Raw genomic sequence first — 55,097 nt, 5'->3', positions numbered from 1 at the left:
GCGGTTGAAGAAGAGACGCAGGAAGATCAAAAGCTGAGGGATGCCATCGAGTCTGTCAAAGCACCGGATCTGGCGGCACATCTCGGCGACTTGCTGAACCTCGCGCCAATCAACCCGGAAACAGAGCATCAGCTGACAGAGTTGGCGCATCGGCTCTCACCGGACGAGCTGGTCAACAGGTTGATGCCACTGTTCGGCGGCGAAGAACGACGCCTTGCATAGAACCTCCCACAGGATCGCCACCGCGTTTCTCAACCGTAATATGCGGCACGGACATCAGTCATCGAGCATTCTACGCAGCATATACCGAATGTGGTCTTGCCCGCCAAAGAAGAAAGCCAAGATGCGGACGCACTTCCGGTCATCATCAAGCTGAAACCAGATGATCGCCTTATTGATGGTGATATTGCGCAGGTTCTCACCCATCACATCACGCCGGGTTCCGCGATATGGGTTGTCTGCAAGGTCTAACGCACTGTCCTGGATACCTGTGACACGCGCAGCCGCCCTTTCAAACGCCACATCATCAGGCTCGCCCAAATCCCGGTAGGTTTTGAACAGGTGGTCAAAAATCAGCGATAGATCGTCGACCGCGTTAGCAGCAAGTTCAACCTTCCAGACCAAGGTCATGCCTTTTTTGGGCCAACATGTCGGCGGTGTTCTGGGCGAATGCCTGGTGCGTTACAAATGGCCCACCCATGCGTTCTTCAAGCAACAATTTCAGCGCAGCTGCTTCTAAAAGCTCTGTTTCGTCCTGTTTACGCAACAGATCGAGGCCCTGCTGCACAACCGCACTTACGCTGGAAAAGCGCCCCTGATCTACCAGATCGCGCACGTAGGCGTCCTGTTGCTCTGAGATTGATACAGATGCTTTGACTGACATATTGGGCCTCCTGAACTCCATATACTACTCAGTAGTATGTTTGTCAAAATAGCGGTAATGCCGGCTTATGGTCGAACCCTGCCCTGTGCGAAGTCGTGTCAGGAGATCTTCCCGACATTCGCCGCGCTGCGCCCCAACTGGAGAAATGCGGACTTTGCCGTCGTTGGTTTTTCGTACTTCGCTTACGCAGCATTGGTTCGCACATGCGGCGGAGCGTCCGCAGCACCGCAGCGGATGTCGCCGAAGCGGCCTTCCATCTCGCGCTTTCGAATGCCCGCTTCTGCTTACTATCAATTATGTAGTGGATTACTTTCGGCCGTGAAGTATTTCGCAGAGCGCGTGTTCCTTAGAAGTCACCATATCGAGCTGCACCGGCAGCTCAGCAACACTTCTAAAGGAACAACACAATGACCACGCAAACCCAAGACAAACCCGTTTCAAATGGTGTAAATACCGAGGCCCTGATCGGGGCGCGGGGCGCATTCGCCGAGATGCCGCAAGCTGCATCATTCACATTCCGCAGCACCTGTGACTGGGTCGACGGCAGCGAAAGCCGCAACACCATCAATGGCTATTTCGGCCTGGGTGAAGAGCACACACGCAAAGAAACCTTTTCAATTTGCTCGGACCATCCAGAAGTTTTCGCCGCTCGTGACAGCGCGCCGACACCCCCAGAAATCACACTGTCCGCATTGGCGAGCTGTCTGACCGGCGGCATCGCTGCTGTCGCACAGCATCGGGGCATCCAGCTGCATGACGTACAGTGCGTTGTCGAGGGTGATATGGATATGCGCGGGATTTTGGGCATGGACCCCGACATTCGCAACGGCTTCAGTGCAGTCCGTGTGACCTTTGCTATCGATGCGGACGCAAGCGACGATGATATTCGCGCTTTGGTCGCACAGTCACAAAAACGATCCACTGTTTTTGATCTTATGACCAATCCGACCAACGTACACGTGGTCGTCGCTTAAACCGCAATCAATACAGGAGCGAGTGTCATGCGACATATTTCGACCGTCATCATTGGCGCCGGGCAAGCCGGGCTCGCGATGAGTAAATGTCTCTCGGACCGCTCCGTCGCGCATGTTGTATTGGAGCGTGGCGAGGTCGCGCAATCCTGGATGAAAGACAGGTGGGAAAGTCTGCGGCTGCTTACGCCAAACTGGCAATCCCGGCTACCGGGCTACAAATATGATGGGCCTGACCCAGATGGGTATATGAGCATGCCGCAGATCACAGGGTATCTGCGTGACTATGCCCATGTAATCGATGCTCCGGTCGAAGAGCACACAGCTGTTCATTCTGTGACGTCTCATGGGAACAACTATCTGGTTCGCGCCAACAAGGGCGTTTGGATATGCGATAATGTTGTTGTTGCCAGTGGTGCTTGCGCCCGGCCGAAACTGCCTCAGTTGGCGGGCTCTGTTCCAGAAACCATCATGCAACTGTCGCTCGGAACGTATAAATCGCCTGATCAAGTTGCAAAGGGCGGTGCGCTGGTGGTTGGAGGGTCCGCCAGCGGCGTGCAGATCGCTGCTGAACTTTCCAACGCGGGGCATGCGGTGACACTTGCCGTGGGGGAGCATATCCGCGCGCCGCGCCGTTATCGTGGGCGGGACATTCAATGGTGGATGGATCGCAGCGGCGTTCTGGATGTCCGCGTCAAAGATGTGGACGATATAGACCGCGCCCGCCGCGTGCCCTCGTTCCAATTGATGGGCGATCCTGGAGTAGACTCGATTGATCTCAATACGCTTCAGGCAATGGGGATTGTAATAACCGGTCGGCTAGCTGCCATTCAAGACGGTATGGCGCAGTTTTCCGGCTCACTTGCCAATCACTGTGCCATGTCGGATCAGAAGATCGACCGACTTCTTAGGCATTTCGACGATTGGGCTGAACGCCTGAACGTTACCGACCTTCCCGAGGCGCAGCAGTTGCCCCCGACGCTATTGTCCAACCCTCCACGCCTCATATCCAATCTGAGAAACGGCGCGATACAGACCATCGTTTGGGCAACAGGTTATTCCCCCGACTACAGTTGGCTGAAGCTTCCTGTGTTCGACCAGAAAGGCATGTTGATTCACGATCAAGGTGTCGTTGCACCCGGACTTTACGTCATGGGCTTGCCCTTCATGCGGCGTCGGAAGTCGGCACTGATTGATGGCGTGGGCGGCGATGCGCAGGCCCTTTCCGATCACCTTATTGCCAATCGAAACCGCCGCGCGGCTTGAAGGAATTCAATCATGGAAAAGACGATCAAAGCCCCCGCAACTTCGACGGCGTTTACAGATCTGGTCGGGGTGGATCATCCCATCGCACTGGCCCCCATGGCCGGCGCAGTAGAAAGCGACTTGGCTGCTGCCGTTGGCAATGCAGGCGGCTATCCGATCATGCCTTTCTCGTGGAGCAGCAGGGATACCATTGAGGCTGAACTGACAAGCCTGCGCGCAAAAACCGACGCGCCGTTTGCCGTAAACCTTTGCCTTGATATGCCACAAGAAACTCGATTGGAACTTTGCCTGTCGCATCGTCCCAATGCTGTGCATTTCTTCTGGGGGGATGCAGCGCCGTTTGTAAAGCAGGTGCATACCAACGGGGCCTTGGTGATCCAGACGGTATCGACTGCGATTGACGCCAAACACGCTGTTGATGCGGGTGTAGATATTTTGGTCGCGCAGGGTTGGGAAGCCGGAGGGCATGTTCGGGGGATGGTCGCGACGCTGCCACTAATCCCGGCCGTCGTGGATATGGCAGGATCGGTGCCAGTTTTGGCGGCCGGTGGTATCTCGGACGGGCGCGGGTTGGCTGCGGCCCTCTGTCTGGGGGCCAGCGGCGTTGTCATGGGAACTCGTTTTCTGGCGACCCCAGAAAGTGCGGCGCATTCGGAATACATCGCGCAACTTATTGCAGCCCAGCATTCAGACACACTCCACGAGACCGATCTATACAATGTTGGCTGGTCAAATGCCGCTCATCGTGTGCTGCGTAACGCCGTAGCGGATCGTTGGCTTGCAGAAGGTCGTCCCAGCAATAATACACGCCATCGGTCCGGTGAAACGGTCGCAATGCGGGGTAGCGCCCCAATCAAAGCTTATCAATCCACGACACCCCATCATTCGATGACCGGTGAGATTGAAGCGTTATCGATGTGGGCAGGTCAAAGCGTAGGCCTGGTGAACAGCGTTGAACGCGCTGGTACGATTATCGACAGCATAATGGAACACGCTCGCGCAGCACTCCAAATGCGTTAACGTGCCGCCAAAATCTCTTCGGCATTCGGCAAGCTTGCAAAAATGCAATCGGATAGCCAGCTCGTTATATTGCGTGTTAGAGCCGCCGGTCCGATGATCTCCATCTCGCCAGAGGCTTTGGCCGCTTTATAGGTCGTGTGGCCCAACCAGGCATCCGCCATCGCGCGCACCTTGGTTGTGATAAATACGTCCACGTCCAGGCCGGGATCGGTAGTGCAAACATCAACATTGCCACCTTCAACCGTGATCCACCATTTAGGTTGCTCATCGAAATCCGTAAACTGGAACAACACGACCGTCCTGCTGCCGGGCAGGTTTTCGGGAACAATACTTCGTTGAAGATAAAGCATCAGAAGTTCGACGTCGTAATCCGCATCACTCATAAAGGCCTTTGACCATTCCATGCCCCAACTTCCAAGTGCCAGTAGGATCGGTTGCAGCTGTCTGCAGCTTGCGGTTGGTAGATATTCGTGCCCCCGACCGCCTTGAATGCGACGCTTATAGACAAGGTCATATTCCTCTAGCGTGACCAATCTGCGCGTCAAAAGCGTGGGAGAGATCGCCCCCAAACCACGCTGGAGCTCCGAGAAACGTGTGCTGCCCATCAACAGCTCGCGCACAATCAGCATGGTCCACTTCTCGCCTAAAATTTCAGTCGATTTGGCGATGGGGCACCATTGGCCATAACTGTGCGACATCAATATTACTCCAGAAAGTGTAGTAAGATGCTCCAATCGGTATAGTGTTTTGCTCCAATCTGTAAAGCATCGCGTAGGGCCGGCGTCGGGTAGGTCTCACCATAGGAAGCAGCCCAAGCACGGATCTGCAAGACGGAGAGAGCTTATGACCCTACCCATCCACACGACCCAGACAGCGGCCCCGCAGTCACGTCCGATATTCAACGCGATCACGCAAGCACGTGGCTTTGTTCCCAATGTCTATGCCGTTTATGGTGGTCTTCCTGATGCGATGACCGGGTTTACCGGGCTGACCAGCGCGTTTGGCAACAGCAGCCTGTTACCCGCCGAACGCGAGGTGATCCAACTTGCGGTAAGCGTGGCCAACAGGTGTCGCTACTGTGTCGCGGGTCACTCAGCTTTTGCTGTTGATGCCGAACTGAGCGACACCCACGTTCAAGCAATGCGCGAGGGGCGCGACCCTGACGACGACCGTCTTGGTGCTTTGGCGCGCTTTGCCCGGAAATTGACAACAGACCGTGGTCGTGGCTGCAGCGAAGAATACACAGGATTTTTGGCGGCCGGTTATCACCCGGATCAGGCTTTGGAGGTGATCATAGGCGTTGCAAACAAGACGCTAAGCAACATGACAGCCAACTTACTAGACCTGCCGCTTGACGCGGAGTTTGCGCCTTATGCATGGATTCCTAAGGCGGACGCAGCATGAACCCCGAAAGCCGCGCAAAGGGATTAAAGGTCGCTTTGGTCCTGTTTGGGACCTTCTGTTTTCTGATCTATCCACTGGCCGCTATCTGGCCTTCGGGGTGGGTCTGGCATAGTGGCGGAGGTCAGCACTATTTCCAAATGATCTGCGGAATTTACGCGGTTCTAGGATGGTTCCTGATCCGGGCATCCTCAGCCCCGCAGAACCACAAGAGCCTGATCGGTTTTACCATCTGGTCCAGCATCGTTCACGCCGCGATTATGGCTGCTCAAGTCAGCCACGACCGCATGGAGGTCGGTCATTTGGTGGGCGACATCCCAGCCCTGATCATCGTGGCTGCGGTGCTTTGGTATCTGTCGCCACGCGCTTCAGAAGCTCCCAGAACCAGCGAAAGAACAGCAAAATGAAAACCGCAGTTAGACAATGCGTGGCCGTGAAAGTCGCACAAACTCCTGCCGAGATCGCCGCCGTGCAAGACATGATGCACGCCTTGGTCGATTGGCTGTTTGTACGCCATCACGCCTACCGCGACCTCGTGGCCCGCTATTTTGACCCGGATGAGTTTGAACGCGAGCTATCGGATCTGCCTGGCATATACGGAGCCCCCGCGGGCACGTTGCTGATCGCAACCGTCGATCGGGAATTCGCTGGATGTGTCGGATTGCGCGCACTCGACACTGACTCCTGCGAAATGAAACGCATGTTTGTCGATCCAAAGTTTCACGGGCAAGGCGTAGGTCTGGCTCTTGCAACGCACTTGATCCACCAAGCCCGCGAACTGGGTTACGCTCGAATGTATCTTGATACCGGGCCGGAGCAGATCGAGGCTCGAGGGTTGTATCAGAAGCTCGGTTTTCAACCGATCAAGCCCTACTGTGACGTCAGCGATGAAATGGCAGATTGGCTAACCTTTATGGCACTGAAACTCGGTCCCCAGCGAAAGGATCATGGGTTTTTGAACATTCAAAACAGAGCTGAATGACATGGCGGATTCATCAAACATCCTAGATGGCGGATGTACCTGCGGGGATGTCCGTGAGCCTCAACGAGCGCGTGTTGCAAGATGGGCACCGCCCACGACCAGTCCTGCGCCAAGCGCGGTCAGGTTCACAACCGGTTCGTCCCAAAACACAAAACCATAGACTGCCGCAAACACGATTGCCATGTAGCTCCACGTAATGACTTTATCTCCGGGTGCAGCCGAGAAAGCTTTCGCGTAGTAGAATTGCCCAACAATCGTAAATGCCGCAACGGCGATAATCGGGGTCAGTTGCGCAAGCGTTGGCGGATGCCATGTCCACGGCAACGGAAGGGCCGACAATAGGCACGCGAAAAATGAGAAATAGAACATCTGTCGTGCAACGGGTTCGGTTGATGACAGGGACCAGATGATCAGGGCGGCAGCTGCGCCTCCGACTGCTGCGAGCAACGCGGAGGCTTCACCTGAAGAGATTCCGATGCGGTCAGGACGAACGATCAGGATGACGCCTGCGAAACTTATCGCAACGCCGAGCCAGACGAAGCGGTCCGATAATCGGTGAAATACAAGAAAGCCAAGAATGAGTAGGAAAACCGGCCCCATGGATTGCAACACGACAGCATTCGCAAAAGGTATCTGTGCCAGTGCGTAGAAGTAGGCTACCAACGCGCCGTAGGTGAACACAGATCGTAAGAAATGCAGTGGCAGCTTGTTGGTCTTCACGCCGCCTGTTGGTTTTGCAACCAACATGTATCCCGACATAATGATAAACATGATCAGGTTGGTCCAGAAAACCACGACGAAGACGTTCATACTCTCTGTTGCAAAGCGCGCTGATGTCGCACCTGACGCCAGCAGCAACGCGGCGAAGATCATCAGCCGTGTGCCATGCGCAATATCGTTTCCGGTGAGAGGTGTGGTCATGGCAGAGGTTCAACATCTTTCTGACTTCAAGAATTTGAATCTATAAACGAACACTACTGCCACCTGCATGGCAGTAGTGTTGTGGTATTCATCAGAAAGAATGGAGGCATCGCTATGTCCAGATCGGCCAGGCTTTTTGAGATCATTCAATTGCTGCGAAACGCAAAAGGGCCAATTCTGGCACGAGAGATTGCAGCTGCGCTCGAAATCTCCATCCGAACGGTCTATCGCGACATCGCCAGCCTTCAGGCCATGCAGACACCGATCCTTGGTGAACCCGGCGTTGGGTATGTCATGCGCAAAGGATACGATCTTCCACCCATAAATTTTGATGTCGAGGAGGCCGAAGCGATTTCCGTTGGTCTCAGCCTGATAGCCCGAACCGGTGATCCAGGCCTGTGGCGCTCAGCCGGTCGTGCATCCCGCAAGTTGCATGAGGCAGCACCAGGCACCCGAAGGCTCCTAACGTCAGCGTGGGGGATCGAGAGCGGCGCGGTTGTGAATCTCAGCGAAATCCGCCATGCGATCCGAAACGAGAATAAGATTTTGATCGACTACTGCGACGTTGAAGGAAGGGAAACCAAGCGCACAATCTGGCCGCTTGTTCTGATTTATTACGTCGATGCCGGGTTAATTGTTGCTTGGTGCGAATTGCGTGAAGCGGTAAGGCATTTCAGGCTTGATCGCATAATCCGATCAAACCTCCAGAGCGACGACTTCGCGGGCCTCGGGGAGCCTCTGATTGAAGAATGGGAAGCAACGCAAATGGCAGGCGTCCTGCCAACAAGAAATCCGTAGCCCAGTCCAGAGCCGCCATTCAATAAAATGAAACGAACGGCAGCGAAGTCAGCGACCTGTGAATTCGTGCAAAAAATTTCGCTGCGGCAAGCATGAACGGCGGGTTTTCACACCGCGCAGCGGCGCTGAGAATGATGCGGTCGAGGCGATTTTCGTGCTGCGAGCGCACGCAGCGAGGAAACCGAATTCACAGGATGGGCTCGCAGTCAGATTTCGCCGCCTACCTCCTGAACATCGGCTCATTGACACCCAACGGCAGCGCTCCGACCGAGCCACTGCAAATTCATGGTTTTAGCGACATTGGCAAATGACTGGTCTCATTCACCCTGCCACAACAGCATTGCCGCATCGGCATCAGGCCGCTACGAGCCCAAAGTGCCAGCCGAAATCTCTGCAAGAATGCCCGCCGCCTAACTCCGATTTCGGCTCACAATTAAGCCGAACGTCACAAGGCAAGCAGATACGAAGCGCCAAACACCGAAACCTTCTTTCAGGAGAAACGTCGAGATAAGGGCAGCGAAAAGAACACTCGTTTCGCGTAAGCCAGAGACCATGCCCATTGGCGCAACAGCAAGTGCGTAAATAATGATCCAGTATGCTCCAACCTGCATCGCGCCACCGGCGAAACCAGTTAGAGCATTGTTCTTGGCAACCACGAACATTTCTCTTCGTTTCCAAACGAGTGCGATCAGGAATGTCAGAATTCCGTCGCCAATGGTGAGCCAAACAGCAAAGCCCAAGATTGACCCTGCCTGACGCGCTCCCAACCCGTCGACGACCGTATAAGAAGCGATGCAAACTCCGGTAGCCAGCGCAAAGAAAACTGCTTTGGGATTGATCTTGCTGACTTTGCCGCCGTCGAAGGTGAGCGCCATGACGCCGACAGCAAGACAAAGAATACCAATCAGAGCCATTTGGTTGACGTGCTCTCCAGCGAAAATCAATGCGCCCAGAGTGACGAGTATTGGCGCAACTCCTCGGGCAATAGGATACACTTGGCCGAGGTCGCCGTGGTCATAGGCAACAGGAAGAAAGAAGTGATAGCCGGTGTGGATCAGGATTGTTAGGGCCAGTAGTGGCCAACTAGCAGGATCAGGGCTGTCCACGAACGGCAGCGCAAAGAGTGAGAGAATGCTCCCCGCCAAGGTAACAACTGCCATCACCGCGATCCGGTCGCCACTAATCTTAATTAGTGCGTTCCAGCCAGCGTGCAAAGCAGCGGCAAGCAAAATCAATAAAGTCACATCGTAGGTCATGCCCACGGAGCCTATCTATCCGTGCGAAAAACACTAGGGGTTGTCTTTGGTCAACGGCAGCTAAGTCCCGCGACTCGAAAATTGGCCGTCTGAGAATTGCTGCGGGATCGACGAATGGCCAATTTTCCCGCTGCGTGGTGGCATCAGGTATTGCGCTCATGCTGCATTTTTCGCGCTGCGAGCGCGCGCAGCGAAAGAATCCAAGGAACAAGTCGGGCTCTCCTGACACCTCCGCCGCGATCTGCACCAAGGGCCGGTCTGGGATGGATCGACTTTCGCTGCGCGTCGCAGGAACTGGTAAGACGCAGGACAAACCCGCCTTTCGCTCACGCCGCTATTGCTGATGCAGAAAACCTTCGCCCTTGCGCCAGGGTTTTTGCGGCGACGCAGCGGATTTCCCGACTGCGGTCATTCATCGGTGTGAATTTCGGCCAAATCCAAACCGCCCTTTCGCCGCGACTGTGATCGGCCATCGAAGTGCGGGACTCTGCCGCCATTACCTTTCCGTTTGTTTGCTGACGCAGAATCTGCGCGCAGGCGCGGCACACACATCGCTGCATCGCGGTCGTTGTCGCCAAAACAGTCATTGAAAGCCACGCTGATGGTCGAGATTCAATCCACCCTTTCGCCGTGACCTGAATATATCATCGTGGGCCGGGACTTTGATGTCTTTGCTGACTGCAATGCGAACAACTGCTTTGTTTTGCGGGGCGAAACCGGTCCCATTTGCGCAAGCTTGTGTGCTTCGCCAATAAACGCGTGGACAATCTTCTCGGGAGAACAATTATGCTGCGTGTGCTATAGTTTAGGCTCGATTCGAACCAATGCCGCCGCCCGACCGTAAGTCCGGTCTGAATTGGCGAACGGCAAGTGCCGCCCGCCAAGAACTTTCATATGTCGATTTCCTCAGCGATGCTCAGTGCATCTTCAAGTTCGACGCCAAGGTATCTGACAGTGCTGTCAACTTTTGTGTGTCCGAGCAAAAGCTGAACCGCTCTGAGGTTTCCGGTTTTTCGGTATATCTCCGCTGCTTTGGTCCGGCGCAGCGAATGGGTGCCGTATCCGCTGGGTTCCAGCCCAATCGCGGCCACCCAATCACGCACAAGTCGGCCATATTGACGAGTTGAGATATGCGGGCGGTTGTGAAATCGGCTGGGAAACATGAAACGGCAGCCGATCATTTCCGGCGATCTGATCCACGCAGCAATTGTATCCCGTGTGTTTTCAGAGAGTTCGAACTGAACAGGTCGCTTGGTTTTGCTCTGGATCACGGATACCCTTTCGCGAATGCGATCTTCTCTCACCAAGTCTGTGACAGCCAGTTTTACCAGATCACATCCACGAAGCTTGCTGTCGATTGCCACGTTAAACAGCGCAAGATCGCGCAGGTTACGTGCCAGTTCGAGCCGCGTGCGGATCGCCCAGACCTGTTTCGGCAACAGCGGCCGTTTCTGACCGATGATACGGCCCTTGTTCCAGGCTTTTCGTTTCGGAGTGACAGCGGGAAGCTGGACTCTTGGCATAGTATGCCCTCCAATCCTCCCGCCAGGCCCACACATCAGCACCGCGCTGACGCCAGAAGTCTACTGGCGGTTTGAATGGGCGTTATACAATGGTATGTTCGTTGGGAAACGCCGCAGATGTTGGGCGACGCATAGTTTTGCCATTTGCTTCTCAAAGGCTTTCCATCAAATCAGAGTAGTCAGAATGCTGCCACTGGTCTTCAGTGCGACTTCTGTAGCTGAAGCACCTATACTTGGTTGACGCCGACCAAATCGGAATAGGAACGCTCGCCGCGAGTGATTTGCCGTTTGAGGGTGTTCTTTGCAGCTTTTATTTTACCTTCGCTCAGAAGCGCTGTGATCGATTGATGTTCCTGAAATGACTTCTTCGTTCGATCAACACGCTTGGACAGATGCGTCCGCATGGTTTGGACGATGTCGCCGACTTTTTGGTAGCCATCTCTCAAATAGCTGTTTTCGCAGTACCTGAAAAAGGCGTAGTGAAACTCTGCATCAAGTTCCAAGTACTGTTCGAATTCATCTGCCTCCCGCGCTTTGGACATCTTCGATACAGTATCCGCAAGTTCATCAAGCAGAGCGTTACTATTTTTACTAATAGCCTGCTCCAAAGCTGCAGATTCTAGGATGAGCCGATACTGGCAAAGCTGCACCACGTCCTCTTGAGAAAGAGAGAATACAAAGGCTCCTCGATGAGGAAAGATCTGGACGAGCCCCTGAAGGTTCAAAGCCGCTAAAGCCTCGCGAATCGGAGTTTTACTGATGCCCATAGCATCTGACAGCTTCACTTCCGGCAACGATTCACCCAGTTGAAACGTGCCATTGATAATGCCTTCGCGAATGTGTTCTTCAGCAGTTTTGCTCAATGAATCCGGCCGCTTAATCTGCAAAATCTCGGTCATTTTCACTTCGTCCTATTTCACCTTTACAACACAATAACACATGTGCGCTTGATTTCTATATTATATCTGATATCTCAGATGGTAGATTGAAAAATCAAATCCTAGGGAGGATACCTTGTTCAAGAAATCAACACTCGCGCTTGGCGTCGCCATGTCTGCCGGGCTTGCCTTCGCAGCGTCAGCTGAAACAGTCATAAAGATCGGGCACGGCGCTGCAGAAGCGTTTCACATGCATCGCGCACTACTGAAGTTTGAGGAGCTGATCGAAGCAGGCTCAAACGGTGAGATCGACGTTCAGATTTTCCCTTCGTCACAGATGGGGCCTGATCGTGAGTTGATCGAGGGCGTTCAAACTGGCGTTCTTGAAATGGCCATTCCGCCGTCTTCTTTCTTCGCAGGCTGGGATCCGGCTTTTGCGGTGATCGAGCTTCCCTACATGTATGCCTCCAAGGACATCGCCTTTGATGTTCTTGATGGTGAGGCCGGTGACGGAATGCTCGGGCGGGTCGAAAATCAGGGGCTCGTCGGTCTTGGTTGGCTAGAATTAGGCGTGCGCAACGTGACCAACAATGTCCGCCCGGTTGAAACACCCGAAGACCTCGAGGGCGTTAAGCTGCGCACCATGAAGGTTCCGGCGCATGTGGCAACATTCGAGACACTCGGTGCCAACCCGACGCCGATGAACTTCGGCGAGGTTTACTCTGCCCTTCAGCAAGGCGTGATCGACGGGCAGGAAAACCCGCTGGCGATCATTACCTCACAGCGTTTCTACGAGGTGCAGAAATACCTTTCGACCACGGGCCATGTCTTCGCGGTCTACATGCCGGTCGTCTCCAAGCCATTCTTTGACTCGCTGCCTGAGGAGCATCAGCAACTAATCCGGGACTCGATGGCTGCCGCACGTGACTATCAGGCTGAACTGGTCGCCAGCGAAGATGCGGAGCAGCTGGAACAGATCCGTGCCGCAGGTGTCGAGGTTCTCGAACTGACTGCAGAGCAGAGACAGGCCTTCGCCGACAAAACCGAAAGCGTTCGCCTGCAATATCGCGACGAAGTTGGCGCCGAAGCCTACGACGCTTGGGTCGCGGCGGTGTCCGCAGCAAGCGGAAGCTGACCCACGGTTTACTCAGCCAATCCGGGCACCCGTGCCGAGCAGGTTCGGGCGCCCCTTTCGTTCAAGGGGAGGTGAACGATGTCGGTTATCAAATGGATCGATATGAATGCCGAAAAGGTCCTGGCCAGTGCGCTACTAGCCGCGATTGTCGTGTTGATTTTTGGCAACGTGTTCATGCGCTACATCATGAATGCCTCTCTTTCATGGGGAGAAGAGCTAACGCTTTGGCTGTTTGTCTGGTTCGTCTGGCTTGGCGTCAGCTATGCCTTCCATACCGGCGATCATGTGCGCATTACGGTCCTGCGCGATGTCCTGAGCGAGCGGGCAAGACTTTATGCGGATGTTGTGATCGCGCTTCTGGTCCTTGGGTTTCTGATCTTTCTTACAATTGAATGCATCAAGCTGATCCGGCAGCCCTTTGTGGCCAGCCAGACCTCGGTTGTTCTGGGGCTGCCAATCCCGATCCTTTATGCCTCAGCGCCGGTTGGTGCAGGTCTTTCTGCGATCCGCGTCACTCAACATCTGATCCGAACCCTGCGACTGATCGCAGGAACCAAAGTGTGAGGAACCCGGCATGCTTGCGACAACGCTTTTCGTGACACTTTTCGCCCTTCTGCTTTTCAGCGTGCCCATTGGCATCTGCCTGGGTCTTGCGACCATGATCGTGATGGTCTTCGTGGATGGCACGCCGCCGATGGTTCTTCTGGCGCGCTCGGTGGTCACGGGCGCGGATTCGTTTCCGCTGATCGCTGTTCCTTTATTCATCCTCGCAGGAGACCTGATGCAGCACGGTGGGATGTCCCGTCGACTGGTTGGGTTCGCCAATGCACTGATCGGGCATATCCGGGGTGGGCTGGCTTATGTGAACGTGCTCGCCTGTGTGTTTTTTGCCGCCATATCCGGGTCGTCCCCTGCAACCGTCGCCGCCATCGGATCAAACATGATCCCTGAGATGGAAAAGGTCGGCTATACGCGCAAATTCAGTGGCGCATTGACGGCGTCCTCGGGGATGATCGGCGTGATGATCCCGCCAAGCATCCCTTTCATCATCTATGGTGTTACTGCTGAGGTTTCGATCGGCAAGCTGTTCCTTGCGGGTGTTGTTCCCGGCATCCTCTTTGCCCTCATGTTCATGTTGGTCGCCCGTGTCCTGCTGCGAAGGGATGAGGTTGTTCAGCAATCGACAACCACGTTCTCAGGCCCGGGTGTCTGGCAGAGCTTCCGGTCTTCGATCTGGGCGCTACTGGTGCCGGTAATTATCCTTGGGGGCATCTACAGCGGTATCTTCACCCCAACCGAAGCTGGCGCCGTCGCCGTGGTTTACGCCGCCTTCATCGGCATCTTTGTCTATGGCGATATCACCGTCAGGGACTTGCCAGAGGTCTTGGCAGGCAGTGCAAAGACCAGTGGGACCATTCTGATATTGGTGATCATGGCGACCGCATTTGGCAGGTTGATCACGCTTGCAAGAATCCCGACAGAACTCGCCACAACAATCACCAGCCTGTCCGACAATCCGATCATCATCCTGTTGTTGATCAACCTGCTTTTGTTGGTGATCGGCATGTTCATGGAGACGATTTCGTCGATCATCATCATGACACCGATTCTGCTGCCGGTTGCAACTGCACTGGGTGTCGATCCGATCGTCTTTGGTGTCATTCTGACGGTCAATCTGGCCATCGGATTCTGTACACCGCCATTGGGTGTAAACCTGTTCGTGGCCAGCAGTATTTCGAAGGTCTCCATCGAAAGCCTCAGCCGGGCGATCCTGCCATTCTTTGCAGGCATGCTGATCCTGCTGATGTTCATCACCTATGTGCCCGCAATTTCTTTGGCCTTACCGTCCCTTTGGTGACCGGCTGAGGAGCTTCAAACGTTAGACAACGAAACCAGAGGACCCTGATGGATCTGGACCTATCCCACCCGTCGATAGAAGATCTTCGGAATACCGCGCAAAAGCGCATTCCGAAGTTTGCCTTCGAATACCTCGACAGCGCAACCGGCCGGGAACTGGGGTTGAAAGTAAACCGTGACGCACTTGATGCCATCGGATTCATGCCGCGTGTTCTATGCGGCCGAACAAAGGCCGACCTGCAGACTACATTGATGGGCCAAAAATATGATCTGCCTTTCGGGATAGCACCTGTGGGCATGTCCGGCCTAATGTGGGCGGGTGCAGAGCGGATGCTTGCAAGGGCCGCGGTCACTCACAACATTCCGTTTTCGTTGTCCAGCGTGGCAGTAGCATCGCCGGAAGATGTGGCGCCCTACATTGGTAACAACGGATGGTTTCAGCATTACCCGGTGAATTCTGGCGAGTTGCGCCGCGCAATGCTGCCGAGGATCAAGGCAGCAGGATTTCACACGCTGATCATCACAGTGGACGTACCAGAGGAAAGCCGCCGCGAACGACAACGCCGCGCCAACCTGACCGTGCCTCCAAAGGCTGACTTACGCACTCTGTTAGAAATGGCTTCACGTCCCGCCTGGTGCCTCGCGCATCTGCGCGAAGGCGTCATGCCACGCATGCGGTTCTTTGACGATTATGTCCCCACACGCGGGCGCGAAAGCTTTACCCACGCGGGCGCCTTGATCCGTGGGATTCCGGATTGGGAGTACCTACGCGAGTTACGGCAGGAGTGGGAAGGCAATTTGATCGTCAAGGGTGTCCTGCGGCCTGAAGATGCTCAAAAAATGGTAACCGAGGGCGTGGATTGCATTTGGGTATCCAACCACTCCGGGCGGCAATTCGAAGCCGGGCCCGCCGTGATTGATCAATTGCCGGGTATTCGCGAAGCGGTCGGTACAGACATGCCACTGATCTACGATTCCGGCATTGCCTGGGGATTGGACATAATGCGCGCGCTAGCGAAAGGTGCAGATTTCGTCATGGTCGGACGCGCCTTTCAATATGCTGTCGCAGCGTTTGGAGCGCGAGGGGTCGACCATCTCGTTCACATCCTGAAAGCAGACATTGAGGCCAATATGAGTCAGCTGGGTTCTGAAAAACTCGATAGCCTGTCCGAGCATCTTCTCAGGACTGGCTGATCAACCATGCCTGCGCGCCGCGTATCACGCTCGCGCGCTCGCATCTTCGTCAAGCAGTCCATTTACGATCAAATCCGCAGTTGAACGCGAACACGCCATCGGAAGGTTATAGACCGTCGCTAGACGAGTCAGAGCCTTAACATCAACATCGTGCGGCATGGGTGACAGAGGGTCGACAAAGAAAATCAGCGCATCCATTTTCTCTTCACAAATCATGGCGCCGATCTGTTGGTCGCCTCCGAGTGGTCCACTTTTCAGGCAGGTCACATTCAGTTCTGGAAAGGCCTCTTTTATTCGGCTGCCAGTTGTCCCTGTCGAAAAGATCTGCACACCGGACAGGCGGGACTGTTGTAGACCCACCCATTCGACGATTTCGTCCTTTCGCGCATCATGAGCTACAAGTGCAAAACGCGGCGCGTCACCGGATGAATTGTTCAACGTAGTCTTCTCCAAGTCCTACTTCCGCAAAGTGTTTTCGGCACAGATCAATCTTGGTGAAGACATCTTCGTAACCAGTGACCTTGCCCCACGGATCGACATAGCACATCACGCCATTGACCTGGAAATAGGTGACCATCTCTTCGACATCGTCCGGGACGACCAAAGTATGAGTTTCGCCCGGCGGCTCAAAGACATAACCCCCTTCTTCCGCGACCCAGTCGTGTTCCAAATAGTGCCAACGCCCTTTCAAGACGAAGCCGTGGACAGGTTGCGGATGGCGGTGCCGCGAAAGAACACCAGCTTTGCGCACTTTAAGAAGATTCATCCAATAGCCTTGCGAGCGGTTCAGACAAAGCGGTCGGAACCACACGTTTTCGGCCTGCGGAACCCATAGCCTGTCGTCCTCGCTCATCGCGTTCGGGATCACGATCTCTTCTTGCGCATCCTTCGGAAACGGCAATTGATAAGGCATTCGGGCGGTGTCGTGGTCATTCATTGATTGTCCTCACATAGCGAGATAGCCGCCATCGACCGGATAGATCGATCCGGTCACAAAACTGGCGTTTTCACTCAAAAGCCATTGTACAAGCGCGCCGACCTCTTCGGGTTTTCCCCAGCGTTTCATCGGCGTGCGCGCCATGATCCCAGCCGTTCGCGCCGGGTCTTCCCGAAGGCCCTGGGTCATTTCTGTCTCGATCCAACCCGGCGCGATGGCATTGACCCGGATGCTGTCTTCGGCCCAGCGACCTGCCAGCGCCTTCGTCAACTGTGCCACGCCACCCTTGGAAGCAGAATAGGCCGGCACCAAAGGTCCACCAAAGGTGCTGAGCATAGAGGCTGTATTGACGATAGCCCCACGCGTTTCCGCCAATAATGGATGCGCGGCAAGACAGCAGCGCATAGTCCCGGTCAGATTCACATCGAGTACCTTGGCAAAAACATCGATGTCGTATTCATGGCCACGCTGAAGAATACCTGCGCAGTTCACCAAGGCATCGAGACCCGTGAGTTCGCCGAATACATCATTGATGGATATCTGGTCTGTGACATCCAAGAGCCGCACCTTTATCCCGTCCTGAGGCTCGAATGCATCCAATTCGGATTGGGAGGCGGATGCGGCAATGACGGACCAACCTGCGTCTGCCAACGACCGTGCAACACCTGCACCAATCCCTCGCGTACCGCCCGTTACAAGGGCCTGTTTCATCCAAGTTCCTCCAATACACTGGTGAAGGCGCGCGCGCGCCTGCCGATATCATCCAATGTATAGCTCGGTTTGAACAGCGCGGAGCCCAGCCCATATCCATTTGCACCCGCGGAATGATACGACGCCATCGTTTCCGGCGTTATGCCCCCTACCGCAGCGACGACTGCGTCTGCAGGCAATACGGCGCGCATGGCAGCAATGGCAGCTGGCGGCACCATTTCCGCCGGAAAGAATTTGAGGACCGATGCTCCGATATCCAACGCCGTAAAGGCCTCGGAGGGCGTCATGACTCCTGGACACCAATAAAGATCCTGAGCGACAGCCGCGCGCCCGACGTCCGGGTTCATATTGGGCGACACGATGATCCGCCCGCCTGCATCAGCAACCGCCGCGACCTGATCCACAGTCAACACTGTGCCAGCGCCGACGATGGTTTGAGCGCCATGTTTCACGGCGATCTGCCCTATCGATTCCAGCGGGTCCGGTGAGTTGAGTGGCACTTCGATTATCCGAAACCCGGCTTCGAAGAGTACATCAGACACCGGGCGCGCATTTTCTGGTGCTAGCCCCCGCAAAATCGCAATCAGCGGGTTCTCTGCAAGAGCTGCGGTGAGGTCAATCATCCAACCAACCCCGCAGCGCGAGCAATCAGAAAATGCCCTTTCGCAACGATATCATCTGGCGCGCGACGGCTGTCGAAACCAGCAGTTCGAAGCGCTATTTCGTATCGGTCGGACAAATCGCTGCGTCCAACAACAGTGATCGTGCCGACGTCTTTTAATTCGCCGGTCGCGGCCGCAACCTCGGTCCCGATCAACAAGCCCGACAAGTAGTCGGCCGTAGCAACCTTTGGGATTTTGCCCATAAGAGGAAGCGTCCGGACATGAAACAGGCTGTGCAGCAGGTTCGACTCACCACTGAGGCCCGACTTGACGCCCATCTCGAATGCGTCTTCGCTGAAGGCGTCCTCCTTCATCAAGGTGCCAAGGATCGTGTGTTCTTTCAGCGCCGAAAAGATCTCACCTGTCATGTAGGTCGAAAAGTCCACGATCTTCCGGTCGGCAACCTGAACCCATTTGCTATGCGTTCCCGGCATCACGAACATACCTTCGCGCAAACCGAGCGAAGATGCCCCGATGACCTGGGTCTCCTCGCCGCGCATTACGTCGGGTCCTCCGGCATGTTCTGTCGAAGCACCTGTCACAAAATGAATACGCGCTCCGTTGGCCGCTTCGTGAGGAACTAACGCTCGCGCAAGACCACCGGCACCCAGCGGCATTTCGGCATATTGCGTTTCTACCCAGCCATTGCGGCTGGTGATCATGCCGGAAGCCAGGATCGGCAGATTAGCCTTGGTGACCCAAGGGCCGATGAGACGATCAAGGACTGCCTCAAAGGTTTGTCCCGCAACCTGCATGATACCTTCAGGCGACGAGACCCCATCGATCACCTCGCCCTCCGCACCAATGAGAAATGCGCGGAACGATGAAGTGCCCCAATCTACGCCAATCAGCGCTGGCTCAGATGCGACCGAATTCATTCAGCAGATCCTCAACGGTTTTGCCTTGGGCCACCCATTTACGGGTTTCCTCCTCGCGGTCAGCCTGCTCTTGAGCAAGGCGCACGGTTTCTTCGGCGATCTCCTGTGGAATCACGACGACACCCATCAGATCAGCTACGATGAAATCGCCAGGGTTCACGACGACGCCTCCGCAGGCGATTGGCACATTGATCGAAAGCTCTTCTTTGCGTTCTGAGAACATCGTGTGCGTGCCACGCGGCGTGATCGCACGCGTCCAGATTGGCCAGTTGATGTCTTCCAGCTCATCTGTGTCGCGCCCGGTGCCATCAACGATCATGCCGCGGATGCCGCGGTTCTGGGCCAGCCCACCCATAAGACCACCGCAGACTGATGTTTGACGATCGCCCCCCGCGTCCACAACGATCACGTCCCCGGGTTGTCCCATTTCAAGCGCTCTCAATGGGTCGACCAGATCGCCTTTTGAAAGCTGAACCGTCACGGCCTGGCCTGTCACCTTGGCGCGGAAAGCGGGCTTGATGGCGCTGTCCATCACGCCGGTTCGGTACTGCACATCCGCAAAAATGGCAGCAGCAGAGTACGCCTCCAACACCTTGTCGAATTTTTTGAGAAGTTCCGGGTTTCTTTCAAAATCATTAAAAACCCTAAGGTCCGTGCTGACGTCTGGCATTCTTGTCTCCTGTTATGCGGTAGATACGGCCAATGCGTCGGCATTGACTGTGTAGTCGGGGTTTTGTCCTGTCAGGACCTTGGCCACTTGCGTAGCCGCGGTAACCCGTGCTGCGTGTATCGATTCCTCGGAATAGTAGGCGGCATGTGGTGTTACGAGGACGTTGGGCAGTGTGAACAACGGGTTGTCATCAGGCGTCCAGTTGGCGCGCTTGGCCGGCTCTTCTTCGGGGTCGTCGAGCCCTGCAGCAGCCAGATGGCCTTCGGTCAGCGCCCGGAACAGGGCCTTGTTGTCGACCGTTGGTCCACGGCCTGTGTTCACGAGTATTGCACCCGGTTTCATGACCGAGAATTCAGCATCCGACAGAAAGTGATGCGTGTTCGGAGTCATCGGCGCCTGCATCAGGATATAGTCGGACCTTGCCAGCAATTCAGGCTTGCTCACCAGCTCGACCCCAATCTTCGCGGCGACTTCTCTTGGCAAATACGGATCGTAGGCGATGACCGTAACTCCGAAAGATTGCGCCCGTGCAACGATAGCTTGCCCGATTTTACCCAGCGAGACGACACCCATCGTCCGCCCGCGTAACCGGTAGACCGGTTGCCCGCTTTGCCACTTCCAGATCCCTGCGTGAGTAGCCCGATCATAGTCGGGCAACTTGCGCGCCAGGGTCAGCCAAAGGGCAATCGCGTGATCGGCGACTTCCTCGGTGCAATAGTTTTGCACATTGGTGACGAGAATGCCCTTTTCCGTCGCCGTGCCGACATCCACGATATCTACGCCGACGCCATAACGCGCGATGACCTCGCAGTTCCGCATCCGCGTAATCGTTTCTTTCCCGATCCGGGCATATTGGTTCATCATCGCTGCGCAATAAGGCGCGACATCGAACAGGTCTTCCTGGCGCTTGGCCTGAAGCGCAATCACCTCGGCACCTGCGGCTTCCAGGATTTCCGTTTCAACGGCGACGTCGCCAAAATCGTAGTCGGTTATCACGACCTTGGGCCTGTCCGTTCTGGGGGGAAAATTGGCGCGATCAGTCATAGGCACCCGCCGAATAGGTCAATTCATACGAGTGACTGTAAAGCTCGAAGATGTTGCCAAACGGGTCCTCCATATAGACCATGCGATAGGGCTTTTCGCCGGGGTAATATTTACGCACCTGTTGCATGCGCTGGCGGCCACCTAGATCTTCGATGACCTTGATCCGACCTTCCAGATCCTCGTCCTGCACGCAGAAATGGAACAAACCGCGCCGCCAGTATTCAAACGGACGTTCCTCTTCGACAGTTCTCGGGAATTCGAATAACTCGATGCCGACACCATCTCCCATCGACAAATGCGCGATGCGGAAGCTTCCCCAACCTTCGCCAAACACATCGTCGCACATCTGACCAATGGCGCTTTCGTCATGCAGGATTTCGGTTGGTTCCATCAGCACATAGAGACCGAATGCTTGGGAATAAAACTCCACGGCTTTTTCCAGGTCCGGAACCGTGATGCCGATATGTGAGAAAGTAAGAGCAGCCATGGGAGGCTCCTTTTGTTAGCAGTTAAAGAATGTTACGAACGATGCCGCCTTCGATCCGGTGCGCAGAACCGTTGGAGGCTGAGCTGGCCGAGATCGTGACGATCATGCGGGCGACCTCGTCTGGTTGGACAAAACGCTGTATGAGCGATGTGGGTTCATCTGATTTGAAGTAATTGTCCACGATCGTGTCGAGCGGCTCACCCTTTTGATCGGCGAGGCCGTCAAAATAGGCCTCGACACCTTCTGTCCAGGTTGGACCTGGCAGGATCGAGTTTACCCGGACTTTCGTACCTTTTGTTAGCTCTGCCATGCCACGTGTCAGACCTAACATGGCAGTTTTGGTGACAGAATAGTGCACCATCTGAGGCAGTGGTTTGACCGCTGCTTCACTGGCCATATTGATGATGGACCCTTCCCCCCGGCGTAGCATCTCGGGCAGGAAGATCCGGCTCATCCGAACGGCGGACAGGACGTTGATGTTGAAGTAATGCATCCAGTCGTCATCGGTTAGATCCTCAAACGGTTTGACCGAAAAGATGCCGACGTTGTTGACCAGCACTTCAACTGCACCGAGCGCTTGCGCGAAATCCGCCAGAGTTTCCGCATCAGCGGTTTTTGTCAGGTCGGCCGCAATGCCTTCAACCTCGCCCAGGGGTGACAAGTCATCGACGCAGGCTGACACTTCCGCCCCGGTCAGGCCATGCACGATGACCCGCGCGCCTTCTTCCAGATAGACCCGGGCAGTGGCTTTGCCGATGCCGGAACCTGAACCGGTCACCAGGACCAGCTTATTTTTGAGCCCCAGATCCATCTCAGACCTCCTTCTTAACGTTAGATGACTGCTGCGATGAAGGGCGGCCGAACATTCGACCCATCAAGCCCGAAATTTCCGCGCGCCACATGTCTATGCCGACGGCCAACAGAATGATCAGACCCAGCACGATGTTTTGAACCGAAGATGGCGCAGCGTTCAGGTTCAAACCATTCTGGACGATAACGATTGTCATCGCCCCCATCAGCGTGGCGAGGATGTTGCCGCGGCCGCCTGCAAGGCTGGCTCCGCCAACTACAGCAGCGGCAATGGCCTGCAGTTCCAGCGTCTGGCCATAGTTGGGTGAACCAGAGTTGAGGCGCGCTGACATCAGGATCGCACCAACCGCAGTCATGAAACCTGCGATGACAAATGTCGTCGTCTGAACTTTACGTACGTTGATACCCGTCAGAACGGCAGCGGCTGGGTTACCACCCACGGCATAGATCTCACGGCCGAGTTTCGTGAAGTTCATAGTGAACGCGGCAAGGACGTAGAAGAACACGAGGTAGAAGAATGGCATCGGAACACCGAACAGCTTGCCGTAAAATATTGGCTCCAGCGCCGGATCCAGCGAAAAGATCGGCGATCCGTTGTTGAAGGTCAGGGCAAGGCCCCTGAAGGCAATCAACGCCGCCAGTGTTGTGATGAAAGACGGGATACGCCCATAGGCTGTTATCAGCCCAATGAATAGACCAAGCAATCCGCCCATGAGGAGAATGAGTGGCAACGCCAGAACCAGTGGAATGCCGACAAATTTCAACATTTGCGCAAGGATCATGGTCAGCAAAGCCACCATAGACCCGGAACTCAGATCGATACCCGCAGCGAAGATCACGATCGTAGACCCGATTGCGATCAAGGCCACGATGCTTACCTGTAGGGACAGGTTTGAAAGGTTACCCGGGTTCAGGAAGCGTTCGGTCGTAAGTGCCACGATCAATGCGACGATCACCATTGCTGCAAATGGTCCGATCAACTGGGTGTCAAAAGTCCGCTTCATGCGAAAGCCTCCTTAGGCTTGGATTGAGGAGTGTCGGCGGACGCGCGCACAAGGTCGTCATGAGTAAGGTCGGATGCATCGACCGTGCGCACTATCGTTCCGTGCTGCACGACGGCAATCCGGTCGCTCATCGCAAGCAACTCATCATGGTCTGAACTGATTAGAATGATCGATTTTCCCGCCCGCGTGAGCCTGTTAATCAGCTTGTAAACAGCGATCTTGGCGCCGATATCGATCCCTTGCGTCGGCTCATCAAGGATCAGGATGTCCGAGGCTGAAAACAGCCAACGCGCAATAACAATCTTCTGCTGATTGCCACCAGACAAGAAGTTGACCGTCTTTTCCTCAGCCTGGGTTGAGATTTCCAGATCGCGGATCAGGTCATGGGTGGCTTGTTCTTCCGCCTTAAGATTCAAGACACCGAACCGGCTTAGCCCGCCAAGGGACGCTGCGGTGACGTTCCCGCTTGCGCGGAAATTGAAGAACAACCCGTCAAACTTTCGATTCTCTGGGACAAGAGCCAAGCCCGCACGGATCGCATCAATTTCCCGACGAAAGCGAACCGGTTTGCCATTTAGTGTTATCTGTCCGCCTGTTAGCTCGTCTGTTCCGAACAGGGCGCGAGCGATCTCTGTGCGGCCGCTGCCCAATACGCCACCCAAGCCCAGAACTTCGCCCCGATGCAACGAAAACGATACGTCTTTCACGCCCGAATTGGTGGCCAGACCCGCCGCTTCCAGCACAATATCCTTGGTCGCATTCTGCTCCTTTGGATAATGCTCACCAATGTCTTCACCGACCATTGCGCTGACAATCTCAGAGACGTTGATCTTGGTCTCGCCACTTGCACGCACCACACAGCCGTTGCGCAGGATCGTCACTTCATCAACGATCCGTTCAACCTCATCCAGCCTGTGCGACACATAGAGAATAGCGGTGCCGCGCTCACGCATAGTGCGCAATAGCTGGTGCAGGCGCTCAATTTCATCTTCACCCAATGCCGCTGTCGGCTCATCCAGGATGATCATGCGGGCGTCCATCGCGACGGCTTTCGCGATCTCGACCAGTTGTTGCTCGCCTACCGATAGCGAGCCGGTTATGGTCTCGGGTGAAACATCGACATCCATTTCCGCCAAAACGCGCGCGGCTTCGTTGTGGACCTTGGCCCAGTCGATCACGCCAAAGCGGGACCGAGGCATATTGCCAAGGAAGATGTTTTCGCCAACCGACAAGGTCGGCACGATCGAGAATTCCTGAAAAACTGTTGCGACGCCCAGTTCACGTGCCGCCTGCGGGTCGCTGATCGTGACCGGCTTGCCATTGTGCAGGATTTGACCGCTATCGGGTTGCTGCACGCCGGACAGTGTCTTGATCATGGTCGATTTGCCACAGCCGTTTTCACCCAGCAGCCCATGAATGGAACCGGGCATAAGCCGGATGCAGACCTTGTCATTCGCCAATACCCCAGGATAGGCCTTGGTGATATCGACAAACTCCCAAAGGGGCGGTGCGGGTGTCATTGCGATTGCCTCGACAAAAGGGGAACTCGGTTGAATTGCGACCCGGCAGCACGCGCACGCGCCACCGGGAAGCGGGGAGAAAGTTCAGTACTCTTTGGACGGCTGCGGGAAGAGCTTTTCTGGCTCTTGCAGCACGCTGATCGCACCGTCTTTGTCTTCAATTGATGTGGGCGTTTCGATCCAGCCGCCGGGATAGGACCCGTTGAGCGCATCAATGGTTGCGTGCATAGCCGCTTTACCCATCAAGAACGGTGAGGTGTTGACGGTTGCCGTGATGTTGCCAGCCGCAACTTCTTCAAGGCCAGACGTGTCGCCATCATTGCCCAAAAGGACGATATCATTGCGGCCAAGTGCTTTTGCAGCAAAGGATGCCCCAATGATCATGTAGTCATTCGCCGCAAAGATCATGTCGAGATCGGGGTTCGACTGCAGGATATCCATACCAGCAGTGTTGCCGCCCTCAACGTTCCATTTACCGTCAATAGACACCACAACGTCGAAGTTTTCATTGCCCTCGATACCGTCGAGGAAGCCACCCACACGTTCGGTCGAGTGATAACCAGGCTGCCCTTCGATAATGCCGACCTTCAATGGTTTATCGCCATAAGTTTCAATGGCCCAATCAGCGATAGCATGTGTGCCGTTGCGCTGAGAGTACCCGACAACGCCATGAATTGGTGTCGGGAAGTTCGGGATGTCCGAATTGATCATCAGAACCGCCATGCCCTTGTCTACTGCCTGCTTTAGCAGTGGTGCAGCAGCAAATTCATCGTGTGTACCAAAGATGATCGCATCCACATCCTGCGTCAGCACATCCTGGATCATACCCATTTGGCCGTTGATGTCCGCACCGGACTGGGGCGCAAGCATGAAGACTTCGACCCCGGCCTCAGCAGCAACCGCTTTGATGCCTTCACCGATGGCGATGTAGTAGTTGAACTCAGTCGCCGGCGGCATATACGCGATCCGGAACGTTTCGTTCTTGGGTTCTATCGCATTGATTGGCGCTTGTGCCCCGTCCTCAAGTGGAACCGGCGCTGGATAGTTTTCCGCCAGAGTGACCGTTGCCAGCGTGGCGAACCCCGCGGCAAGCGTCGTGGTCATAAGCGTTTTCAACATAGTTTTCTCCTCCAGAATTTCGTTGGTTATCCTTTGAATGGCGCGTCGATCACGCCACGAACGCCGGGTTTCACAGCAAAGAGGCCGCCGGATTCCGGTTCTTTTGTTAAAGCAGTTTCGTCACTCATCAGCCTTGAGGTCGTGATGAACAGCGTGTCGAGATCAGGGCCACCGAAAGCGCAACAGGTGGGCTTCCAGACCGGCACCTCGATCACGCGATCTATCGTGCCGTCAGGTGCGACGCGAACAACGCGATGGCCTTCCCATTCGGCGTTCCAGACGCCCCCTTCGGCATCGACACAGGACCCATCAGGCAAGCCAGGCTCATCCTTGAAAGAAGCGTGCTGCCGACGGTTCGAAACGGTTCCACTGCGGGTGTCGTAGTCAAATGCGACGATTTCCCGATCCGGGGTATCCGCGAAGTACATCGTCTCACCGTCGGACGTAAAGCAAGTCGAATTGGCGCAAGACACTCCTTCGATAATTGTCCGTACACTCAAATCTTTATCGACGTGGATGACTGACGAATCGGCCTTACCAGAAACTTCGTTCATGCCTCCAACAATCAATCGCCCCTGGCGATCGGTTCGCCCGTCGTTAAGCCGTGTCTCCGGATTGTTCGGCTCGAATCGTGCCACGAGGGTTTCCTCGCTATTGGCCGAATCGAACAAGACAACTCGATCAGCATAGGCAACAATCAGACCGCCAGATGCGCGCGGCGCAAAGCAACACACGCGCTCCGGCATCTCATGAGAGGCAGTTTCTGACGTTGCAGCATCAAATGACCAAAGCGCACAGCCTTCAATGTCGGTCCACCAGATAAGGCCATCGGCGGGATTCCAGAAAATCCCTTCCCCGTGCTGGTTCTTACAATCGACGACCAACTCTGCGCGCACTTTTTTGATCTCCTAAGTACATTCTGATATCTGATATACCAGCTTGCCTAATCTGGTGTATCAGATATCTTGCATCTGGCAACACCTTTTTTTGGAGATATCCTCAGATGGCGCTTGAGAGACCCAAGTCTTTGCGTGAACTCGCACTGGAACATTTGCGGAATAGTATTATCGATGGCTCCCTGAAAATGGGTCAGGTTTTGTCGGAGCGAAAAATCTCCGAAGAGCTGGGCGTATCGAAATCGCCAGTCCGCGAAGCACTCGCTCAATTACGTGACGAAGGGTTGGTCAGTATCGAGCCTCAAAAAGGCGCACGCGTTTTTTCGCTGTCTGAGCCGGAAGTGACTCAAATCTGCGATTTCAGGCAGGCTATCGAAACTGCCGCCTTTGAACTTGCGTTGTTGCGGAACCCGGAAGGTCTTGCCGACGACATGCAACGTGTAGTGAAGGACATGGAGAAGGAACGCAGGCGAGGCAATGAAAAGGGCTACCTTTCACTGGATACCACGTTTCATCAGTTGATTTTTGAACATGCCGGGAACGATTATCTGACGGCGAGCTATACGCGCTACATCGGTAAGATTGCCGCATTGCGGACCCATTTGGCCAAGCTGCCACAGCATACTGAGCTCTCCTTCGATGAGCATTCGAAAATCGCCATTGCCGTTCGCGAAGGCGACATGGCCAAAATCAAATCTCTTCTCACAGCGCATATTGACCGCACCAGACAAGCCTACAAAAGCGCCGCCATCGTCCTCGAAGGAGCGACCGCATCCTAGCAAAAAACGTAGCTTCGTTGTGACGGGGGCGGGCCAAAACGGCGCCGCCCCTTTCTCTTGGGCGCCTCCCGGTCTTTTCTTTTTCAGTTGACATCTGAGATATCAGATGCCAATCAAAAGACGGGAGGAAGCTTGTATGACGCCAGCAATGAAACCTGACTCACCGGGGCTACAGCCACTGATCCAGCTGGATCGGGTTGGCAAAAGCTTCGGCACGAACATTGTTTTGGATGGCGTCGACTTTGAATTGAGACCCGGCGAAGTTCACGCGTTGTGTGGGGAAAACGGCGCCGGAAAATCCACCTGTCTCGGCTTGTTTTATGGGCTTCACCAACCTTCTGCTGGGCGTATCCTGTGCGACGGCAAGGAACAGCGGGTCGAAAGCCCATCGCATGCGCAATCTCTGGGCATCGGCTGTGTTTTCCAAGAGCTCAGCCTCGCTGGCGCTCTCTCTGTTGCGGAAAACATCTACGCGGGTCGCGTACCCACCCGGTTTGGCGTAGTTGACTGGCCTGAACTGCGCCGCCGTGCGGAGGCGTTGCTGGCGGAATTCGGTCTGGATATCGACGTCTCAACACCCGTGGAAAACTTGCCGATCAGCTCCCGCCAGATTGTTGAAATCGCCAAGGCGCTGTCGTTGGATTCCCGCGTCCTTTTGCTGGATGAACCGACATCGGCATTGGCACCCGACGAAGTAGACGCACTATTCGAAGTCCTAAAGTCTCTGACAAAAAAAGGGATTGGCATCGTCTATGTCAGCCACCATATGGCCGAGATTTTCCAGATCTCGGATCGCATTACCGTTTTGCGAGATGGGCGCCACATCAGCACTTTATCGGTTTCGGAAACTTCTCAGGAACAAGTCGTTGCCGAGATGATCGGCGGCGCTCACCCCGGTGATGTCACACGGTCAGGTAAGGCTAACGGCGAAGAGGTTTTGCATGTCCAAGACCTAACCCATCCAGGTGAGTTCGAAGACATTTCTTTCTCCATTAAAGCCGGAGAGATTGTAGGGATGGCAGGGTTGATGGGCGCTCGCCGCAGTGAGATTGTTCGATCGATTGTCGGGTTGATGCATGGCGCGACCGGGGAGATCAGACTTCACGGCATGCCTGTTAACTTTGCGTCCTTGCGGCAGGCGATGCGTGCTGGGGTCGGGTTTGTTCCCGAGGAACGCAAGACTGAAGGCCTCTTTCTGGAACAATCACTCAGCGACAACCTGATCGCGGCCAGTCTTTCCGATCATGCGTCTGCTGGGTTCATGCATGCGGGCTCGATCAAAACAGCCAGCCAAACAGCCATTGACGCCTTCAGTGTCAAAACCAGCGGGATTAACGAACTTGTTGGTGATCTCTCAGGGGGCAATCAACAAAAGATTATGTTGGCCAAGTGGCTCAAACGCGCGCCAGCTCTTCTGATCATTGAGGAGCCCACAAAAGGGGTCGATGTCGGAGCCAAATTCCAAATCCACACGGAACTTTTGCGTCGAGCAGCCGAGGGTATGGCCATCCTCGTCGTGTCATCCGATTTTCCCGAACTTGTCTCTCTCTCAACCCGCATCCTTGTCGTCCACGACGGTCGCCTCATGGGAGACATCGCAGCCGCTGAGGCAACCGAAACCACGCTTCTTCAAATGGCCGCCGGAAATTCCGTTCCAATTGTGGACGCACCCCAAACCAATCAATCAGGAGTCGCGACGTGACCATGACCGCTCAAGCCAACTTGCCCATGAAGCGGCCGCTGCTGCGCCGTGTTTTGCAAGCTTTTGTCGATATTCGTGAACTGACTCTGATCGTTCTGATCGCCGCTATCATCATCGTGATGTCCAACGTCAATCCCTACTTCCTCAGCTTCTCGAACTTTCGAGCCGTGGCCGTGGGCATGGCCCCCACTGCGATCATCGTGATCGGTATGGCGATCCTACTTGCATCCGGCGGGTTCGATCTTTCCGTTGGATCGGTAATGGCCTTGTCTTCTACCGTCGTAGCCATGCTGCTTTTGACTGGCATGCCAATACCGCTCGCTGTGGTATGCGGATTAGTGCTGGGTGGAATTGTCGGTGTAGTAAACGGTTTGCTGGTGACCGGCCTCGGGATCAATCCGCTTATCGCGACCCTCGGCACGATGTCGATCGCGCGTGGCATCGCTCTTGTCCTGACCGAAGGTTTTTCGGTTTCAAGCCTGCCTGCATCATTTGCCTGGATCGGCAAAGCCGACATAGGCGGCTTTCCGGTCATCGTCTTGTTCACCATTCTGCTGGTCGTCCTGTTTGACCTGGCCGTCCGCCATACACGCTTTTTCCGTCAGGTCTATTTCATCGGCGCCAATGAAAAGGCCGCGATGTTGTCAGGCATCCATGTCACACGCGTGCGTATCATTCTGTACGCACTGACCGGTATTCTGGCTGCTTTGGCGGGCGTATTGCTGGCCTCCCGCCTGATGAGCGGTACGCCCACGGCAGGCAACGGTATCGAACTTCAGGTTCTGGCGGCGGCTGTCATCGGTGGCGCATCCCTACGCGGCGGCGAAGGTACTATTCTTGGTGCTTTCCTCGGCGTCGTTTTCGTCGCGTTGATCAACAACACTATGACGATGCTGGCCGTATCGATCTACTGGCAGATGATCGTCATCGGCGGTGTACTCGTTACAGCGGTCGCCTTGGACATGCTGATCCGAAGCAAACGGGGCTAATCCGCAAGCTTTCCAAAACTCAACAATAACCAAAGATCCAAAACAGGGAGACTATGATGACTGAATTGAATGTGAATCGGCGCAGGCTGCTGACAGCGGGCACCACCGCAGGATTGGCCGCAGCGTTTGGACTGCCCATGCTGTCCAAAGAAGCCATGGCGCAAGCGGCCGGCAAGGAGTATGTTTTCCTGTCCATCGTCACGCAGGTGCCGTTCTGGGTGGACTATCGCAATGCGATGGAAGACCTTGAAGAATTGATGGGCATCAAGGCCACATTCACCGGCCCGTTGGATTTCGACACGGCCGCACAAGCACGTCAATTGGATGAACTGATCGCAAGACGTCCCGCAGGCATTCTTATCTTCCCCGGTGATCCAGCCACTCTGGCCCCCGGTGTCGAACGTGCGGTCGAGGCGGGCATTCCAGTCACATGTTGTATTGGCGATATTCCCGACAGTCCCCGGTCCACATTCCTTGGTATCAACGGTGTTCAGGCAGGACGTGTCGGCGGCGAAATGCTGGCGCAAGCGATTGGCGGTAAGGGCAAAGTTATCCTCGGCACTTTCCCTGCGCCTTCCACATTGGAGCGTGTCGAAGGGTACAAACAAATCTTTGCCGAGAAATACCCTGATATCGAGGTCGTCGACGTCGTCAACGATAAGGCCGACCCGTCCTATGCGCCGACAGCCTACCTTCAGGCCATTCAGGCGAACCCGGATATTGTTGGCATTGGCGGCACGGACGGCGACAGCGGCAAAGGCGCGGCCATTGCAGTCAATGAGGCGGGACGCAAGGACATCAAGATCGTCGCGATGGACAGAAATGATGATATGCTTCCCTATATCGAAGACGGCACAATTCACGGCGCAGTGGCGCAGAAATCCTATCTTGAGATCTTTCTCGCCTTCCACATGATGCATTGGCAAAACACTGACGCGCTGAAGGTCTTGCCCGATTGGAAGGCGGCTGGCATCAATCCTCTACCCGAGCGCGTAGAAACCGGGGTTATGCCGATTACGGCCGAGAACGTCGTCCAGTTCAAGCACACCTAAGCGATTGTCCCGGTGCATTCTATCGCGCCGGGAAAACGATAGGAGGGGGTTAAATGTCGGACAGATGGAGCGTTCTTCACCTGCAGCAAAACGATCTGCAGCTGACACTCCTGCCCGGCATCGGGGGCCGCTTATGGGATATAAACTTCCAAGGTCGCTCCCTCCTATTTCAAAACGCAGATCTCGACGGTTTGGATGTCGATGACACACGGCTTACTGATCTGCCCACACGCTCTCCACAATTTGGTTTTCCACTCTGGGGCGGCGAGAAGACTTGGATCGCCCCAGATGCATCCTGGGTAAACGGCGCTCCGTTTCCCGTGTTGGACAGCGGCTCTTACCAGATCACTTCAAGAAGCAGCACTCGTATCGACATGACCAGCGCAGTATGCCCGACCTCGCACTTGTCAGTGTCGCGCCGCATCACGCTGACCTCGGCGGAAAGCTGGGAAATAGAACACATCGTGGTCAACCATGGGACCTCCTCGCGCCTGACCGGCATTTGGTCAGTCATGATGCTTAACACCCCCACCAAGATCGGTGTCGAAATGGAGGACCCTGCGTTTTATCCTGTTTTTGGTTCTGCCGAAGGGATGATAGCTACGCACGGCAATGGCATTGTTGTGGATTGCAAAAGACAGCAGGAATTCAAGGTCGGGCTACCGAACCCCAACGGTCGTACACTAATGCGGTGCGGCTCTGATACCCCGTTGCTGATGTGCTCAGTACCAGAACCACAACAGGGCGATCAATTTGCACACGACTATCCGTTTGAGGTCTTTAATTCGGGCGATTACGTCTATTGCGAAGCGGAGTGGCACTCCCCGGCACGCAAGCTCGCACCGAATGAAACGCTGAGTTTTCGGCAAAAGTTTCACGTTTTGGCGGACAAGAATGCATCCCAAATGCCATTGGGACTCACAAACAACAAGGAGTTCCTGTCATGCATGTCTTGATTACAGGCGCTGGCGGGCATCTAGGCCGCAAACTTTTCGATGCGCTAGAAATTGACCCCGACTACATCGTTTCTGGCATCGACCTTCGCCCCGTTGATCATCCCGACATTCACACCGCAGACCTGTCCGACGACAGCAGTTGGGTCAGTTTGCTAAAGGGAGTGGACGTTATTGTGCATCTTGCCGGTGACCGAGAGCCCTCCGCCACCTGGGCCTCCGCGATCAAACACAATATGGATGCAACCCTTTCACTCTATCACCATGCGGCAGCCATGGGCGTCAGCCGCGTGGTTCTTGCAAGCTCCAACTGGGTCCACGGCGACAAAAGGTTTACGCACGAGGTTCTCAACAGCACGACACCACCAGGGCCAGTAAACGCCTACGGCATGTCAAAGCTGTTCTGTGAACGGACAGGGGCCTACTTCGCCGAACATCACGGACTGGCGGTCATCTGCTTGCGCATTGGCTGGACACAATGGACTCACGACAACCAACCCGGCACACACATGGCGATGGGCCGGTGGGGTCAGGAAATGTGGTTGAGTGATCGGGACTTTCTAAGCGGAATGCGTGCCGCAATAGATGCCAAGGATATTTCCTTCGCAGCCCTGAACCTAATATCAGATAACCCAGGTATGCGCTGGGATATCACCGAAACACGGCAAGCGATTGGCTACTCTCCAGAGGATGGAAGCCCCGCAAAAATAACAGTGGGCGTCGTCTTGAGATCCACGCTGAAACGACTGTTTGCAGTCCAGCTCCCCAATTATTTCACGACACGTTTCCCGGATTGGTAGAGTACAAGATCCGGGCATTGTTTTATGCGTTGCGCAATCAGTTTCCGAAACCCAGCCACGATGAAAGGTTAGAAAGATCAGCGTTGTCACTCGACCTGTAAATGTACAATGCCAAAAATGCTGTGTGATCCACGAATGGCCGAAATAGCCGCCGCGCTGCGTCATAGAATTTCGCGCTTGTGCAGAAAATTTGCTGCTGCGGGCTCGGGCAGCGAGAAAGTGCAACGACCGCCACGGGCTCACTTTACCCGTTCGCCACACGGAAGATAAACGGCTGCTAACCCGAACATAGCTAAGAGCGTCATTTCACCCCGTTCCGCAAACGACCGTCCTATCTCAGAATTCTGACAGCGACCGGCCGTCTCTGATCCCCTGTCTTCCGAAACTGCACAATCACGTCGATCATCGAGCGGCAGTATTCCAATATCTCGGAATAGGTCAGGCCGGTATCCGCCTGCAGGACCATGAGGGCCAGACGCGACAGAGCGGAGTCCGGGGATGCGGCGTGCAGCGTGGAAATGCCGCCCGGATGGCCCGAGTTGATCGCGGACAGGAAATCATAGGCCTCAGACCCGCGCAGCTCTCCCATGATGATCCGTTCCGGCCGAAATCGCAGGCAGGCTTTCAACAGGTCGCTGCTAGTCGCGTTTTTATTCACCACCAGAGACACGGCATTGGGCTGGTTGGGGCGAATTTCCAACACGTCCTCAATGGTCATGATCCGCTCAGACGGATCGACCTCGGCCAGACAGGCGCGCAACCAAGTCGTTTTGCCGGAGGACGTCCCCCCTGACAAAAGGATGTTCCATTTGGCTTTGACCGCTGCCCGCAGAAATCCACCAAAACCACCATTGTCGTAGGCATGGAAAACGGCAGCATCAGCCGGGTCCACACCGGATTTCAGATCAGACATGTTGGCATCCAGATCTGGTAGACCCTTTATAAGATCATCAAGCGACATTTCCTTCGCAACAGCCCGGCGCAATGCAAAGGCAACGCCATCCTCAACAGCCGGTTTGACTGCCACCTGGGCCCGCCACAGCGCGCCATCGATCTCAAATTGCGAACCGGCCAAGGGCGTTTTGCTGGAAATCGGGTTTCCACCGGCCAGGTCCTGTGCCAGCGCCAGGGCGTCGTGCTCCCCCACAGGGTCGTCAAGCGAGCGCATGGCAGGCTCGCCGCTGCGCTCGATCCAGATCCGCCCGTCAGGGTTCAGGACAATCTCAGACAGGTACGGATCGGAGAGCAATTGCTCTCCGAACACACGCTTCAATGTGCTTTGAAGATGACGGCTCACCGAGTGATCCCCCGATCCCCCTTGGCGCGGTACGCCCGGTCCCGGCGCAAGCGCTCCTGCACCTCCGGATCACGATCAATCTGACGATCGATGTTCTTCACATCCCAGGCTTTCCGGGTGACATTGACCCGTTCCATTTCATCCGTTTCGGTGTTTCTGCGCGAGCGGGTGACTTCTTCTTTGCCCACTTCCACAAAGGTGACGGTGTCGCCGACCGAGATGTTGTTCCGCGCCATCTGGTCCTGCAGAGCGGTGCCCCAGATCCGTTGCGGCGCGTCTTTGCCCTCGACCTTCATGTCGACATAGAACGACGTACTGTTGGGATCGTCGGGGCGCACCAGGCTTTCTTTTGCGTCGACGATGACACCGGTGACGCCTGTCCGGGCGATCTGTTCTACACGCTCCGCCTCCGGCGAAGACACGCGGGGTGGTACGGAATGGTCATGGGACCGATCGGTCTCGCGTGGCCCGCGCTCAATGTCGGAGGCCTTCCAGGCGCGGCGCTTGGCTTCGACCTCTTTCTCTTCGCCGGTTTCTTTGTCGCGTTTTCTCACGGTGACATATTTGAACCCGTCATGCGCCAGGGTGGCAGTGTCGCCAACGGCCAGGTTCTGGCGCTCCATCATGTCGGGCAGATCAACACCCCAGACGCGGTAGAGTTTGTCGCGGCTTTCCATTTTCAAATCGACATAAGGCGACTGGCTATCCTTGTCCTCTGTGTCGTAAAGCGTCGATCCTGTTGCCACGATCTGGCCGCGCACGCCGACCTTCAAGTCCGGGTGCCCCGATCCCTGCCGGGTCTGACCCTCTGTGCGAGCGGTGGTCTCATCGGCGCGCGGCTCACCATAGACCCGCTTGTCCACGGTGGCCTCAATCTCTCCCAGACGTCCGCCGATGGATGCGGCATCAAACCCAAGCCGTTTTTCGCGGGCGATGTCTTTGTCCAATTCACTGGATGCGCGATCCGCCAGATATTGATCACCCCTGTTCTCCGAGAAGGCGCGGTTGATCTCGCGGATCTCTCCACGGGCATCCCGGTATATCTCAGCAGCGGTCTCATAGACTGCTTTCATATCCGCACGTGCCTGGTTCTCGCTCAGGGATAAAGCATTGGCGAGGGTCCGCACATCGCGTTCGAACCAATTCTCCCGGGTCTGACGATCCACATCCGCGCCATTGCGGATGCGCGAGAGAGCCAGATCCCCGTTCATGCCCATCATTTCGAAATGCTCAGAAACCTTTCGATCTGCTTCCGTCAACACCGCTCTGGTTGCGGACCCGCGCGGGTCATCCGAAAGGGACAGCACCTGACCATCCGCTGGTATACGGTCCTTTCCGAGCGGCTGCGTCCGCGATGGATCTGCTGCATCGCGCTCGGCAGCCCGGCGCTGGCGGATCGGGTCAGTATCGTCGCGCTCCACCTCAACGTCATCATCGCGCTCCAGGCGCTTGCCAAAGAAGGTCCTGGTCTCTTCATCCATCAGCGGCTCATAGTCCCGCAAAACACGGGAAATCGCCGCCTCTGTCTGGCTGCGCTTGTCTTCATCTTCCATTGCATCAGCCTTGATGGTCATGCCCTGGATAAAGCTGCGGATATCACTGCCAATGGCTTTCATCTCACCGTCTATGGCCGACGCCCGTGCCGGATCTAATTGTTTGTCGACTTGAGCATTCATGTCGAAGTCCTCTGTCTCAAGAACCCCGTCCGGCAACAGGATTTTGGCTGCGCCGAGAACAGCCGTTGCAATTGTGCCCAGGGTCTCGGCCCGCCCGGGGTAATGCGTAGTGAAAATACCCTGATCGACCCCGGCCTGATGCGACCGGAGGACCTTGCCCAGAGCGACATAGTCTGCGTTTCGCTGATGTTTCATCATCTGAAGCGTTTCGGGCGCGACGGGCTGCTGCCGACCGATTCCAGAGAACGGAAACCCGCTGCGTCGACCCGGCGCGCGCCGTTCGCGCAGTTCCCGACCATCGCGGCGCGCATGAATGCGGGCGCTGCTCTCCCGGTTGGGGCGCAGATTGCGGCTGAATCTGCTGGTGGCGGCCAGGACAATGCCAACGTCCCGCGCGGTATCGGCTTGCAGCTCGCGCAGATCCTGGGGCGTAATGCCATACCGGCTCAACTGGAGGGTCTTGCCCAACGCCCCTGCCCTGCTGATGACCAGATGGGTATGCGGATGGCCGGTGTTGTCGTGATGGGCCATGATGTATTTGTAGCGGTCGCCATACTCACCGTTTGTCAGCCGTTCGGCAAAACTGCGCGCGGCCTGCTTTGCGGCATCCCGGTCTGTGCCTTTCGGGTAAGACAGGATCACATGATAGGTGTAGCTTGTTGTACGCGCATCCATCCGGGCCCAGTCTTTTGCCCAATCGTCCTGGACATCGCGCAGCGCGCCCATCCCATGCGTCAGCTCTCCGGTGTCGCCGCGCTCCATCTCAACGGTGCCTTTGCGGGTGATATAGGACAGCTGCCCTCCCAGGCGCCCGGATGCCTTGACACCGCCACTGCGGACAACTTTGACCAACGCCTGATGGGTCATCAAAGCGTTGGAGATCATCCCGGTCGGCCCGCCCGACACGCTTGGTCGTTGCGCTGGCCGCCGTCCCGATCGCGCAGGGTTTTGACCAGGCCGCGGTTTCAGGTTCGGAATGAGTTGAAACTCACCAAACAAGGCCTCCCAGGCCGGGTCATATGCGGTGGTCAGGCTGGTCATCCCCTGGCCTTTGCTTTGGGGGACACCCGCGCGGCCCGCCGCTTCTCGGCCCGCCGCTCAATCTCAAGGGCTCGTGTAAACGATCGCTCGCGGGCCGCATCGGCGTACTCTTCGAACAGCTGACGCAACTCCCGGATCTCGACCTTCATCGCCTCGATCTTATCCTCGGAGCGTTTATTGAGCCGAAGCTTTCCGGCACCGGCGTCACGGGTTAGCTGGTTGAGAGTGTTTGCCATACGCACCAGCTGGGCCAGATGCGCTTCGAACCGCTGGGTCCTGAACTCTTCTTTGGTCGGTATTCCGAAAGCCACGCGCAGGCAAACGCGCACCAGCCCGGTGACGCTGCGGAGTTGCATCGCCTGACTGCGTTGCTTGAGGAACGCCAATTCGTCCTCATCAAAACGCATGGTTGTGGTGACGGATTTAGGTTGGCCGGTTGGCATCGGGGCGGTTCTCCACGATCAGAAATCGTGCGAGGCCCCGGCAGACCGCGCGTTGGTTGTTTCAAGTGTAAGTTGAATGAATAGCCGACTGCAAGTCCAACAGATTGTCGATAGCACAATCTGTATTATCCCGCAAAGTTAGGGTAGGATGTGGACCGTTGGCGACCCGAGACACAGGCGTTTGCAACCCGTGGCGACCTATTAGCAACCGTTGCAGGTCGGGGTGCAATGTCCCGGCGGCAAGGCCCGTCCGGCTGTCGGAGGACTGCTGATGGATGTACACCAACCACCTAAAGCTGCGCAGCGGTCGCCGGTCGTCGACTGCCGGTCGTTGGCTCTAAGCGGTTGTATGTTTATGGTAAAACAGCCGTTGCGGATTGCTTAGAAAAGCAATAGCGTAAATATCAGCGCGGGTGACGGATCGTGCGATAACTTGTAATCGCGAGCCCGGTTGTGGCACGCCGCCCTGCGGCGTGGCTTTCGGGCACAGACCCGGAGACCAAAATTGAAAATCTATGCAGCCGTAAACTCCAAAGGCGGGGCGGGGAAATCTTCCATGCTCGTCGCCTTCGCCTCTGCCTTGCACCATCAAGGAAACAGGGTGCGCATCCTCGACCTGGATTCACAAGGCACACTCTCGGAATGGTTGAATCCGAATAACGGTCTGGACCCGCTCTCCGCCGACGAACTTCTGATCGAGGCGGGGCAATTTGCCAAAGAAGATGCAGAGAATGCGAAGCTGGCTTATGCCCACATTCTTGAAGCGGAAAAAGCGGGGGGCTTTGACTATCTGCTGATCGACACCAAAGGCGAACCCAGCATGACGGCTGCCATGGCGATGGCTGTTGCCGACATGGTGCTGTGCCCGTCTGATGGATCGTCGGCGGAATACAAGCCCATCATGGTCACCTACCGATCCTGTGAAGCGGCCTTACAACAAATTGGCAGCACCGCAGACCCGAAAGAGAAATTTCGCATCATGTTTACCCGTCAGTCTGTCGCGCAATCAGCCGGTATCCAGAAGGGCAAGCAGGCTTTGGAGAAGCAGTTCACTTGCATTGGTGGCATTGCCGATTCCGCCGCGATGGATGACGCGCTTCGGGCGGGGACAACGATCGGGCGGCTGATGGGCTTTGCTCAGGAAGCCATGGAACAGGCGGATACGCAGACAGCCCGGTCAAATGCACGTCGCATGGCGGATCGATGCGCAAAGGCGCTGAGCAATGCTGATTATGTGCTGAACGCTTTGAAGGAAAGCGAGGTGCAGCATGTCGCGGCCTAAGAGCATAGATGGCCTATTGAATGGCCCCGCATCTGAAATCGCGCCGACCGTGACCGAGCTAAAAAAGCAAGGGCAGGACGAGCCTGCAGCTGAGCCAAAGCCTGAGCCTTCCAAACAGGCGCAAAGGTCTACACCACAACGCCAGACAACAGCCCCTGCACAGTCGTCGCCCAAACCGAATACCCCGATCCGGTTTCAGATTTCGGCCCCGGAAGGCGGCGAAGTGGAGCGCGCTTTAGCGGATATTCTCGCCTCAATTCCTGAAGCCCTGCGGTCAGGCATTAGCATTGGCTCTTTGTTCAGGCAGGTCATGATCGAACACGACGAAGAGATTGCCAAAATGATCCGCAAGAGCGTTGGAGGATAAGACCCATGGGCAAAAAGAAAGCTGACAGAGCAAAAACCAAACCGATCACACCAGCACAGGGCGAGGAAGGGCAACCTGTTCGCGTACAAATCTCAACCTCTGACGGCTCAGAAATTGCATTTGCGCTGGAAGAGATCCGCAGCAACATACCTGTCGCCTTCCAGAAGAGCTTTAACCTTGGGGCATATTTCAAAGAGGTTCTGCGGAACAACGATGCGGAGATTGCCAAAATGATCCGAGCAACGACAAAGGATCAAACACTGCATTGATCCTGTTTTGTTCTGTCCCTGCAAATCCCCATCGTCACGCTGGCGGCCCGGGCACCGCTGGCCGAGGGTTACCCACAGGCTGACGCTGAGATATTTGGTGTCTCTGCTTACAGCCTGCTCCGGTCAGGCCAATTTCGCCCAAGGTTGAAATTGCCCAGACTGGATACCCTCGGCCCCGCCAGTTGCGAGGACATTTAATAAATCTTGGGTCTTGCTCCGTATCTGCAAAAGTGGTGCCCAGCCTCAAAAGAGGCTGAGCTGGCCGCCTTGGATCGCAGGGCCATCACCCAGCGTTTTGACGCGCTCGTTGCGGGCCGCTTCGTCTTGTGCGGTTTTCTCTGCGACAGCTTTGGCCTGCGCTTCATGCTCGGCGCGTCGCTTTGCAAATGGATCGCCATTGGCAGCAAAGAACAAGGGGGCGGCAGCGGTGTATGCGCTTGTGTAGGTCTCCAAGCTGAGCCTGTTGCCGTGAATGACCTGACCGGCCAGACCGCGCGCGGTAAGTTGCAGATAGGCCATGTGATAGGTCGCGCGTGACAACTCAGTTGCCCGAAACCAAACGCTTGTTTCCAATTCAAAGCCCATACCCTCGATGGTGTCGGCCACGGCCAGCAACATGCCCCCTGCCCCGGCAGCGGGTTCGTCAATTGTTATGAACCCCTGCGCCTCGATAGTGGTTTTTGCATCGGCCACAGCGATTTCAGCCATCATGCGCGACACTTCGTAGGGAGTGAAGAACTGCCCAAGCTTGGCATCCAGAACGCCGAGTTCACCCGCCACCATTCCCAGAAAGTCACACCCACCGTTGCCGATCGTTCCCGCCATGATTGCCAAGAGTTCGGGCATACGGCGGATATCGTCTTTGTTGCGATAGCGCCCCACGACTTCCATATACTGCGCCTCTAGGGCGTCTCTTTGCGTTTCATCGGGGCAGGCGCGCTTTGCCAATGCACAATAGGACAGTTCGCAGAAATCGCGGAAGACCTCGTCCCGGTGTTTGGATCGGTCAAGCTCGTTGATGATCCGAACAAAATCTTTGACCGCCGCAATCATGTTGATGCCCTGATTGCGGATGGGTCTTCAACGGTCTGCTCATAGACTGAAACAGAATGGCCGCAATCGTCGCAGTCCCATTCGTCATAAACAGCGGATAGTTCCCATTGCTGAAGTTCTGGATTCCATTCTGCGTGGGCGTCCCGCTTGATGTTTTGCCCGCCGCAGTTTGAGCAATGGACGGTAAAGGGGGCGCTCATGCGCCACCCCCTTTCAATTCAGCCATTCGCTCTGTCAGTGTCCAGAGTGCACGATTGAGCGCTTTGTTCTGGTCGATCCCCGCAACAGCACGGGTCCGTTGCCGCCGGGTCCGGCCATCAGCAGTGCGGACCCGCCCTGAAAGTCCGCCGCGCATAACATTTTCCTGAACCACGTTGAACGCGGTCCACAGGTCGGCGGCACAATCTGCGTTGCGGCGGGTGCTCAGTAGTCTGGTGGCTTCAACTGGTGCGGGCTTGCCGTCTTCCCTCGCTGTATCCGGAAACCGCAACTGGTGCGCAGCCTCGGCCAGGATGTTTCGTTCTGCCTCAGTTACGGTGATCGCCTTAAAGCCTTGGACCTGCTCTGTGATCTCTTCGGCATCATCCAGAACGGTAAACGCACCCTCAATGACTTCGGACACCGCGTTTCCCGAATGCCGTACCTTCACCTCATTAAAGGTATCGCCCACCATCAGGCCATTTGCGCAGACAAACCGGAAATAGCCGGGGATCATCTGATAACTGCTGGTCCCGTCATTGGCATTGACCAAAACTATTTCGAAGGACTCGCCGTGGCTGTTCGTGATCGAGCGGTGACGCAGACGCAGCATGTGCTTGGTGAACGCGGCCTTGCCCGGAACGCGGGTGTTCGCTTGTTGGGCAAAGAACGGGTCGAACCCCTCATTCCGCAACCCGTCCAGAACATTGACGGTCGGAACCGGCACAAAGCGATCAGAGCGGCTTTCGTGGCCTTCGGTTGCAAAAATTGACGGCACAGCTTGGCGTAGCTGGTCATTTGTCAGCGCCTCGCCTGTCACCAGTCCGCCGCACGACATGCCCCGCATGTAGCGATTGTAAGTCATAGTGATGTTCCTCTATGGTGATGCGGTGGCCGATCTGCGCCTGACCTGCCCGCATGCGGTTTCGTGTGAACACAGCAGGCCAAGGAAACGGCCTGCTGGACTGCCATCAGCCACCCTCGCCCCTCCGCGATTTTCCCTGCGAAGGAGGGGGGTCGATGGAGAAGATCCGTTTCTGATCGGAGGACTGGGGGTCAGGCTGAAAAACGGAAAGTTTGGCCGCGCGAGCCGGGTAAAAGCCGTTTTTCTGCTTGAGGCGCATAGGAAAGAGAATTGCGAGCCGCGCTCTGGCGCGGGTCTCTCTTTGCGCCCTCCCCCAGGACCGGATCAGATACGAGAGATTTTCGGCCCCGCGACGTTCGGGAAAACAAGCGCAGCAGACCGCCATCGGCGGGCTGCGTTTTGCTCGATGTCTATCGAGCGTGGTCCTTGCAAAAGGCTGAGCGAACGGGCGTCACCCGGAGGGCCGAAACAGGCGTGAACAGGCGACTTGCGGCCGCGGTGAAAGCTGGCTCGGTTGAGGCAGATTACTCCGCACCTGGGCTGCAGGGAGAATGGGCGTGCCTGGTTCGGGGTGGAAGTCGGCATGGCCGGCTGGAGCCTAGTACGCGGTCACGCGCTGAACGCTCGTGATTTGCCCTGATCAATATTGCCGACAATCGGAAGCAGTTCAGATATCTACACTATGCGGGACAGGGCAGCCGTTCCAATTCAACTCCGAAAACTCTTCGTTTCTTGATAGTGTCAAATTTCTTCGGGCGACTATTGGAACATGAGTGATTACTGCCTTTTTTGCCGAATTGCCGCCGGAGAAATCCCCACGCATGAGGTATTTCGGAATGACCGCATCTTGGCGTTTATGGATACTGGTCCAATTCGCCCGGTTCATCTCCAGATCATTCCGACGGCTCATATCGAGTATTTTGAGAATATCCCGGAGGATATTGCGTGCGAAATCATGTTGCTGGGGCAAAAATTGGCTGTCGCACAGAAGAAGGTTTTTGGCGTGGAGCGAGTGGCATTTCAATACTCGGGTGGTGATGTCGCCCACGCTCATGCGCATCTGATACCGCTAGTCGAAAAGCACGATGTCACCTCACGACGCTACATCGAGCAAGAGGGAATAACCTTCAAACCAATGCCGAATCCGGGAAGCAACGAGCTCCGAACTGTTGCCAGACAGATTGCGGATGCTCTCGACCGATAAAATAACTTTAGGCTTACACCGAACAAGAGCCACACGGCACATTGATGGCTGCTCGGCGGACAGAGTCGCCATCGGGATTTGCGCTCGAACATCTGATCGAAGGTAAATAAGGTTGCCTCAACTCCAAAAATTTGAGGTGCTCATGTTCGAAACTCTCCTGATTGTTGGAATTGGTCTTGCAGGCGGCTTCGCTGTTGGCGCGCAGGCTCAAATCGCAGGCTCCATGGGCAATCGAATTGGTGGCGCTGCTGGAAGCTTCATAGTCCACCTCGGAGGGGCTGTTGCGTCGCTTGCGCTGTTGATTGCCCGTGGCGGAGAAAACATTAGCGAATGGAGGTACTTACCTTGGTATATGCTGGGAAGTGGCGTTTTCGGTTTGGTTCTTTACCTAACCCTCAGTCAAACAGTTCCAAAACTGGGGGCAACATCGGCGATTGCATTGGTTGTTGTCGGCCAACTTCTAGTGGGGCTACTTATCGATCACTTCGGCTTATTTGATGCATCCGTCAGAAGCATCGATTTATCACGGATTGCGGCTGCCATCCTGCTACTAGCGGGTGCTTATCTGATGCTTCGCTAAATTGCAGTCGATCATCGAGGTTCAATTTGGGCTCGAAGCGGGCCCTGCCAACTATAGCCAAACCCCTATCAAAAACACCTCCAGGCACTCTCGTTCCGACCAGATGCCGGAGCGCAGGAAAGGGCGACGTGTGCCGCCCAGCCCTTCTGTCACTCGGTGACCGGGTCGTTGTCGTCCCGTTTCGGGAAGGCCACCATTTCGACACCGGGGAACATGTTGTGTTTCACGCTGATCGACTTGATTTCGCCGGTAGCGTCATCGGTGTTGACGAAGAGAACGCCGCATCGATCCCAGTAGTTCGTGCCTTCTTTTTCGCCGGATTTGACATTCAGTTTCAGAGTCTGAGTAGCCATTGTTTGATCCTCGCTGTTACGTGTTTCGATGAACATGGCTTTTGCGTGCTTTGAGGGGATGTCAGCGGCTATTTTGTTTCGCGATGCAAAGCCGGGCGTGCCTGGCTGCGGAAAATAGCCGTTGAAGCTCCTGATCTGCTGCCAGATCGGGAGCGCCAGTCCCGACTGCTCGCATATGTTCATCTTGAAGAAACACGGAGAGAGAGGATCTTCATTGGCTACGGGCTTGAACCAGTCTGACAGGCGGAACGGCACGAACGGCACGAACGGCTTGGATCGCTGCGCGCGGGACAGCTGTACAGAGAGACCCGATGTGTATTGGCGAAATCAAGTCAATCGAACACAGGCACCACGTTCAGATCCGCGAGTTGGTGGTCTTTCTGAGACGGGATCACCTGCAGAACGATGATCGGAGTTGCGGCACACGTCGCCCTTTCCTGCCCGCGGAGGCGGGGGGCGGGCCTTACCAGATACCACGGGTTCGACACGCGCCGGCCGCGGTGGCGGCCGTCAAAGCGAAGCGCAAGTCGGGCCGGCACGTGGGGTGCAAGCCCCGCGTGCCAAGCGACACCAGAGGAACATCGCCGCCTGGACATCTGCCAAAAAGAAAGGCCCACCGAAGCGGGCCTGAAGTACTACCGAAGGATAGTCTAGAGGTATTGGCCTCATGCTAACGCTTGCGCGCCCGATCAACAACACCGTCATGGGTAATGGCAGCAATCCGATCATCGGTGCGGCGGCTCATTTCGATCCCGTCGCCGGTCATGTGCGCTTCTGCAAATTCGGTCCATTTGAAAATGCTGCCATCGGCTTCGACGTGGGTTTCATCCTCTGCGCCACGGCGTTTGATCGAACCATCATGCCGGATTTCGATAATCGTGTTATCGGCCATGCGGACGGTCACGGAATGATCGTCAACCGCGACACCCTGCCACCGGCTTTCCGCATCCCTGCGCACCACAATGCGGTTTGGATGCAGCTTGATTTGCACGTCCCGAGTTTCGTCCGGATCGGCGGTTTTGACGACAACAATCGCCTCCTGTTCGGCGGTATCATCATGCAGTGACGCGCTGCCGTTCTTTGGCGGCCAGAACTTCGGCTCATCGCGTTGGCGTTTGTTCTGGTCCTTGTGGAACGCGATATACATCTGCGCAGATTTCCACACACGGCGGATTGCGCTCTCTGCGGCTTTTGGCGTTGTGACTTTGGTCATGATTGCCAGTCCTCATAGATCAGATTTTCAACCCGGCGAAACTCTTTGACGTTGTTGGTGATGAGCGTCAGCGACCGCGAAACCGCCTGCCCTGCGATCAACAAATCATAGGCCCCTATCGGCGTGCCTTTCCTGTGCAGATCAGCACGGATCAGACCAGCGGCCTTTGCATCGGCAGCTGACAGGTCCAACACTTCGAACCGGAGCGCATCGACGCGCGTAACATTCTCAGCAACTTTCCCGCTTTTGTAGGCACCCCAATAGAGTTCATACACAACGACAGACGGCACCGCGAAGTCGCTTGGGACATGCTCTGAAAGCAGGGAAATCAGGCTGCTATTGGCCGCGATGATCCCAATGACGGCGTTGGTATCGAGCAGGAATTTCACTTGAACACATCCAGTGCGGGCCGGTCCTGCGGCGGTACATCTTCCTCGGCGGCCAGAGCGGCATCCTCATCAAGCGGACCCAGCTTGTGGAGCTCGTCCAACCACTCCCAATCGTTTTCGATGGGTTCGAGAATGACCTTTGAGCCTTCGGCCCTGATCCGCACTTCATCTGTATTGAACCGGAACTCTTTCGGCAACCGAACCGCCTGAGACCGACCGGTCATGAACACTTTTGCAACCGCTGTATCTGGCATTGTTACCTCCAATTGATATCTATCATTAATATATATCACACTGACACTCTGTTCAAGCTAAAGGTGAGTGAAAACCCGCCTCCACCGGCTGCTTCCCGTGTTCCCTTTCAACCCGTTACCACCTGCAGAAACGTCATCGGTTTGGCAGGGCGCTTGCGCCCTGCCTGCGGGTCTCAGACCACACCCTCGGGCAACCATGTGTCGATCCGCTTTTCAACCGCCTTGCTCAGCTTCATCGCCTCGTGCGTCTCAGGCTCATTGAACAGCGCGTGCAGCTTCTTGCGCTTCTCGCCCACCTTGAGGCTTTCAAAGGCATTCATCTGGACGTTGCCTGCCTTCAAACCCAGCACGGTTTTCCAAATCTCATTGAGATAAGGCCCTGCGATGCGGCTGAAGAAGTTGTCGAAAGTCGGCGTCCAGACCGCGCGAATGTCGGTCTTAAACTCTTTGTCGATCAGGGCTTTCAGCGTCTTGTCGCCACCGCTGAGAAGCGCCGCCAGATGCCGGATCAACTCGGCATGCACGTGATCGTCACCTTTCTTGCGGAAGGCCCGGAACGACTTCGCCAGATCACGATCAAACGCATCACCGTCCCATTCGGTCGGTGTCGTCAGGCGCTCATCCAGTGCGTAGCCGCTGGCCTCTGTGGTCGGCCAGTTCGGCACATCACATGCGTTCAGACCAATGGGATTGTCGTATTTCGTTCCGCCTGAAACCTGAAAGGCCAGCAGGGCAAGGATCAGATCAGGATTGTTGACCGCCGCATGTTGCCGCGCACCTGTGACCACGCGGGCCAGATCATCAGCCAGTGCCTGAGACATGCGCGGTTTGCTGGTTGCATCGGCGGCGCTGTCATTCTTTTTGTGCTGGGACGCTTTCAGCACACAGGCCTCAACCGCCGCTGCCTTGTCCTCCGGTTTGACCAGACCCTCGATCACGTTCAGTTCACCGGAATTGCTGACATAGAGGATGATCCCGGCGCAGTCCCTTTGAACGTCCGAATAGACACCGTCCAAAATGATTTGCAACGCCTGCAACTCAGCCTCGCCAGCAGCGTCCAGCACTTCGGCCTCTGCTAGCTCGTCCAGTTCGTCATAGCGTGTGGCCTGTTCCTCGGTCAGTTCGCCTTGCTCGGCATAGATGCGGGCGCATTTCATCTGGTCGATATCGTAGCCGCCGAAATGGCTGTCATTGACAATTTCGGCCCATTTCCAGCCCTGCTCCTGACGCATGGTACGCGCCGCGACGGCCAGCTTGTCTGAAAAGCACTGATCAAGGATTGCCTCATCGTCCAGAAGCGTCTTTTCAGCAAAGAGGTCGGCGGAGACACGACCACCGGCCTCCTTGTAGGCATCCAGACCCACATATTTGACCCGCCGGTCTGTTGCGCTGACGCTATCGGGTTTCAGCATGGTCTTGATCTGGTATTCGGACAGGTAGCCTTTCCGGGCCTGCTCCAACACTTCCATAATCAGGTCGGTATCGTCGCAGATGGTGAACGCAGCCGCCTCGCCAAGATTGATCTCTTTGGTGGCCAGCGCATCGATCACCTGTTCAGGCAGGCTGGCGAGTTTCAGGCGCTTGTAGACATGCCCCTCTGTCACGGCAAAGGCGCGGGCAATGCCAGCAGCAGGCGCACCTGCCTTGTCCATCGCGCCATAGGCGCGGATTTCATCTGCCGGTGACAGGTTCTTGCGGCTGATATTTTCAGCAGTTGCCCATGTCTGCGCCGTTTCAACATTCGGCGCGATCATCACCAGCGGGTTCGCCAGTTCGGGGCGGATGCTGGCAAGATCGGGATGTTTCTCAGCCAGATATTGCAGCGCGCGCAGGCGGCGGCCACCAGCGACGATTTCAGCACCGCCCTTGTCGTCGGCCAGACCGGCGATGCTCTGGATCAGGCCAGCGGTCCAGATGGACTCTGCCAGTTCGACAATCTCACCCTCCGTCAGGCTCTGGCGTGGGTTCATTGGGGAAAGCGACAGTGATGCCAGCGGAAAGCGGGCCTCGGTTGCAGAGATTTTGGTTTGCTTGGTCATAGGGGTAACCCTTTTCTGATGATAAAGTTTCGTGGTAAGGGTGCCCTACCCCTTCTGGGGTAGAGCGAGGCCGCTTAGGCGGCTGCGTGTTTCTTCAAGAAGGCGCGGGCGATCTTCCCGGATAGGCCGCCCTTCTTGAGGTTTTTCCAAGCCAACTTGCGTTGACGCTCAAGGGTGTATGGGTTCAAATTCTCACCTTCCTTTCTGTTATGGTGATGGTGTGGGAAGGGCGCTCTTCGCCCTCCCCTTGGGCCTGCTCGACAGGCCAGCCTCGGCGCGGGTTAGAGAGAAACCCTGCTGCCGAACTCAGTAATCGCTGGGGAACAGGATGGTCAGGACGCGGCGCGTCTTGCTCAAATCAGTGGGGGCTGGCGTCCCGTACTGATAGTTCTCGTCATAGAGGTCGATCTTGAACCAGACCTTGCGGCCCATGATTTCCATGAACCCCATTTCGTGGGTGCCATGGGGATCGTTGTCCTCGGTGAAATCGTCATAAGTGATAGTGTTAGCGAGACACGCTGCGACAAAACTGGGTCCCATATTGTCGATGGCATTTGTCTGGACGAACATGCCTTCACCGCCTTCGGGCTGACGTTTGCGGAACGCGTCATTTTGCTGGGCGATGAGCGCATAATCGACGGGGTCGGTTTCTTCTGTCTCAATTGCGTTTGCAGCCATGGGTGACCTCTCTTTTGTGGTGATGCGGTGGTCGATTTGCGCCCGACCTGCCCGCGTGTGGTTTCGTTTTGAACACAGCAGGCCAAGGAAACGGCCTGCTGGACTGCCATCGACACCCACACCCCACCCGCGTTTTTCCCGGCGAAGGAGGGGGGCCGATGGAAAAGATCCGTTTCTGATCCGGGGACTGGGGGTCAGGCTGAAATCGGGGAATTTTGGGAGGGACCCGCGCGCGCCGCGTGGGAGGAACCGGGATTTCCATGATTTCTGCTTGAGGCGCATGAAAAAGAAGCATGCGAGCCGCGCCCCGGCGCGGATCTCTCATTGCGCCTTCCCCCTGGACCGGATCAGATACGAGAGCTTTCGGCCCCCTGACGCCCGGGGAATACAAGCACAGCAGACCGCCTTCAGCGGGCTGCGATCAAAAGATGCTTAGTGTCAGGGCCGGGGTGAGCGCGCTTTGGCGCGTCGAGCCCCTGCCCTGTCTAATGATCTATGTGAGCCGTGCGGCTCGCGCGGCTTCCTCATTACTATTGAAGGAGCTACGACTGCATGATGCCGATGCGCAAGATTGACATCCCTAAACTCAAGGCCACGATTGCTGTTATCGAAATGAGAGGAGAGTTGAGATGAGTTACATAGATGGGTTCGTCATCGCTGTACCGACCGCAAACAAACAGAAGTTCATCGATCACGCCAATACGGCCGATGGCGTGTTCACTGACCTTGGTGCAACGCGGGTGATTGAATGCTGGGGCGACGACGTGCCTCGCGGCAAGGTCACCGACTTCCACAGAGCCGTGCAAGCCAGGGACGACGAGTCGATCGTCTTGTCCTGGGTCGAATGGCCCGACAAGGCAACCCGTGACGCGGCGATGAAAACCATGACCGACTGGATGGAAAACCCGGAAACTGCAGACCCCCGCATGGACCCAGTAAAAAACCCAATGCCTTTTGACGGCACGCGCCTGATCTTTGGCGGGTTCTCCCCAATCGTTGAGCTTTGACAGGAAGGTCAGATCTTTCCTGCCGTTGGCGCGTGGTTCACGATGCTTTGGGGCGGCCCGCCGAACTACAGCATGTCGAAATTGGCCCACCGGCTGGAACTAAGGACTGGGTCACGAGCCAACAGGCCTAGGGTTTGCCAAGTGCCTGGATGCGTCTCGGCTGCAAATCGTACTCGGCGCGGCCTGTCAGTTGAGTAAGTTGTGACGTCAATCCCCATGCCAGGACCGTTCTGAAAAAGAGCTCTCTCTTCGTTTCATCACAAGACACCAGATATGGTGTATCACAGTCTGGTCGACACAACATACTTGCTTTTGAGCCCTGTTTGTTCTAATCTAGACCTACGCTGCTTGAGGGGAATTCCCATGCTCGATTACACCCATTCTGAGACACCCACTGCGCTGCCGGCCACGCCCAAACAGATCGCATTTGCCCGCCGAATTGCTGAGCAACAAAACCTCGTCTTGCCTTGGGAAATTCAGCAGGACCGTAGGCTCATCAGCGCTTGGATTGACACCCAGCTTGCTGCGCCGCGCATCTACGACACCCGCCCGAGCTCAAAGCAAGTGGCGTTCGCGGAGCGCATCGCGCGGATCAGGCGTCGCGCTGTTCCGGACGAATGCTTTCGGGATCGCTCTATGATGTCCCGCTGGATCGACAGCAATAAGCCTTGACGGACCCGGCCCTGATGGCGTCCGCTGGTGTCATGGAAATCGATGAAGACAAGGTAGATGACGCGGTTCTGGCATTGCTTTGGCTGACGCTGCATGACGAGCGGCGTGCCTGGAAAGGTTTTGACTGGGACGCACTTGACCGTCTGCACCAGAAAGGACTGATCCTGGACCCTAAAGGTAAGGTGAAGTCAGTTGTACTGACCGAGGACGGGCTGCGCCAATCACAAGCGCTCTTCACAGAACTCTTCGTTCAGAAGCCCAGGCAATAGCGTTTCCGCTGCATGACCGCCGAGACAATCTGCGTCAACGTATGCCTGACATCTGGCTGATGGCAACAATCTGCGCTAGGTCGAAGCTGTTCAGGAAGCTATTGAGAAGGGCGCAGGTCGATGGGACATGATCTTGACGGGCTCATAGGATTCATCACCCGCGATGACGTTTGGCACGAGCGACTTGCAGATGTCCTGGAAGAACATTTTCTGCCAGCCCTCGAAGCATTTGATCTCGACTTCGAAGATCTGGGGGATCTGCTGGGCGAGGATTGGCCAATGGTCCTCTGGGGTGGTGGCCTGGAAGATCTACTGGGCAGAACATTTGGACCCGACAATGAAAACGCCGCGGATGTCTATCTCAAGCGGCAGGGATCGAAGGAAAGCGCTCAGACCCATGCCTATATCGCCGGGTTGCGGGATGCCTCCACCAGTCTTTACGAGGTCAGTGCAATCGTACCGGGCAAATCCATGGTGCTGACGGACCTGCTTTCACACGCTGACCCCGTCACCGTTCGGGAAAAAAGCGCCACGCAGATGTTGCAACAATGGGATCGCATCGCTGTTCGGGTTGTCAGGCAGGGCGATCACAATGTGATCTCGGGGGCTCTGCTACCCTTCGATGAGAATGCTGTGGAGATGTTCGAAGATGGGCTTCGGTCCGTCCTGAATCTGAACGCCGAAGATGACCTGAGACTGACTCAGGATCAGTTACAACGGTCCGCACCACTTTTTGCCAATGCGTGGCTCTTTGCACATCTGCCAAACCTGTTGGACCCGGAACCGCCGCAGATCAGCAACAGCGATGGCGACGATCTGGTGTTTCATGAGCTGCGCTTCCCGCTTTCCACTGGGGTTACTCAAAGCCGGGTTTCAGAGAGACTGTTGCAGGCCGATGAACTCGTGGCCTCAGGTCAAAACGAATGGACATGGCTGGCTTTGGACAACCCGGGCAGCCTCCGGCGTGGCACCGGTCTGGAATTGGACAAGTCTATGCCGGGCGCTGCTGTCCTCGGATCACTATCCCTGAAAGGCAGGGCACTGACGCTGACCGTTGATTCAGTCGCGCGTGCGAGACGCGGCGAAGCATATATCCTTGAGCTGCTGGGTGATCTGGTGAAGCCGCCGCTGACTGCAATCCAGACCGTCGAACAGATGATGGCAGAGGACAGCTCAGAGTCCGGACCCGCCGTAGACGAAGACATCCCCCCTGCCCTAGCCCGGCAGCTCGCCCAGGAGTATCTCGATCGCCACTACCGCGAGACGCTCGACCAGCCGATCCCGGCGCTGGGTGACAAGACCCCCCGCCAGGCCGTTTGCAGTGCCAAGGACAAGAAAGCGGTGGTTGACTGGCTGAAATCAGTCGAAAACCGCAGTGCCCGACAGACCGGCTCGCCCGTTGCAGACTATGATTTCAGCTGGATGTGGGACGAGCTTGGGCTGTCAGAATACCGGAAATGATCCCGCTCGGTGGTGAGACCCGGTCGGTGTTTGGGCATTCGGTCTGCTGAGAGGCGTCCACTACAGCGCGTCTCGGGACACCCGAAGTTTCTTCACATGCCTGGCGATCGCTAAGAAACGTATGTGTCTTCGTCCCAGACCATTCGCGGAACGGTTCTATTGCCCACCGGTGATATTGATCTTGCCCACAACCTTGGCACCACTCTCGGTCTCCATTGTCCGGGCAGTGACGTCGGCCTGAACGTTTGAACTCGCCGCCAGCTTCAGATCATCGCATTTCAGGCTGCCATTGTGCTTGCCTTCAATCGTGATCTTTTTGGCCGACAATGCGCCATCGACAGATCCGCCCAACTGAACGGTAATCGCGTCAGCGCTGACATCCCCAACCACACGGCCTTTGACGTCAATTCCTCCTCCGTTGGAGCTGACATTGCCCTCGATTGTGAGATCTTCTTCAACTATTGAGCCGGCCACATCAACATCCTCTGTCTGAGACAAAGGCGACCATAAAACGGACGCTGGAATTTGACCACCAGCGGAGAAGACGATTTTTTATCGTGAGCGAAAAAGGACCGAGTTCAAATTCAAGATTTCGCGGACGGACCTTTACCGACCTTCGACACGTGGTCATGATGCTGCGGTAGCAGCCTATTTCGTTGAAAAACTCTTCCTTGATCGCCGCATGAACAGCTGATTCAATTCCTCCGGTGGGCGGGAGGACTTAGCGATGATGGGGCCGAAGGAGCGTGTTGCACGAAGGTCATCTGACGGGTAGCTGATCGTTGGATCTGACTTCGGGATGCTGGGATGCCTTTCAAATTCAATGCGGTGCGGCGGGGTAAGTTTGCGAAGGCAAAGTACCGTGTGACGAACTGGGCCGGGTACAACGAGGCGCTGCGGCAGCGCGGGGATGTCACGGTCTGGTTTGGCGAGGGCGTGGTGTCTGGATGGTCCGCCGAGCGCTCGGGCAAGCGCGGTGCTCGGCAACGGTACTCGGATCTGGCGATCGAGACCTGCCTGACCTTGCGCGTGGTGTTTGGCCTGCCGCTTCGACAGACGCAGGGCTTTGTGCGCAGCCTGCTGCGGCTCATGGAACTGGATCTCCCCGTGCCGGATTTCTCGACGCTCTGCCGGCGTGCGCAAACGCTCGAGATCGTGCCTGACACCCGGACAGCCAGTGGCCCGATCACGCTGATTGTGGACAGCACAGGGTTGCGTGTCTTTGGCGGCCGCGACTGGATGCGGGAAAAGCACGGACTGCCAAAGGCCCGCAAAACATGGCGCAAGCTGCATATCGGCTTTGATCCGGAGGGCGGAGAGATCGTGGCATCCTGCCTGACAACCGAGCATGTCGGGGACCCTGGCGCGTTGACTGACCTGCTTGACAATATGGCCGGTCCCGTTCGCCGTTTCATCGGCGACGGGGCCTATGACGATGCCCCGACCACCGCATCGATCCGGCGCGCGTTTGGTCTGGATGTCGAGTTGATCATCCCACCGCCGAAGAACGCCGTTCCCGGAGAATGCGCCGCCCGCAATGCCCATCTCGACATGATCAACATGCATGGGCGGATGGCATGGCAAAAAGCCACCGGCTATGGCCAGAGATCACGCGGCGAGGCCCAGATCGGGCGCTACAAACAGGTCATCGGACCTCAGCTTCGAAGCCGCAAAATGGAGACCCAGGAAACCGAAACCAAGATCGCTGTCAAAGCTCTCAACCGCATGACCCGCCTGGGTCGTGCAGCCTATTAGCGTGTCGCATAACGAACCGGGGAAAGGGGCAAATGTGCACCGAACTGCCTTCATGCAACATCGTCCGTTTAAAAGGTGTCTAGGTCAATGTGAGTACGTGACCAACGAAGCCTTTGTCCATCGATGAAAACGTTTGCCGCCGGGCGACCCTTTGTCGAGGTGGTAACACACGTGCCAGTTGACAGAAATGTCGGTCACTTACATATTATCCTAAATTGTACTGAATTCTTCGATTCATCGTGTGATTGATCGCACGTTTCTGAGCGGACTTTGCCGTTAAACTGACCGCCGCGGTTTTGTTAGGTTAGAACAATCAGGTTGTTTGTAGTGAAATTCTGGCTGCGCGCCACGATAGTAACACTCGCGATGGCGTGTTGCGCCCCGCTCTTAGCTGATTCCGCCAGTGTAGGTAGTCAAGTATCAAAGATAATTAGCTCAAACCAAAACACCATACGCAAGTGGAGTTTCGCGCCTCGTGTGGTAGTCTTTTATTCTGATCAGGAACCCCCGCGAGACATAGATGAAATCCTCGATGCAATTCCAGATCGCGTACCAGAGTTCCCCGGCTTTCATAATATAGAAGAGTTTGATCTAAAGCAGCTGAACTATCCGATTTTTGGCAATTCGCAGTTTCGAATTAAAGATGGCGATACTGCACACAATCAGCCTCCGCTCGGTGTATATACGTTTAGCGTGGGAGATGATCGCGTTAGCGTTTCAGCAAACATCTTTATTCACTACGTGGATATCAACGATGGCTTGCTACTAAGCACGCTTTCTTCAACCAGATATGGGACCTTGCTTCGCCAGTTTGCGGAAGGCAGGACGCCGTGCTTCTTCACTTTGATTTCGAGAGATGATCACCTCCTGGCTGCGAACGTAATAATTCGGAATGATCTGGATTCCGAACTTGAAAGTGCATGCATTTATGAAGAGGTTACCCAGTCACTCGGATTGCTGAATGACCACGAAGGGTCGGAGATATTTACTTACGACAATCGTCCAATTGGGACGTCAGCCACTGATGCGGATTTCGCGCTGTTGCGAGCCCTATACGATCCTGCAGTACAACCAGGTGATCAACCGGAAAAGGTTGTCCGAATATTTCTGAAAAACATCCAATAATTCTGTCACACAAATTTAGGAGTTTTCAATGCCTTCAACTCTACCGACGGTAGGCTTTGTTGCACAAATGGGGCGAGGGATTCCCTGTTTGAATCCAGTGGGGTAGCAACGGTGCATGAGCAGTTGGTCCCCTACGAAGTACAAGACCAGGAACTGGCCTTCGTACAACACAGCGTTGAAGCAGCGCGGTTCGCTATCGATCTGGCTTGATCCTGAGATGGAATGGTACGCTTCGTCGACCGGCAAGCGCGGTCGTCAGCGCGAGTTTAGCGACGCGGCAATCCAGGTTTGCCTCACGATGAAGGTGCTATTCGGCATGCCCCTTCGCCAGACGACCGGGTTCGTCGAAAGTTTGTTGCGGCTGGCAGGCCTTGACTGGAAAGTGCCAGACTTCAGCACTCTTTGCCGCCGCCAGAAGACGATGAGCGTCGCTATCCCCTATCGCGGAGGGACGGGTCCTTTGCACCTGCTGATCGACGCGACCGGGATCAAAGCGGAGGGTGAAGGAG

The 55,097-nt window shown here is 55.8% G+C and carries 64 protein-coding genes (1 of these 64 running past the window's edge); 31 read left to right on the top strand and 33 right to left on the bottom strand.

Features of this window, described 5'->3' with window-relative positions:
* Positions 1–222: part of a type IV secretory system conjugative DNA transfer family protein coding region (locus tag D9K61_RS12500; RefSeq protein WP_162946858.1), annotated on the top strand (this coding region is incomplete at its 5' end). The annotated region extends 952 nt beyond the left edge of the window; the window shows 222 of its 1,174 annotated nt.
* A gap of 54 nt (positions 223–276) precedes the next feature.
* Here D9K61_RS12500 and D9K61_RS12495 read toward each other — a convergent pair.
* Complete coding sequence (locus tag D9K61_RS12495; protein ID WP_120633569.1) at positions 277–630, bottom strand: type II toxin-antitoxin system RelE/ParE family toxin; 354 nt, start codon at positions 628–630, stop codon at positions 277–279.
* Positions 608–883: a type II toxin-antitoxin system ParD family antitoxin gene (locus tag D9K61_RS12490; protein ID WP_120633568.1), complete on the bottom strand. Its 276-nt coding sequence runs from the start codon at positions 881–883 to the stop codon at positions 608–610. Before D9K61_RS12490 ends, D9K61_RS12495 begins: the two co-directional genes overlap by 23 nt.
* Before the next feature lie 57 nt (positions 884–940).
* Here D9K61_RS12490 and D9K61_RS26955 point away from each other — a divergent pair, with 57 nt between their 5' ends.
* From D9K61_RS26955 to D9K61_RS12475, 4 genes are read left to right on the top strand one after another with little or no spacing between them, the layout of a single operon-like run.
* A complete protein-coding gene (locus tag D9K61_RS26955; protein ID WP_216825794.1) occupies positions 941–1,294 on the top strand; it encodes a hypothetical protein in 354 nt (117 codons plus the stop codon).
* Complete coding sequence (locus tag D9K61_RS12485) at positions 1,291–1,857, top strand: OsmC family protein (RefSeq protein WP_120633567.1); 567 nt, start codon at positions 1,291–1,293, stop codon at positions 1,855–1,857. Before D9K61_RS26955 ends, D9K61_RS12485 begins: the two co-directional genes overlap by 4 nt.
* 27 nt (positions 1,858–1,884) lie before the next feature.
* A complete protein-coding gene (locus tag D9K61_RS12480; RefSeq protein ID WP_120633566.1) occupies positions 1,885–3,120 on the top strand; it encodes an NAD(P)/FAD-dependent oxidoreductase in 1,236 nt (411 codons plus the stop codon).
* Between the two features lie 12 nt (positions 3,121–3,132).
* Positions 3,133–4,140 carry a nitronate monooxygenase family protein gene (locus tag D9K61_RS12475; protein WP_120633565.1) on the top strand — a complete coding sequence of 336 codons (1,008 nt, stop codon included), beginning with the start codon at positions 3,133–3,135 and terminating at the stop codon, positions 4,138–4,140.
* Here D9K61_RS12475 and D9K61_RS12470 read toward each other — a convergent pair.
* Positions 4,137–4,838 carry a helix-turn-helix domain-containing protein gene (locus D9K61_RS12470; RefSeq protein WP_074739126.1) on the bottom strand — a complete coding sequence of 234 codons (702 nt, stop codon included), beginning with the start codon at positions 4,836–4,838 and terminating at the stop codon, positions 4,137–4,139. The genes D9K61_RS12475 and D9K61_RS12470 overlap by 4 nt on opposite strands.
* 145 nt (positions 4,839–4,983) lie before the next feature.
* Here D9K61_RS12470 and D9K61_RS12465 point away from each other — a divergent pair, with 145 nt between their 5' ends.
* Genes D9K61_RS12465 through D9K61_RS12455 form a run of 3 tightly spaced genes read left to right on the top strand, consistent with a single transcriptional unit; the run spans position 4,984 to position 6,523 of the window.
* Entirely contained in the window at positions 4,984–5,544 is a 561-nt protein-coding gene (locus D9K61_RS12465; RefSeq protein WP_120633564.1) for a carboxymuconolactone decarboxylase family protein, read from the top strand.
* A complete protein-coding gene (locus tag D9K61_RS12460; protein ID WP_120633563.1) occupies positions 5,541–5,948 on the top strand; it encodes a DUF6632 domain-containing protein in 408 nt (135 codons plus the stop codon). The genes D9K61_RS12465 and D9K61_RS12460 overlap by 4 nt, the downstream gene beginning before the upstream one ends.
* Positions 5,945–6,523 carry a GNAT family N-acetyltransferase gene (locus tag D9K61_RS12455; RefSeq protein WP_120633562.1) on the top strand — a complete coding sequence of 193 codons (579 nt, stop codon included), beginning with the start codon at positions 5,945–5,947 and terminating at the stop codon, positions 6,521–6,523. Before D9K61_RS12460 ends, D9K61_RS12455 begins: the two co-directional genes overlap by 4 nt.
* A gap of 60 nt (positions 6,524–6,583) precedes the next feature.
* On the opposite strand, the gene D9K61_RS12450 is transcribed toward D9K61_RS12455, so the two are convergent.
* On the bottom strand, positions 6,584–7,444 hold the full coding sequence (locus tag D9K61_RS12450) for a DMT family transporter (protein ID WP_120633561.1): 861 nt from the start codon (positions 7,442–7,444) through the stop codon (positions 6,584–6,586).
* A 114-nt stretch (positions 7,445–7,558) separates the two neighbouring features.
* Between D9K61_RS12450 and D9K61_RS12445 the strand changes: the two genes are divergently transcribed.
* Positions 7,559–8,242 (top strand): YafY family protein, encoded by a 684-nt coding sequence (locus D9K61_RS12445; RefSeq protein ID WP_120633560.1) that lies wholly within the window; start codon positions 7,559–7,561, stop codon positions 8,240–8,242.
* A 410-nt stretch (positions 8,243–8,652) separates the two neighbouring features.
* On the opposite strand, the gene D9K61_RS12440 is transcribed toward D9K61_RS12445, so the two are convergent.
* From D9K61_RS12440 to D9K61_RS12425, 3 genes are all read right to left on the bottom strand, one after another.
* Positions 8,653–9,498 carry an EamA family transporter gene (locus tag D9K61_RS12440; RefSeq protein WP_120633559.1) on the bottom strand — a complete coding sequence of 282 codons (846 nt, stop codon included), beginning with the start codon at positions 9,496–9,498 and terminating at the stop codon, positions 8,653–8,655.
* Between the two features lie 890 nt (positions 9,499–10,388).
* Complete coding sequence (locus D9K61_RS12430) at positions 10,389–11,021, bottom strand: tyrosine-type recombinase/integrase (RefSeq protein WP_120633557.1); 633 nt, start codon at positions 11,019–11,021, stop codon at positions 10,389–10,391.
* Positions 11,022–11,248: 227 nt separating this feature from the next.
* A complete protein-coding gene (locus D9K61_RS12425) occupies positions 11,249–11,920 on the bottom strand; it encodes a GntR family transcriptional regulator (protein ID WP_120633556.1) in 672 nt (223 codons plus the stop codon).
* Positions 11,921–12,035: 115 nt separating this feature from the next.
* Here D9K61_RS12425 and D9K61_RS12420 point away from each other — a divergent pair, with 115 nt between their 5' ends.
* From D9K61_RS12420 to D9K61_RS12405, 4 genes are all read left to right on the top strand, one after another.
* Positions 12,036–13,034, top strand: a complete 999-nt coding sequence (locus D9K61_RS12420; RefSeq protein ID WP_120633555.1) for a TRAP transporter substrate-binding protein — start codon at positions 12,036–12,038, stop codon at positions 13,032–13,034.
* Positions 13,035–13,112: 78 nt separating this feature from the next.
* Positions 13,113–13,598: a TRAP transporter small permease gene (locus D9K61_RS12415; RefSeq protein ID WP_120633554.1), complete on the top strand. Its 486-nt coding sequence runs from the start codon at positions 13,113–13,115 to the stop codon at positions 13,596–13,598.
* Between the two features lie 10 nt (positions 13,599–13,608).
* On the top strand, positions 13,609–14,892 hold the full coding sequence (locus D9K61_RS12410; RefSeq protein WP_120633553.1) for a TRAP transporter large permease: 1,284 nt from the start codon (positions 13,609–13,611) through the stop codon (positions 14,890–14,892).
* Positions 14,893–14,939: 47 nt separating this feature from the next.
* Entirely contained in the window at positions 14,940–16,085 is a 1,146-nt protein-coding gene (locus tag D9K61_RS12405; RefSeq protein WP_120633552.1) for an alpha-hydroxy acid oxidase, read from the top strand.
* A 24-nt stretch (positions 16,086–16,109) separates the two neighbouring features.
* Here the strand turns inward: D9K61_RS12405 and D9K61_RS12400 are convergent, their stop codons facing one another.
* The 13 genes from D9K61_RS12400 to D9K61_RS12340 form a co-directional block, all read right to left on the bottom strand.
* Complete coding sequence (locus D9K61_RS12400; protein ID WP_120633551.1) at positions 16,110–16,523, bottom strand: methylglyoxal synthase; 414 nt, start codon at positions 16,521–16,523, stop codon at positions 16,110–16,112.
* Positions 16,504–17,022 (bottom strand): 2,4'-dihydroxyacetophenone dioxygenase family protein, encoded by a 519-nt coding sequence (locus D9K61_RS12395; RefSeq protein ID WP_120633550.1) that lies wholly within the window; start codon positions 17,020–17,022, stop codon positions 16,504–16,506. The genes D9K61_RS12400 and D9K61_RS12395 overlap by 20 nt, the downstream gene beginning before the upstream one ends.
* Positions 17,023–17,031: 9 nt before the next feature.
* A complete protein-coding gene (locus tag D9K61_RS12390; protein ID WP_120633549.1) occupies positions 17,032–17,733 on the bottom strand; it encodes an SDR family NAD(P)-dependent oxidoreductase in 702 nt (233 codons plus the stop codon).
* A complete protein-coding gene (locus tag D9K61_RS12385; RefSeq protein WP_120633548.1) occupies positions 17,730–18,356 on the bottom strand; it encodes a 2-dehydro-3-deoxy-6-phosphogalactonate aldolase in 627 nt (208 codons plus the stop codon). Before D9K61_RS12385 ends, D9K61_RS12390 begins: the two co-directional genes overlap by 4 nt.
* Positions 18,353–19,273, bottom strand: a complete 921-nt coding sequence (locus D9K61_RS12380) for a 2-dehydro-3-deoxygalactonokinase (protein WP_120633547.1) — start codon at positions 19,271–19,273, stop codon at positions 18,353–18,355. Before D9K61_RS12380 ends, D9K61_RS12385 begins: the two co-directional genes overlap by 4 nt.
* Positions 19,254–19,943, bottom strand: coding sequence for an RraA family protein (locus D9K61_RS12375; protein ID WP_120633546.1), 690 nt, complete (start codon positions 19,941–19,943; stop codon positions 19,254–19,256). Before D9K61_RS12375 ends, D9K61_RS12380 begins: the two co-directional genes overlap by 20 nt.
* 12 nt (positions 19,944–19,955) lie before the next feature.
* On the bottom strand, positions 19,956–20,987 hold the full coding sequence (locus tag D9K61_RS12370; protein WP_120633545.1) for a C-terminal binding protein: 1,032 nt from the start codon (positions 20,985–20,987) through the stop codon (positions 19,956–19,958).
* A complete protein-coding gene (locus tag D9K61_RS12365) occupies positions 20,980–21,474 on the bottom strand; it encodes a lactoylglutathione lyase family protein (RefSeq protein ID WP_058276296.1) in 495 nt (164 codons plus the stop codon). The genes D9K61_RS12370 and D9K61_RS12365 overlap by 8 nt, the downstream gene beginning before the upstream one ends.
* A 22-nt stretch (positions 21,475–21,496) precedes the next feature.
* Complete coding sequence (locus D9K61_RS12360) at positions 21,497–22,285, bottom strand: SDR family NAD(P)-dependent oxidoreductase (protein WP_120633544.1); 789 nt, start codon at positions 22,283–22,285, stop codon at positions 21,497–21,499.
* Position 22,286: 1 nt separating this feature from the next.
* A complete protein-coding gene (locus D9K61_RS12355; protein WP_120633543.1) occupies positions 22,287–23,288 on the bottom strand; it encodes an ABC transporter permease in 1,002 nt (333 codons plus the stop codon).
* Positions 23,285–24,808: a sugar ABC transporter ATP-binding protein gene (locus D9K61_RS12350; protein WP_120633542.1), complete on the bottom strand. Its 1,524-nt coding sequence runs from the start codon at positions 24,806–24,808 to the stop codon at positions 23,285–23,287. The genes D9K61_RS12355 and D9K61_RS12350 overlap by 4 nt, the downstream gene beginning before the upstream one ends.
* Positions 24,809–24,892: 84 nt before the next feature.
* Positions 24,893–25,927 (bottom strand): sugar ABC transporter substrate-binding protein, encoded by a 1,035-nt coding sequence (locus D9K61_RS12345; protein WP_120633541.1) that lies wholly within the window; start codon positions 25,925–25,927, stop codon positions 24,893–24,895.
* A 26-nt stretch (positions 25,928–25,953) separates the two neighbouring features.
* Positions 25,954–26,823: an SMP-30/gluconolactonase/LRE family protein gene (locus tag D9K61_RS12340; protein ID WP_120633540.1), complete on the bottom strand. Its 870-nt coding sequence runs from the start codon at positions 26,821–26,823 to the stop codon at positions 25,954–25,956.
* Between the two features lie 107 nt (positions 26,824–26,930).
* Between D9K61_RS12340 and D9K61_RS12335 the strand changes: the two genes are divergently transcribed.
* The 6 genes from D9K61_RS12335 to D9K61_RS12310 all read left to right on the top strand — a co-directional run bounded on the left by D9K61_RS12335 (position 26,931) and on the right by D9K61_RS12310 (position 33,098).
* A complete protein-coding gene (locus D9K61_RS12335; RefSeq protein ID WP_010437239.1) occupies positions 26,931–27,602 on the top strand; it encodes a GntR family transcriptional regulator in 672 nt (223 codons plus the stop codon).
* A 148-nt stretch (positions 27,603–27,750) separates the two neighbouring features.
* Positions 27,751–29,304 (top strand): sugar ABC transporter ATP-binding protein, encoded by a 1,554-nt coding sequence (locus D9K61_RS12330; protein WP_254055758.1) that lies wholly within the window; start codon positions 27,751–27,753, stop codon positions 29,302–29,304.
* 2 nt (positions 29,305–29,306) lie between these two features.
* Positions 29,307–30,293 (top strand): ABC transporter permease, encoded by a 987-nt coding sequence (locus D9K61_RS12325; RefSeq protein ID WP_174818509.1) that lies wholly within the window; start codon positions 29,307–29,309, stop codon positions 30,291–30,293.
* A 56-nt stretch (positions 30,294–30,349) separates the two neighbouring features.
* Entirely contained in the window at positions 30,350–31,345 is a 996-nt protein-coding gene (locus tag D9K61_RS12320) for a substrate-binding domain-containing protein (RefSeq protein WP_010437236.1), read from the top strand.
* Between the two features lie 53 nt (positions 31,346–31,398).
* Positions 31,399–32,301, top strand: a complete 903-nt coding sequence (locus tag D9K61_RS12315) for a hypothetical protein (protein WP_120633538.1) — start codon at positions 31,399–31,401, stop codon at positions 32,299–32,301.
* Positions 32,289–33,098: an NAD(P)-dependent oxidoreductase gene (locus D9K61_RS12310; protein WP_120633537.1), complete on the top strand. Its 810-nt coding sequence runs from the start codon at positions 32,289–32,291 to the stop codon at positions 33,096–33,098. The genes D9K61_RS12315 and D9K61_RS12310 overlap by 13 nt, the downstream gene beginning before the upstream one ends.
* A gap of 331 nt (positions 33,099–33,429) precedes the next feature.
* Here the strand turns inward: D9K61_RS12310 and D9K61_RS12305 are convergent, their stop codons facing one another.
* Genes D9K61_RS12305 through D9K61_RS12295 form a run of 3 tightly spaced genes read right to left on the bottom strand, consistent with a single transcriptional unit; the run spans position 33,430 to position 37,555 of the window.
* The gene (locus tag D9K61_RS12305; protein WP_120633536.1) at positions 33,430–34,395 is read right to left on the bottom strand and encodes an ATPase, T2SS/T4P/T4SS family; all 966 of its coding nucleotides are present in this window, start codon (positions 34,393–34,395) and stop codon (positions 33,430–33,432) included.
* On the bottom strand, positions 34,392–37,112 hold the full coding sequence (locus D9K61_RS12300) for a relaxase/mobilization nuclease domain-containing protein (RefSeq protein WP_120633535.1): 2,721 nt from the start codon (positions 37,110–37,112) through the stop codon (positions 34,392–34,394). Before D9K61_RS12300 ends, D9K61_RS12305 begins: the two co-directional genes overlap by 4 nt.
* Positions 37,109–37,555, bottom strand: coding sequence for a hypothetical protein (locus tag D9K61_RS12295; RefSeq protein ID WP_120633534.1), 447 nt, complete (start codon positions 37,553–37,555; stop codon positions 37,109–37,111). Before D9K61_RS12295 ends, D9K61_RS12300 begins: the two co-directional genes overlap by 4 nt.
* Before the next feature lie 505 nt (positions 37,556–38,060).
* Between D9K61_RS12295 and D9K61_RS12290 the strand changes: the two genes are divergently transcribed.
* From D9K61_RS12290 to D9K61_RS12280, 3 genes are read left to right on the top strand one after another with little or no spacing between them, the layout of a single operon-like run.
* Positions 38,061–38,837, top strand: a complete 777-nt coding sequence (locus D9K61_RS12290; RefSeq protein ID WP_162946856.1) for a ParA family protein — start codon at positions 38,061–38,063, stop codon at positions 38,835–38,837.
* A complete protein-coding gene (locus tag D9K61_RS12285) occupies positions 38,824–39,204 on the top strand; it encodes a hypothetical protein (RefSeq protein WP_120633532.1) in 381 nt (126 codons plus the stop codon). The genes D9K61_RS12290 and D9K61_RS12285 overlap by 14 nt, the downstream gene beginning before the upstream one ends.
* 5 nt (positions 39,205–39,209) lie before the next feature.
* On the top strand, positions 39,210–39,473 hold the full coding sequence (locus D9K61_RS12280; RefSeq protein WP_120633531.1) for a hypothetical protein: 264 nt from the start codon (positions 39,210–39,212) through the stop codon (positions 39,471–39,473).
* 243 nt (positions 39,474–39,716) lie between these two features.
* Here the strand turns inward: D9K61_RS12280 and D9K61_RS12275 are convergent, their stop codons facing one another.
* The 3 genes from D9K61_RS12275 to D9K61_RS12265 are packed head-to-tail and all read right to left on the bottom strand — an operon-like array spanning position 39,717 to position 41,589.
* Positions 39,717–40,526: an N-6 DNA methylase gene (locus tag D9K61_RS12275; protein WP_120633530.1), complete on the bottom strand. Its 810-nt coding sequence runs from the start codon at positions 40,524–40,526 to the stop codon at positions 39,717–39,719.
* Positions 40,523–40,726, bottom strand: coding sequence for a hypothetical protein (locus D9K61_RS12270; protein WP_120633529.1), 204 nt, complete (start codon positions 40,724–40,726; stop codon positions 40,523–40,525). The genes D9K61_RS12275 and D9K61_RS12270 overlap by 4 nt, the downstream gene beginning before the upstream one ends.
* Complete coding sequence (locus D9K61_RS12265) at positions 40,723–41,589, bottom strand: DUF932 domain-containing protein (RefSeq protein ID WP_120633528.1); 867 nt, start codon at positions 41,587–41,589, stop codon at positions 40,723–40,725. The genes D9K61_RS12270 and D9K61_RS12265 overlap by 4 nt, the downstream gene beginning before the upstream one ends.
* Positions 41,590–42,358: 769 nt before the next feature.
* Between D9K61_RS12265 and D9K61_RS12260 the strand changes: the two genes are divergently transcribed.
* Both D9K61_RS12260 and D9K61_RS12255 read left to right on the top strand, forming a co-directional pair.
* Positions 42,359–42,793 (top strand): HIT family protein, encoded by a 435-nt coding sequence (locus tag D9K61_RS12260; RefSeq protein ID WP_120633527.1) that lies wholly within the window; start codon positions 42,359–42,361, stop codon positions 42,791–42,793.
* 142 nt (positions 42,794–42,935) lie between these two features.
* The gene (locus D9K61_RS12255) at positions 42,936–43,373 is read left to right on the top strand and encodes a DMT family transporter (RefSeq protein ID WP_120633526.1); all 438 of its coding nucleotides are present in this window, start codon (positions 42,936–42,938) and stop codon (positions 43,371–43,373) included.
* A 149-nt stretch (positions 43,374–43,522) separates the two neighbouring features.
* Here the strand turns inward: D9K61_RS12255 and D9K61_RS12250 are convergent, their stop codons facing one another.
* The 6 genes from D9K61_RS12250 to D9K61_RS26950 form a co-directional block, all read right to left on the bottom strand.
* Entirely contained in the window at positions 43,523–43,981 is a 459-nt protein-coding gene (locus D9K61_RS12250) for a hypothetical protein (RefSeq protein ID WP_162946855.1), read from the bottom strand.
* Positions 43,982–44,396: 415 nt separating this feature from the next.
* Positions 44,397–44,939 (bottom strand): hypothetical protein, encoded by a 543-nt coding sequence (locus D9K61_RS12245; protein WP_120633524.1) that lies wholly within the window; start codon positions 44,937–44,939, stop codon positions 44,397–44,399.
* The gene (locus D9K61_RS12240; RefSeq protein WP_120633523.1) at positions 44,936–45,328 is read right to left on the bottom strand and encodes a type II toxin-antitoxin system VapC family toxin; all 393 of its coding nucleotides are present in this window, start codon (positions 45,326–45,328) and stop codon (positions 44,936–44,938) included. The genes D9K61_RS12245 and D9K61_RS12240 overlap by 4 nt, the downstream gene beginning before the upstream one ends.
* Positions 45,325–45,582: an antitoxin gene (locus D9K61_RS12235; protein ID WP_120633522.1), complete on the bottom strand. Its 258-nt coding sequence runs from the start codon at positions 45,580–45,582 to the stop codon at positions 45,325–45,327. Before D9K61_RS12235 ends, D9K61_RS12240 begins: the two co-directional genes overlap by 4 nt.
* A gap of 173 nt (positions 45,583–45,755) precedes the next feature.
* On the bottom strand, positions 45,756–47,621 hold the full coding sequence (locus D9K61_RS12230) for a ParB/RepB/Spo0J family partition protein (protein WP_120633521.1): 1,866 nt from the start codon (positions 47,619–47,621) through the stop codon (positions 45,756–45,758).
* 306 nt (positions 47,622–47,927) lie between these two features.
* Entirely contained in the window at positions 47,928–48,299 is a 372-nt protein-coding gene (locus D9K61_RS26950; RefSeq protein ID WP_162946854.1) for a DUF3768 domain-containing protein, read from the bottom strand.
* Positions 48,300–48,928: 629 nt separating this feature from the next.
* On the opposite strand from D9K61_RS26950, the gene D9K61_RS12220 reads away from it, so the two are divergent.
* The 4 genes from D9K61_RS12220 (at position 48,929) to D9K61_RS12205 (ending at position 51,708) form a co-directional block, all read left to right on the top strand.
* Positions 48,929–49,306, top strand: a complete 378-nt coding sequence (locus tag D9K61_RS12220) for a DUF1428 domain-containing protein (RefSeq protein WP_120633519.1) — start codon at positions 48,929–48,931, stop codon at positions 49,304–49,306.
* A 363-nt stretch (positions 49,307–49,669) separates the two neighbouring features.
* On the top strand, positions 49,670–49,978 hold the full coding sequence (locus D9K61_RS12215; RefSeq protein ID WP_120633518.1) for a hypothetical protein: 309 nt from the start codon (positions 49,670–49,672) through the stop codon (positions 49,976–49,978).
* On the top strand, positions 49,975–50,247 hold the full coding sequence (locus tag D9K61_RS12210) for a DUF6429 family protein (protein ID WP_254055757.1): 273 nt from the start codon (positions 49,975–49,977) through the stop codon (positions 50,245–50,247). Before D9K61_RS12215 ends, D9K61_RS12210 begins: the two co-directional genes overlap by 4 nt.
* Positions 50,248–50,367: 120 nt before the next feature.
* Entirely contained in the window at positions 50,368–51,708 is a 1,341-nt protein-coding gene (locus D9K61_RS12205) for a hypothetical protein (protein ID WP_120633517.1), read from the top strand.
* Between the two features lie 156 nt (positions 51,709–51,864).
* Here the strand turns inward: D9K61_RS12205 and D9K61_RS12200 are convergent, their stop codons facing one another.
* Positions 51,865–52,182, bottom strand: a complete 318-nt coding sequence (locus D9K61_RS12200; RefSeq protein ID WP_120633571.1) for a polymer-forming cytoskeletal protein — start codon at positions 52,180–52,182, stop codon at positions 51,865–51,867.
* Positions 52,183–52,515: 333 nt separating this feature from the next.
* Between D9K61_RS12200 and D9K61_RS12195 the strand changes: the two genes are divergently transcribed.
* The 3 genes from D9K61_RS12195 to D9K61_RS12185 form a co-directional block, all read left to right on the top strand.
* Entirely contained in the window at positions 52,516–53,463 is a 948-nt protein-coding gene (locus D9K61_RS12195) for an IS5 family transposase (protein WP_120633516.1), read from the top strand.
* Positions 53,464–53,790: 327 nt separating this feature from the next.
* Complete coding sequence (locus D9K61_RS12190) at positions 53,791–54,588, top strand: DUF2927 domain-containing protein (protein ID WP_120633515.1); 798 nt, start codon at positions 53,791–53,793, stop codon at positions 54,586–54,588.
* Between the two features lie 115 nt (positions 54,589–54,703).
* Positions 54,704–55,097, top strand: a 394-nt coding sequence (locus tag D9K61_RS12185) for an IS5 family transposase (RefSeq protein ID WP_120633514.1), incomplete at its 3' end; no start/stop codon positions are given.

It is taken from the genome of Ruegeria sp. EL01, assembly GCF_900313035.1.
Taxonomy (GTDB): domain Bacteria; phylum Pseudomonadota; class Alphaproteobacteria; order Rhodobacterales; family Rhodobacteraceae; genus Ruegeria.
This window is presented reverse-complemented; position numbering and strand designations above follow the sequence as displayed.

Bases quoted from the DNA above. Each gene is read 5' to 3' on its own strand.
- D9K61_RS12295 (WP_120633534.1), bottom strand. From the start codon at position 37,555: ATGCCAACCGGCCAACCTAAATCCGTCACCACAACCATGCGTTTTGAT.
- D9K61_RS12445 (WP_120633560.1), top strand. From the start codon at position 7,559: ATGTCCAGATCGGCCAGGCTTTTTGAGATCATTCAATTGCTGCGAAAC.
- D9K61_RS12430 (WP_120633557.1), bottom strand. From the start codon at position 11,021: ATGCCAAGAGTCCAGCTTCCCGCTGTCACTCCGAAACGAAAAGCCTGG.
- D9K61_RS12450 (WP_120633561.1), bottom strand. From the start codon at position 7,444: ATGACCACACCTCTCACCGGAAACGATATTGCGCATGGCACACGGCTG.
- D9K61_RS12300 (WP_120633535.1), bottom strand. From the start codon at position 37,112: ATGACCAGCCTGACCACCGCATATGACCCGGCCTGGGAGGCCTTGTTT.
- D9K61_RS12385 (WP_120633548.1), bottom strand. From the start codon at position 18,356: ATGATTGACCTCACCGCAGCTCTTGCAGAGAACCCGCTGATTGCGATT.
- D9K61_RS12275 (WP_120633530.1), bottom strand. From the start codon at position 40,526: ATGATTGCGGCGGTCAAAGATTTTGTTCGGATCATCAACGAGCTTGAC.
- D9K61_RS12395 (WP_120633550.1), bottom strand. From the start codon at position 17,022: ATGAATGACCACGACACCGCCCGAATGCCTTATCAATTGCCGTTTCCG.
- D9K61_RS12205 (WP_120633517.1), top strand. From the start codon at position 50,368: ATGGGACATGATCTTGACGGGCTCATAGGATTCATCACCCGCGATGAC.
- D9K61_RS12495 (WP_120633569.1), bottom strand. From the start codon at position 630: ATGACCTTGGTCTGGAAGGTTGAACTTGCTGCTAACGCGGTCGACGAT.
- D9K61_RS12390 (WP_120633549.1), bottom strand. From the start codon at position 17,733: ATGAAACAGGCCCTTGTAACGGGCGGTACGCGAGGGATTGGTGCAGGT.
- D9K61_RS12485 (WP_120633567.1), top strand. From the start codon at position 1,291: ATGACCACGCAAACCCAAGACAAACCCGTTTCAAATGGTGTAAATACC.
- D9K61_RS12440 (WP_120633559.1), bottom strand. From the start codon at position 9,498: ATGACCTACGATGTGACTTTATTGATTTTGCTTGCCGCTGCTTTGCAC.
- D9K61_RS26955 (WP_216825794.1), top strand. From the start codon at position 941: ATGCCGGCTTATGGTCGAACCCTGCCCTGTGCGAAGTCGTGTCAGGAG.
- D9K61_RS12455 (WP_120633562.1), top strand. From the start codon at position 5,945: ATGAAAACCGCAGTTAGACAATGCGTGGCCGTGAAAGTCGCACAAACT.
- D9K61_RS12265 (WP_120633528.1), bottom strand. From the start codon at position 41,589: ATGACTTACAATCGCTACATGCGGGGCATGTCGTGCGGCGGACTGGTG.
- D9K61_RS12245 (WP_120633524.1), bottom strand. From the start codon at position 44,939: ATGACCAAAGTCACAACGCCAAAAGCCGCAGAGAGCGCAATCCGCCGT.
- D9K61_RS12470 (WP_074739126.1), bottom strand. From the start codon at position 4,838: ATGTCGCACAGTTATGGCCAATGGTGCCCCATCGCCAAATCGACTGAA.
- D9K61_RS12335 (WP_010437239.1), top strand. From the start codon at position 26,931: ATGGCGCTTGAGAGACCCAAGTCTTTGCGTGAACTCGCACTGGAACAT.
- D9K61_RS12350 (WP_120633542.1), bottom strand. From the start codon at position 24,808: ATGACACCCGCACCGCCCCTTTGGGAGTTTGTCGATATCACCAAGGCC.
- D9K61_RS12460 (WP_120633563.1), top strand. From the start codon at position 5,541: ATGAACCCCGAAAGCCGCGCAAAGGGATTAAAGGTCGCTTTGGTCCTG.
- D9K61_RS12380 (WP_120633547.1), bottom strand. From the start codon at position 19,273: ATGAATTCGGTCGCATCTGAGCCAGCGCTGATTGGCGTAGATTGGGGC.
- D9K61_RS12490 (WP_120633568.1), bottom strand. From the start codon at position 883: ATGTCAGTCAAAGCATCTGTATCAATCTCAGAGCAACAGGACGCCTAC.
- D9K61_RS26950 (WP_162946854.1), bottom strand. From the start codon at position 48,299: ATGGCTGCAAACGCAATTGAGACAGAAGAAACCGACCCCGTCGATTAT.
- D9K61_RS12330 (WP_254055758.1), top strand. From the start codon at position 27,751: ATGAAACCTGACTCACCGGGGCTACAGCCACTGATCCAGCTGGATCGG.
- D9K61_RS12410 (WP_120633553.1), top strand. From the start codon at position 13,609: ATGCTTGCGACAACGCTTTTCGTGACACTTTTCGCCCTTCTGCTTTTC.
- D9K61_RS12220 (WP_120633519.1), top strand. From the start codon at position 48,929: ATGAGTTACATAGATGGGTTCGTCATCGCTGTACCGACCGCAAACAAA.
- D9K61_RS12270 (WP_120633529.1), bottom strand. From the start codon at position 40,726: ATGAGCGCCCCCTTTACCGTCCATTGCTCAAACTGCGGCGGGCAAAAC.
- D9K61_RS12215 (WP_120633518.1), top strand. From the start codon at position 49,670: ATGCTCGATTACACCCATTCTGAGACACCCACTGCGCTGCCGGCCACG.
- D9K61_RS12370 (WP_120633545.1), bottom strand. From the start codon at position 20,987: ATGACTGATCGCGCCAATTTTCCCCCCAGAACGGACAGGCCCAAGGTC.
- D9K61_RS12480 (WP_120633566.1), top strand. From the start codon at position 1,885: ATGCGACATATTTCGACCGTCATCATTGGCGCCGGGCAAGCCGGGCTC.
- D9K61_RS12360 (WP_120633544.1), bottom strand. From the start codon at position 22,285: ATGGATCTGGGGCTCAAAAATAAGCTGGTCCTGGTGACCGGTTCAGGT.
- D9K61_RS12310 (WP_120633537.1), top strand. From the start codon at position 32,289: ATGCATGTCTTGATTACAGGCGCTGGCGGGCATCTAGGCCGCAAACTT.
- D9K61_RS12230 (WP_120633521.1), bottom strand. From the start codon at position 47,621: ATGACCAAGCAAACCAAAATCTCTGCAACCGAGGCCCGCTTTCCGCTG.
- D9K61_RS12315 (WP_120633538.1), top strand. From the start codon at position 31,399: ATGTCGGACAGATGGAGCGTTCTTCACCTGCAGCAAAACGATCTGCAG.
- D9K61_RS12235 (WP_120633522.1), bottom strand. From the start codon at position 45,582: ATGCCAGATACAGCGGTTGCAAAAGTGTTCATGACCGGTCGGTCTCAG.
- D9K61_RS12365 (WP_058276296.1), bottom strand. From the start codon at position 21,474: ATGGCTGCTCTTACTTTCTCACATATCGGCATCACGGTTCCGGACCTG.
- D9K61_RS12425 (WP_120633556.1), bottom strand. From the start codon at position 11,920: ATGACCGAGATTTTGCAGATTAAGCGGCCGGATTCATTGAGCAAAACT.
- D9K61_RS12375 (WP_120633546.1), bottom strand. From the start codon at position 19,943: ATGCCAGACGTCAGCACGGACCTTAGGGTTTTTAATGATTTTGAAAGA.
- D9K61_RS12255 (WP_120633526.1), top strand. From the start codon at position 42,936: ATGTTCGAAACTCTCCTGATTGTTGGAATTGGTCTTGCAGGCGGCTTC.
- D9K61_RS12345 (WP_120633541.1), bottom strand. From the start codon at position 25,927: ATGTTGAAAACGCTTATGACCACGACGCTTGCCGCGGGGTTCGCCACG.
- D9K61_RS12280 (WP_120633531.1), top strand. From the start codon at position 39,210: ATGGGCAAAAAGAAAGCTGACAGAGCAAAAACCAAACCGATCACACCA.
- D9K61_RS12325 (WP_174818509.1), top strand. From the start codon at position 29,307: ATGACCGCTCAAGCCAACTTGCCCATGAAGCGGCCGCTGCTGCGCCGT.
- D9K61_RS12260 (WP_120633527.1), top strand. From the start codon at position 42,359: ATGAGTGATTACTGCCTTTTTTGCCGAATTGCCGCCGGAGAAATCCCC.
- D9K61_RS12195 (WP_120633516.1), top strand. From the start codon at position 52,516: ATGCCTTTCAAATTCAATGCGGTGCGGCGGGGTAAGTTTGCGAAGGCA.
- D9K61_RS12415 (WP_120633554.1), top strand. From the start codon at position 13,113: ATGTCGGTTATCAAATGGATCGATATGAATGCCGAAAAGGTCCTGGCC.
- D9K61_RS12355 (WP_120633543.1), bottom strand. From the start codon at position 23,288: ATGAAGCGGACTTTTGACACCCAGTTGATCGGACCATTTGCAGCAATG.
- D9K61_RS12465 (WP_120633564.1), top strand. From the start codon at position 4,984: ATGACCCTACCCATCCACACGACCCAGACAGCGGCCCCGCAGTCACGT.
- D9K61_RS12475 (WP_120633565.1), top strand. From the start codon at position 3,133: ATGGAAAAGACGATCAAAGCCCCCGCAACTTCGACGGCGTTTACAGAT.
- D9K61_RS12285 (WP_120633532.1), top strand. From the start codon at position 38,824: ATGTCGCGGCCTAAGAGCATAGATGGCCTATTGAATGGCCCCGCATCT.
- D9K61_RS12405 (WP_120633552.1), top strand. From the start codon at position 14,940: ATGGATCTGGACCTATCCCACCCGTCGATAGAAGATCTTCGGAATACC.
- D9K61_RS12320 (WP_010437236.1), top strand. From the start codon at position 30,350: ATGACTGAATTGAATGTGAATCGGCGCAGGCTGCTGACAGCGGGCACC.